At 60.8% G+C, this 55,281-nt stretch carries 55 protein-coding genes, 2 tRNA genes and 1 pseudogene (1 of these 58 running past the window's edge); 38 read left to right on the top strand and 20 right to left on the bottom strand.

The genetic code is table 11. The features are described from left to right. The 4 genes from ACQ4WS_RS03205 to ACQ4WS_RS03190 form a co-directional block, all read left to right on the top strand. A protein-coding gene (locus tag ACQ4WS_RS03205) for an efflux RND transporter periplasmic adaptor subunit (RefSeq protein ID WP_436473588.1) crosses the window boundary here: on the top strand, positions 1-46 show its 3' portion. The gene continues 1,208 nt to the left of window position 1, outside the view; the window shows 46 of its 1,254 coding nt (coding positions 1,209-1,254); its start codon lies beyond the left edge, outside the window; it ends in the stop codon at positions 44-46. 2 nt (positions 47-48) lie between these two features. Then, on the top strand, positions 49-3,249 hold the full coding sequence (locus ACQ4WS_RS03200; protein ID WP_436473586.1) for an efflux RND transporter permease subunit: 3,201 nt from the start codon (positions 49-51) through the stop codon (positions 3,247-3,249). Between the two features lie 44 nt (positions 3,250-3,293). Further along, entirely contained in the window at positions 3,294-4,739 is a 1,446-nt protein-coding gene (locus ACQ4WS_RS03195) for an efflux transporter outer membrane subunit (protein ID WP_436473645.1), read from the top strand. A 223-nt stretch (positions 4,740-4,962) separates the two neighbouring features. After that, a complete protein-coding gene (locus ACQ4WS_RS03190; RefSeq protein WP_436473644.1) occupies positions 4,963-5,481 on the top strand; it encodes a fasciclin domain-containing protein in 519 nt (172 codons plus the stop codon). A gap of 68 nt (positions 5,482-5,549) precedes the next feature. Here ACQ4WS_RS03190 and ACQ4WS_RS03185 read toward each other — a convergent pair whose 3' ends face one another. The 3 genes from ACQ4WS_RS03185 to ACQ4WS_RS03175 form a co-directional block, all read right to left on the bottom strand. After that, complete coding sequence (locus tag ACQ4WS_RS03185; protein ID WP_436473584.1) at positions 5,550-5,813, bottom strand: hypothetical protein; 264 nt, start codon at positions 5,811-5,813, stop codon at positions 5,550-5,552. A gap of 47 nt (positions 5,814-5,860) precedes the next feature. After that, the gene (locus tag ACQ4WS_RS03180) at positions 5,861-6,205 is read right to left on the bottom strand and encodes a hypothetical protein (protein WP_436473582.1); all 345 of its coding nucleotides are present in this window, start codon (positions 6,203-6,205) and stop codon (positions 5,861-5,863) included. A gap of 226 nt (positions 6,206-6,431) precedes the next feature. Further along, on the bottom strand, positions 6,432-6,752 hold the full coding sequence (locus ACQ4WS_RS03175) for a hypothetical protein (RefSeq protein ID WP_436473581.1): 321 nt from the start codon (positions 6,750-6,752) through the stop codon (positions 6,432-6,434). Between the two features lie 149 nt (positions 6,753-6,901). On the opposite strand from ACQ4WS_RS03175, the pseudogene ACQ4WS_RS03170 reads away from it, so the two are divergent. Further along, positions 6,902-7,221, top strand: a pseudogene (locus tag ACQ4WS_RS03170) (DNA polymerase ligase N-terminal domain-containing protein); the annotation flags it as partial. 170 nt (positions 7,222-7,391) lie between these two features. On the opposite strand, the gene ACQ4WS_RS03165 reads toward ACQ4WS_RS03170, so the two are convergent. Next, on the bottom strand, positions 7,392-8,366 hold the full coding sequence (locus tag ACQ4WS_RS03165; protein ID WP_436473579.1) for an SDR family oxidoreductase: 975 nt from the start codon (positions 8,364-8,366) through the stop codon (positions 7,392-7,394). A 127-nt stretch (positions 8,367-8,493) separates the two neighbouring features. Between ACQ4WS_RS03165 and ACQ4WS_RS03160 the strand changes: the two genes are divergently transcribed. The 6 genes from ACQ4WS_RS03160 to ACQ4WS_RS03135 all read left to right on the top strand — a co-directional run bounded on the left by ACQ4WS_RS03160 (position 8,494) and on the right by ACQ4WS_RS03135 (position 11,940). Continuing rightward, the gene (locus ACQ4WS_RS03160; protein ID WP_436473577.1) at positions 8,494-9,075 is read left to right on the top strand and encodes a TetR/AcrR family transcriptional regulator; all 582 of its coding nucleotides are present in this window, start codon (positions 8,494-8,496) and stop codon (positions 9,073-9,075) included. A 67-nt stretch (positions 9,076-9,142) separates the two neighbouring features. Beyond that, the gene (locus ACQ4WS_RS03155; protein WP_436473575.1) at positions 9,143-10,795 is read left to right on the top strand and encodes a SulP family inorganic anion transporter; all 1,653 of its coding nucleotides are present in this window, start codon (positions 9,143-9,145) and stop codon (positions 10,793-10,795) included. Beyond that, positions 10,792-11,181, top strand: coding sequence for an Imm1 family immunity protein (locus tag ACQ4WS_RS03150; RefSeq protein ID WP_436473574.1), 390 nt, complete (start codon positions 10,792-10,794; stop codon positions 11,179-11,181). Before ACQ4WS_RS03155 ends, ACQ4WS_RS03150 begins: the two co-directional genes overlap by 4 nt. A gap of 1 nt (position 11,182) precedes the next feature. Continuing rightward, positions 11,183-11,449 (top strand): hypothetical protein, encoded by a 267-nt coding sequence (locus ACQ4WS_RS03145; RefSeq protein WP_436473572.1) that lies wholly within the window; start codon positions 11,183-11,185, stop codon positions 11,447-11,449. Next, positions 11,439-11,816, top strand: a complete 378-nt coding sequence (locus ACQ4WS_RS03140) for a DUF2750 domain-containing protein (RefSeq protein ID WP_436473570.1) — start codon at positions 11,439-11,441, stop codon at positions 11,814-11,816. Before ACQ4WS_RS03145 ends, ACQ4WS_RS03140 begins: the two co-directional genes overlap by 11 nt. Next, the gene (locus ACQ4WS_RS03135) at positions 11,809-11,940 is read left to right on the top strand and encodes a hypothetical protein (protein WP_436473568.1); all 132 of its coding nucleotides are present in this window, start codon (positions 11,809-11,811) and stop codon (positions 11,938-11,940) included. The genes ACQ4WS_RS03140 and ACQ4WS_RS03135 overlap by 8 nt, the downstream gene beginning before the upstream one ends. A gap of 46 nt (positions 11,941-11,986) precedes the next feature. On the opposite strand, the gene ACQ4WS_RS03130 is transcribed toward ACQ4WS_RS03135, so the two are convergent. The 7 genes from ACQ4WS_RS03130 to tssF all read right to left on the bottom strand — a co-directional run bounded on the left by ACQ4WS_RS03130 (position 11,987) and on the right by tssF (position 21,255). Then, entirely contained in the window at positions 11,987-12,466 is a 480-nt protein-coding gene (locus ACQ4WS_RS03130; protein ID WP_436473566.1) for a GNAT family N-acetyltransferase, read from the bottom strand. 72 nt (positions 12,467-12,538) lie between these two features. Continuing rightward, positions 12,539-13,558 (bottom strand): T6SS immunity protein Tli4 family protein, encoded by a 1,020-nt coding sequence (locus ACQ4WS_RS03125; protein WP_436473564.1) that lies wholly within the window; start codon positions 13,556-13,558, stop codon positions 12,539-12,541. A gap of 89 nt (positions 13,559-13,647) precedes the next feature. Next, the gene (locus tag ACQ4WS_RS03120) at positions 13,648-15,570 is read right to left on the bottom strand and encodes an esterase/lipase family protein (protein ID WP_436473562.1); all 1,923 of its coding nucleotides are present in this window, start codon (positions 15,568-15,570) and stop codon (positions 13,648-13,650) included. Next, positions 15,567-18,164, bottom strand: a complete 2,598-nt coding sequence (locus ACQ4WS_RS03115) for a type VI secretion system Vgr family protein (protein ID WP_436473560.1) — start codon at positions 18,162-18,164, stop codon at positions 15,567-15,569. The genes ACQ4WS_RS03120 and ACQ4WS_RS03115 overlap by 4 nt, the downstream gene beginning before the upstream one ends. A 12-nt stretch (positions 18,165-18,176) precedes the next feature. Next, positions 18,177-18,464 (bottom strand): PAAR domain-containing protein, encoded by a 288-nt coding sequence (locus tag ACQ4WS_RS03110; protein WP_436473558.1) that lies wholly within the window; start codon positions 18,462-18,464, stop codon positions 18,177-18,179. Further along, entirely contained in the window at positions 18,461-19,450 is a 990-nt protein-coding gene (gene tssG, locus ACQ4WS_RS03105) for a type VI secretion system baseplate subunit TssG (protein ID WP_436473556.1), read from the bottom strand. Before tssG ends, ACQ4WS_RS03110 begins: the two co-directional genes overlap by 4 nt. Continuing rightward, on the bottom strand, positions 19,450-21,255 hold the full coding sequence (gene tssF / locus ACQ4WS_RS03100) for a type VI secretion system baseplate subunit TssF (RefSeq protein WP_436473554.1): 1,806 nt from the start codon (positions 21,253-21,255) through the stop codon (positions 19,450-19,452). The genes tssG and tssF overlap by 1 nt, the downstream gene beginning before the upstream one ends. A 163-nt stretch (positions 21,256-21,418) precedes the next feature. Here tssF and tssK point away from each other — a divergent pair, with 163 nt between their 5' ends. The 12 genes from tssK (at position 21,419) to ACQ4WS_RS03040 (ending at position 36,397) form a co-directional block, all read left to right on the top strand. After that, positions 21,419-22,777, top strand: coding sequence for a type VI secretion system baseplate subunit TssK (tssK, locus tag ACQ4WS_RS03095; protein WP_436473552.1), 1,359 nt, complete (start codon positions 21,419-21,421; stop codon positions 22,775-22,777). Positions 22,778-22,939: 162 nt separating this feature from the next. Next, positions 22,940-26,020 carry an ATP-binding protein gene (locus ACQ4WS_RS03090; protein WP_436473550.1) on the top strand — a complete coding sequence of 1,027 codons (3,081 nt, stop codon included), beginning with the start codon at positions 22,940-22,942 and terminating at the stop codon, positions 26,018-26,020. Further along, positions 26,017-28,188, top strand: coding sequence for a sensor histidine kinase (locus tag ACQ4WS_RS03085; RefSeq protein WP_436473548.1), 2,172 nt, complete (start codon positions 26,017-26,019; stop codon positions 28,186-28,188). The genes ACQ4WS_RS03090 and ACQ4WS_RS03085 overlap by 4 nt, the downstream gene beginning before the upstream one ends. 175 nt (positions 28,189-28,363) lie before the next feature. Beyond that, complete coding sequence (locus ACQ4WS_RS03080) at positions 28,364-30,568, top strand: EAL domain-containing response regulator (protein ID WP_436473547.1); 2,205 nt, start codon at positions 28,364-28,366, stop codon at positions 30,566-30,568. Between the two features lie 130 nt (positions 30,569-30,698). Next, on the top strand, positions 30,699-31,571 hold the full coding sequence (locus ACQ4WS_RS03075; protein ID WP_436473545.1) for an urease accessory protein UreD: 873 nt from the start codon (positions 30,699-30,701) through the stop codon (positions 31,569-31,571). Between the two features lie 25 nt (positions 31,572-31,596). Next, complete coding sequence (locus tag ACQ4WS_RS03070) at positions 31,597-31,899, top strand: urease subunit gamma (RefSeq protein ID WP_436473543.1); 303 nt, start codon at positions 31,597-31,599, stop codon at positions 31,897-31,899. 30 nt (positions 31,900-31,929) lie between these two features. After that, a complete protein-coding gene (locus ACQ4WS_RS03065) occupies positions 31,930-32,259 on the top strand; it encodes an urease subunit beta (protein WP_251348197.1) in 330 nt (109 codons plus the stop codon). A 1-nt stretch (position 32,260) separates the two neighbouring features. Continuing rightward, positions 32,261-33,961 carry an urease subunit alpha gene (gene ureC, locus ACQ4WS_RS03060; protein ID WP_436473541.1) on the top strand — a complete coding sequence of 567 codons (1,701 nt, stop codon included), beginning with the start codon at positions 32,261-32,263 and terminating at the stop codon, positions 33,959-33,961. A 13-nt stretch (positions 33,962-33,974) separates the two neighbouring features. Next, a complete protein-coding gene (gene ureE, locus ACQ4WS_RS03055) occupies positions 33,975-34,499 on the top strand; it encodes an urease accessory protein UreE (RefSeq protein ID WP_436473539.1) in 525 nt (174 codons plus the stop codon). Further along, positions 34,499-35,179, top strand: a complete 681-nt coding sequence (locus ACQ4WS_RS03050; RefSeq protein ID WP_436473642.1) for an urease accessory protein UreF — start codon at positions 34,499-34,501, stop codon at positions 35,177-35,179. Before ureE ends, ACQ4WS_RS03050 begins: the two co-directional genes overlap by 1 nt. Before the next feature lie 22 nt (positions 35,180-35,201). Then, positions 35,202-35,840 carry an urease accessory protein UreG gene (gene ureG, locus ACQ4WS_RS03045; RefSeq protein ID WP_436473538.1) on the top strand — a complete coding sequence of 213 codons (639 nt, stop codon included), beginning with the start codon at positions 35,202-35,204 and terminating at the stop codon, positions 35,838-35,840. Next, on the top strand, positions 35,837-36,397 hold the full coding sequence (locus ACQ4WS_RS03040) for a HupE/UreJ family protein (RefSeq protein WP_436473536.1): 561 nt from the start codon (positions 35,837-35,839) through the stop codon (positions 36,395-36,397). Before ureG ends, ACQ4WS_RS03040 begins: the two co-directional genes overlap by 4 nt. A 4-nt stretch (positions 36,398-36,401) precedes the next feature. Here ACQ4WS_RS03040 and ACQ4WS_RS03035 read toward each other — a convergent pair whose 3' ends face one another. Then, a complete protein-coding gene (locus tag ACQ4WS_RS03035) occupies positions 36,402-37,013 on the bottom strand; it encodes a 1-acyl-sn-glycerol-3-phosphate acyltransferase (RefSeq protein WP_436473534.1) in 612 nt (203 codons plus the stop codon). Between the two features lie 250 nt (positions 37,014-37,263). Here ACQ4WS_RS03035 and ACQ4WS_RS03030 point away from each other — a divergent pair, with 250 nt between their 5' ends. Then, a complete protein-coding gene (locus tag ACQ4WS_RS03030; protein ID WP_436473533.1) occupies positions 37,264-37,485 on the top strand; it encodes a hypothetical protein in 222 nt (73 codons plus the stop codon). Positions 37,486-37,534: 49 nt separating this feature from the next. Here the strand turns inward: ACQ4WS_RS03030 and ACQ4WS_RS03025 are convergent, their stop codons facing one another. The 5 genes from ACQ4WS_RS03025 to ACQ4WS_RS03005 form a co-directional block, all read right to left on the bottom strand. After that, the gene (locus ACQ4WS_RS03025) at positions 37,535-38,599 is read right to left on the bottom strand and encodes an alkene reductase (RefSeq protein WP_436473532.1); all 1,065 of its coding nucleotides are present in this window, start codon (positions 38,597-38,599) and stop codon (positions 37,535-37,537) included. Between the two features lie 46 nt (positions 38,600-38,645). After that, positions 38,646-38,942, bottom strand: a complete 297-nt coding sequence (locus ACQ4WS_RS03020) for an ArsR/SmtB family transcription factor (protein WP_176384690.1) — start codon at positions 38,940-38,942, stop codon at positions 38,646-38,648. A gap of 122 nt (positions 38,943-39,064) precedes the next feature. Further along, a complete protein-coding gene (locus tag ACQ4WS_RS03015; protein WP_436473529.1) occupies positions 39,065-40,237 on the bottom strand; it encodes a helix-turn-helix transcriptional regulator in 1,173 nt (390 codons plus the stop codon). Positions 40,238-40,304: 67 nt separating this feature from the next. After that, entirely contained in the window at positions 40,305-40,886 is a 582-nt protein-coding gene (locus ACQ4WS_RS03010; protein ID WP_436473527.1) for a hypothetical protein, read from the bottom strand. Between the two features lie 158 nt (positions 40,887-41,044). Beyond that, complete coding sequence (locus ACQ4WS_RS03005; protein WP_436473525.1) at positions 41,045-41,407, bottom strand: DUF1304 domain-containing protein; 363 nt, start codon at positions 41,405-41,407, stop codon at positions 41,045-41,047. A 208-nt stretch (positions 41,408-41,615) separates the two neighbouring features. Between ACQ4WS_RS03005 and sugE the strand changes: the two genes are divergently transcribed. Together sugE and ACQ4WS_RS02995 are read left to right on the top strand one after the other, a co-directional pair. Continuing rightward, the gene (gene sugE, locus ACQ4WS_RS03000; protein ID WP_436473523.1) at positions 41,616-41,936 is read left to right on the top strand and encodes a quaternary ammonium compound efflux SMR transporter SugE; all 321 of its coding nucleotides are present in this window, start codon (positions 41,616-41,618) and stop codon (positions 41,934-41,936) included. Between the two features lie 23 nt (positions 41,937-41,959). Beyond that, positions 41,960-42,289, top strand: coding sequence for an SMR family transporter (locus tag ACQ4WS_RS02995; RefSeq protein ID WP_436473640.1), 330 nt, complete (start codon positions 41,960-41,962; stop codon positions 42,287-42,289). On the opposite strand, the gene ACQ4WS_RS02990 is transcribed toward ACQ4WS_RS02995, so the two are convergent. Next, positions 42,290-43,252 (bottom strand): M14 family metallopeptidase, encoded by a 963-nt coding sequence (locus ACQ4WS_RS02990; protein WP_436473521.1) that lies wholly within the window; start codon positions 43,250-43,252, stop codon positions 42,290-42,292. It lies immediately after the preceding gene. A 139-nt stretch (positions 43,253-43,391) separates the two neighbouring features. Between ACQ4WS_RS02990 and ACQ4WS_RS02985 the strand changes: the two genes are divergently transcribed. Continuing rightward, entirely contained in the window at positions 43,392-44,504 is a 1,113-nt protein-coding gene (locus tag ACQ4WS_RS02985; protein WP_436473519.1) for an acyltransferase family protein, read from the top strand. Between the two features lie 48 nt (positions 44,505-44,552). On the opposite strand, the gene ACQ4WS_RS02980 is transcribed toward ACQ4WS_RS02985, so the two are convergent. Further along, the gene (locus ACQ4WS_RS02980; RefSeq protein ID WP_436473517.1) at positions 44,553-45,242 is read right to left on the bottom strand and encodes a tetratricopeptide repeat protein; all 690 of its coding nucleotides are present in this window, start codon (positions 45,240-45,242) and stop codon (positions 44,553-44,555) included. Between the two features lie 139 nt (positions 45,243-45,381). Next, positions 45,382-45,846, bottom strand: a complete 465-nt coding sequence (locus ACQ4WS_RS02975; protein WP_436473516.1) for a hypothetical protein — start codon at positions 45,844-45,846, stop codon at positions 45,382-45,384. A gap of 148 nt (positions 45,847-45,994) precedes the next feature. Between ACQ4WS_RS02975 and ACQ4WS_RS02970 the strand changes: the two genes are divergently transcribed. The 11 genes from ACQ4WS_RS02970 (at position 45,995) to ACQ4WS_RS02920 (ending at position 55,163) form a co-directional block, all read left to right on the top strand. Beyond that, positions 45,995-46,071: transfer RNA gene (locus tag ACQ4WS_RS02970), tRNA-Val, on the top strand. A 79-nt stretch (positions 46,072-46,150) separates the two neighbouring features. Beyond that, positions 46,151-46,227 (top strand) — tRNA-Val (locus ACQ4WS_RS02965). 211 nt (positions 46,228-46,438) lie between these two features. Further along, positions 46,439-48,346, top strand: coding sequence for a threonine--tRNA ligase (gene thrS / locus ACQ4WS_RS02960; RefSeq protein ID WP_436473514.1), 1,908 nt, complete (start codon positions 46,439-46,441; stop codon positions 48,344-48,346). A gap of 45 nt (positions 48,347-48,391) precedes the next feature. Further along, complete coding sequence (infC, locus tag ACQ4WS_RS02955) at positions 48,392-48,919, top strand: translation initiation factor IF-3 (protein WP_436473638.1); 528 nt, start codon at positions 48,392-48,394, stop codon at positions 48,917-48,919. A 227-nt stretch (positions 48,920-49,146) separates the two neighbouring features. After that, positions 49,147-49,344, top strand: a complete 198-nt coding sequence (gene rpmI / locus ACQ4WS_RS02950; RefSeq protein WP_010399216.1) for a 50S ribosomal protein L35 — start codon at positions 49,147-49,149, stop codon at positions 49,342-49,344. A 26-nt stretch (positions 49,345-49,370) separates the two neighbouring features. Beyond that, positions 49,371-49,730, top strand: a complete 360-nt coding sequence (rplT, locus tag ACQ4WS_RS02945; RefSeq protein WP_010399214.1) for a 50S ribosomal protein L20 — start codon at positions 49,371-49,373, stop codon at positions 49,728-49,730. A gap of 145 nt (positions 49,731-49,875) precedes the next feature. Next, complete coding sequence (gene pheS, locus ACQ4WS_RS02940) at positions 49,876-50,892, top strand: phenylalanine--tRNA ligase subunit alpha (RefSeq protein WP_436473511.1); 1,017 nt, start codon at positions 49,876-49,878, stop codon at positions 50,890-50,892. A gap of 78 nt (positions 50,893-50,970) precedes the next feature. Further along, on the top strand, positions 50,971-53,397 hold the full coding sequence (gene pheT, locus ACQ4WS_RS02935) for a phenylalanine--tRNA ligase subunit beta (RefSeq protein WP_436473509.1): 2,427 nt from the start codon (positions 50,971-50,973) through the stop codon (positions 53,395-53,397). Positions 53,398-53,567: 170 nt separating this feature from the next. Continuing rightward, positions 53,568-53,915 (top strand): integration host factor subunit alpha, encoded by a 348-nt coding sequence (locus ACQ4WS_RS02930; RefSeq protein WP_010399205.1) that lies wholly within the window; start codon positions 53,568-53,570, stop codon positions 53,913-53,915. Positions 53,916-53,925: 10 nt separating this feature from the next. Then, positions 53,926-54,330 carry a MerR family transcriptional regulator gene (locus ACQ4WS_RS02925; RefSeq protein ID WP_436473507.1) on the top strand — a complete coding sequence of 135 codons (405 nt, stop codon included), beginning with the start codon at positions 53,926-53,928 and terminating at the stop codon, positions 54,328-54,330. A 200-nt stretch (positions 54,331-54,530) separates the two neighbouring features. Continuing rightward, complete coding sequence (locus ACQ4WS_RS02920) at positions 54,531-55,163, top strand: response regulator (protein ID WP_034783185.1); 633 nt, start codon at positions 54,531-54,533, stop codon at positions 55,161-55,163. Positions 55,164-55,281: the final 118 nt, after the last annotated feature.

The raw sequence follows: 55,281 nt of genomic DNA, 5'->3' as shown, positions 1-55,281 counted from the left end.
AGACGCCAAGATCGCCGCCAAAGCAGCATCGACTTCCAAGGAATAAACATGAATTTTTCCCGCTTTTTCATCGACAAGCCGATTTTCGCGGCGGTGCTGTCGATCGTCATATTCGTGGCCGGGCTGCTGTCGATATTCGGCCTGCCCATCTCCGAATATCCCGACGTCGTGCCGCCATCCGTGGTGGTGCGCGCGCAGTACCCGGGCGCCAACCCGAAAGTGATCGCCGAAACCGTGGCCGCGCCGCTCGAAGAGCAGATCAACGGCGTCGAGAACATGCTCTACATGTCCTCGCAAAACACGTCCGATGGTTCGATGATGCTGACCGTGACCTTCAAGATCGGCACCAACGTCGAGCAGGCCGAGACGCAGGTGCAGAACCGCGTGCAGCGCGCCTTGCCGCGCCTGCCCGAGGAAGTGCGCCAGATCGGCGTGACGACCGTCAAGTCCTCGCCCAACCTGACCATGGTGGTGCACCTGGTTTCGCCAAACAAGCGCTATGACGACATGTACCTGCGTAACTACGCGGTGCTGAACGTCAAGGATCAACTGGCCCGCTTGCCCGGCATGGGCGACATCCAGATCTTCGGCGCGGGCGACTATGCCATGCGCATCTGGCTCGATCCGCAAAAGGTAGCGGCGCGCGGCATGACGGCCAATGACGTCGTCGACGCCATCCGCGAGCAGAACGTGCAGGTAGCCGCTGGCGTGATCGGCGCCTCGCCAGCGAAGAACTCGGACTTCCAGCTGACCGTCAACACCCAGGGCCGTCTGCAGACGCCCGAGGAATTTGGCGCAATCATCGTGCGCACCAATGCCGACGGCGCCGTGACGCACCTCAAAGACGTGGCGCGCGTGGAAATGGGCGCCAACAGCTACTCGCTGCGTTCGCTGCTGAACAATGATCCGGCCGTCGGCATGGGTATTTTCGAGGCGCCCAACGCCAACGCGCTGCAACTGTCTTCCGACGTGCGCGCCAAGATGGACGAACTGAAAAAAGACTTCCCGCAAGGCGTGGAATACCGCATCGAGTACGACCCCACGCAGTTCGTGCGTTCGTCCATCGAAGCCGTGATCCATACACTGCTCGAAGCGATTGCCCTGGTGGTGCTGGTGGTAATCATCTTCCTGCAAACCTGGCGCGCCTCCATCATTCCGCTGCTGGCCGTTCCCGTGTCGATTGTCGGTACTTTTGCCGTGATGCTGGGCTTTGGCTTCTCGATCAACACCCTGTCGCTGTTCGGCCTTGTGCTGGCCATCGGTATCGTCGTCGATGACGCCATCGTGGTGGTGGAAAACGTCGAGCGCAACATCGAGGAAGGCTTGTCGCCGCGCGACGCCACCATCCAGGCCATGAAAGAGGTGAGCGGTCCTATCGTTGCCATCGCCCTGGTGCTGTGCGCCGTGTTCGTGCCGATCGCCTTCGTGCCCGGCCTGTCGGGCGAGTTCTACCGCCAGTTCGCGCTGACCATCGCCATTTCGACCGTGATCTCCGCATTCAGCTCGCTGACCCTGGCGCCAGCCCTTTCGGCCGCACTCTTGAGGCCGCACGACGCGCCGAAAGACGCGCTGACGCGCGGCATGGACATGGTCTTCGGCCGCTTCTTCGCCTGGTTCAACCGCTTCTTCGGCCGCGCTTCGCACCGCTATGAAGCGGGCGTGAAAGGTGTATTGGGCCGCAAGAGTGCCTCGCTGGGCGTGTATGCACTGCTGGTCGTTGCCGCCATCTTCACCTTCAAGTCCGTGCCGGCCGGCTTCGTGCCAGCGCAGGACAAGCAATACCTGGTGGGCTTTGCGCAATTGCCCGATGCCGCCTCGCTGGACCGCACGGAAGATGTCGTGCGCCGCATGTCCGACGTCATCAAGTCGGTGCCCGGCGTCGAATCGACGATTGCCTTCCCCGGCCTGTCGATCAATGACTTTACCAATGCGCCGAACGCCGGCATCGTCTTCGCCACCCTGAAGCCGTTCGACCAGCGTACCAGCAAGGAATTGTCGGGCGGCGCCATCGCGGCCGAGATCAACAAGCGCCTGGGCGGCATCCAGGACGCCTTCATCATGGTCTTCCCGCCACCGCCCGTCAATGGCCTGGGCACCATTGGCGGCTTCAAGATGATGATCGAAGACCGCGGCAACCTCGGTTACGATGCGCTGTACAACGCTACCCAGGCACTGGCTGCCAAGGCGTACCAGACGCCGGAGCTGGCGGGCGTGTTCTCGGGCTACCAGATCAACGTGCCGCAGCTGTTCGCCGACGTCGACCGCGTGAAAGCCAAGCAGATGGGCGTGCAGCTGCAAACGATTTACCAGACCTTGCAGATCAACCTCGGTTCGCTGTACGTGAATGACTTCAATCAGTTTGGCCGCACCTACCAGGTGCGCGTGCAAGCCGATGCCGAATTCCGCTCGCATGCCCAGGATATCGCGCAGCTGAAGGTGCGCAATAACAAGGGTGAAATGATCCCGCTGTCGTCGTTGATGCGCGTCAAGGATAGTTATGGTCCGGACCGCGTGCAGCGCTACAACGCGTATGCCGCAGCCGACTTCAATGGCGGCGCAGCCCCTGGCGTTTCGAGCGGCCAGGCGCAAGCGGCGCTGGAACGCATCGCCAAGGAAGTGCTGCCGCAGGGGATTTCGTATGAATGGACGGAGCTGACCTATCAGGACATCTTGTCCGGCAATACGATGATCTATGTCTTCCCGCTGTGCGTGCTGCTGGTGTTCCTGGTGCTGGCCGCCCAGTACGAAAGCTGGACCTTGCCGCTGGCCGTGATCTTGATCGTGCCGATGTCGATTCTCTGCGCGCTTCTTGGCGTGAAGCTGACCGGCGGCGACAACAACGTGTTTACCCAGATCGCGCTATTCGTGCTGGTGGGGCTGGCGTCGAAGAATGCGATTCTGATCGTGGAATTTGCCCGCGAACTGGAAGAGCATGGCCGCAGCGTCGTGCAAGCGGCGCTGGAAGCGTGCCGTCTGCGCCTGCGTCCGATTTTGATGACGTCGATCGCCTTCATCATGGGCGTGGTGCCCCTCGTGTTCTCGAATGGCGCCGGTTCGGAAATGCGCCATGCCATGGGTGTGGCGGTATTCGCCGGCATGCTGGGCGTGACCTTCTTCGGCCTGTTCCTGACGCCCGTGTTCTACGTACTGCTGCGCACCCTGGCGCAGCGTTTTGAGAAAAAACCAGCCGCCACTGCCGCCAAGCCTGTCTCCGCGCCAGTGCTGGATCTGGAAGGAGATATATATTGAAAACCAAGGAAATCATCTGGCGCGTCAAGCCTGTGCTGACCGCCATGGCAGCCGCCGTCTTGCTGGCGGCCTGCGCGGCGCCGGAGTTCAAGCAGCCGCAGATCGAGACGCCGGCGGCGTTCAAGGAAGCGCAAACCTTGCCCGCCGTGCAGACGGCAGCCGACGGCACGCGCTGGAAGCAGGGCGTGCCAGCCGAGCGCCAGGCGCGCGGCGAATGGTGGCTGGCGTTCAATGATCCGGCGTTGACCGGCTTGATTAACGAAGCCACGCAGGCGAATGCCAACCTGGCTGTCGCCGCCGCCCGCGTCAAGCAGGCGAGGGCGATTGCCGGCATCGCCGAAGCGGACCGCATTCCGCAAGTGGGTGTCAACGTGGGCGGCCAGCGTAACCGCGCTTCCGCCGTGTCGCTCGGCTTGCCGAACGGCGCGCCGGTGGCGGCCACGAATGTCTACCAGGCCAACCTGACGGCCAGCTACGAAGTCGATTTGTTCGGCAGAGTGGCGGCTAACGTCAGCGCCTCGCGCAGCGATGCGCTGGCCGTGGAAGCGACCTACCGCTCGGTGCTGCTGTCCTTGCAGGCCGACGTGGCGCAGGCGTATTTCCAGCTGCGCGCCACGGACGCCGAACTGGCGACCCTGGAACAGACGGTACGCCTGCGCGAGGAAAGCGTGCATGTGAACCAGCGCCGCTATGACCTGGGCGACATCGGCGAATTCGATTTGTCGCGTGCCCGCACGGAGCTGTCGACGACGCGCGCCGAAGCCATTGGCTTGCAGCGCCAGCGCGCCACCAGCGAGCATGCGCTGGCCGTCCTGCTGGGCAAGCCGGCCGCCAGCTTCACGGCGAGTGTGAACCCGCTGCAGGATAGCGGCTTCCTGCCCGTGATCCCGGCCGGCATGCCGTCGTCCCTGCTGGAGCGCCGTCCCGACATCGCTTCGGCACAGCGCACCATGGAAGCGTCGAATGCGCGCATCGGCGTGGCGAAATCTGCCATGTTCCCGGCCTTGACCCTGAACGCATCTGGCGGCGGCGCGTCCGATACCTTCTCGGACATCTTCAAGTGGAGCAGCCGCTCCTGGCTGCTGGGCGCCCTGATGTCGATGCCGATCATCGACGGCGGACGTAATAAAGCTGCCGTGAGCCGCAGCGAAGCGCAACTGGAAGAGTCGGTGGCGACGTATCGCCAGAGCGTGCTGCTGGCCTTCGCCGAGGTGGAAGACAACCTGGCCGGCCTGCGCATCCTGTCTGGCCAGACGCAGCAGATCGACGCAGCCGTCGTTTCGGCGCGCCGCTCGGCCGACCTGGCGCAAAAGCTGTACGACGCGGGCCGTTCCAGCTACCTCGATCTGCTCGACGCGCAGCGCAACCTGGCGGCCATCGAGCGCAACGCCGTGCAATTGCGCGGCAACCGCGCCGTCACCACGGTGGCGCTGATCCGCGCCCTGGGCGGCGGCTGGGGCGAGACGGAGCCGCAAGTGGCGGCCAACTAGTTTCCCGGCACCGCGGGCTGGGTCATTCCGGCCCGCGACGCGGGAGTCTTTCGAGAACGGCGTCGTGCACTGCACGGCGCCGTTTTTTTGTTTTCTGCAATTTGAATCCGTTTGCGGACAGGCCGCGTAAATACTCCTGCAATCACGCAAACGCAGTCATCCAGGAGATATCATCATGCGCACCTTTCTTCCCGCAGCACTACTTGTCACCTCCATCACTTCCATGCTGGCCGCCAGCGCCCCGTTTGCCGCCGACATGACGACCATGGTGGGTGGCCAGAGCATGTATCCATCCAAGGACATCGTCGACAACGCCGTCAATTCGGCCGACCACACGACCCTGGTCGCTGCCGTCAAGGCGGCCGGTCTGGTCGATACGCTGAAAGGCAAGGGCCCGTTTACCGTCTTCGCGCCGACGAATGCCGCGTTTGGCAAGCTGCCGGCCGGCACCGTCGATACCCTGGTGAAACCGGAAAACAAGGCGACCCTGACGAAAATCCTCACCTACCACGTGGTGCCCGGCAAATACGACTTCAAGGCGCTGGCGAAGGAAATCAAGATGCATAACGGTAAAGCCACCTTGCCCACGGCCAGCGGCGGCAAATTGATGTTCGCCATGAACGGCATGCACAACATCGTGGTGATGGATGAGGGCGGCAACAGCGCCAACATCAGCACCTATGACGTGTACCAGTCGAATGGCGTGATCAATGTGATCGACACGGTGCTGATGCCGAAATAAGCGAACTAAAAAGCGGACGAAAAAAAAGACAGGGAAAACCCTGTCTTTTTTACTTGGTGTCGCCGCGATTACTTGGCTGGCGCTGCTGACGTTGCCGGCACTGCTGGTTCTGCAGGCGCTGCCTTGTCGGCTGGAGCGGCTTTCTTCGCCTTGTGGTGCTTGGCTTTCTTGTGCGCCGCTGGCTTGACGGCTGCTGCCGGTGCTTCGGCCTTGACGACAGGGGCGACGACAGGAACCGGTGCCACTGGCGCGACTGGCGCGACGGTCGGCGTCTGGGCGAAAGTGGCGGTGGTGAACAGGCTGGCGATCAGGGTGGCGATAACTTTTTTCATTTTATTTAATATCCTTGGTATGGCGTGGTCAGTATGGTGTGTCGGAATTACTTGGCAGGAGCCGCTTCGGCGGTGGCCGACGCCAGTTTTTCGTCCGCCTTGGCCTTGGTTTTCTTGGCCTTGTGGTGCGCCTTGGCTTTCGTGGTGGCCGCCTCCGCTTTGGCGCTGGCCACATCCGTTTTCGCGGCGACGACAGCCTTGGCTTCTTTGGCATCGGCTTTCACGACGGCTTGCGCTTCCTTGGCGTCGGCTTTCACGACAGCCTTGGTGTGGGCCGCTTCCACTTTGGCGGGCACCGATGCTGTGGGAGCGGCAGGGGTTTGGGCGAAGGCAGCGGTGGCGAACAGGCCGGCGATCAGGGTAGCAGTCAGGTTGAAAATGCGTTTTTTCATGGTGCAGTCCTCAGTGGTGGTTTGTTTGGTATGTCTGTTCGTGCCGGGATGATTCCCGTGTCACTGAGCAGAAAACGCGGCCCGGAAGGTTACGGTTGACCTTGTTTACACTTGCTTACAATAAGGTGATTTAAGCGACGTTAATTGTAAAAGTCGGCATGAAAATGCAAAAAGACAGCCGAAGCTGTCTTTTTACATGCTGCCTCCCGCAATGGCGCGGTGGCGATTATTTGGCTGCTGCGGTCGCTTCAGCCTTGTCTTCGGCGGCTTTCGCCTTGGCCTTGCTGGCTTTGTGGTGGGCCTTGGCCTTGGTAGCTTTGGCGTCGGCCTTGGCGCTGGCGATATCGGCTTTCGCATCGGCGGCGGCGACTGCTTCTTTCGCATCGGCTTTCACGACGGCCTTGGTTTCCTTGGCTTCCGCTTTTGCCACTTCCTTGGTGTGCTGGGCTTCGGCCTTGGCCGGCACGGCTGGCGTTTGAGCAAAGGCTGCGGTAGCGAACAAGCCAGCGATCAGAGTAGCGGTCAAGTTGAAAATGCGTTTTTTCATGTTGCAGTTCCTCAAGAAGTGGGGTGGTAGTTCAGGAGATGCATTTCCCCTGTTACTGAGGCAAAAACGCGCCGTGCGGCAATGGCGTTGACAGCGATTCAGGCTAATTACAAACACTTACATTTGCCGGGGCAGGCACTTAAGCCGCCTTGCAAGCCGATCAAGCCAAGCGTAATTTCGCTGTCACGCCCGAGCCTGCGGATGGTGGCGAGGAGGCGGGCGAGATGCTCACCTTCGTCATCCAGAAGCACTGGGCCAACCGTTTGGACGATGATTTCCGCCTGGAGCTGGACGGTACGATGAAAAGCCGGGCCGTGCCGAAAGGGCCCAGCTACGGTCCGCGCGACAAGCGCATGGCGGTGCAGGTGGAAGACCATCTTATTTTTAGGCGGGTTTTGACGGCATGATCCCCGAAAAACAATATGGCGCGGGCAAGGCCATCATCTGGGACAAGGGGACTTGGCAGCCCCAGCCGCCTCGATTCTCTGGCCGTTGATGCCAGTCCGTTCGCGGGCAAGGCGTGCGCCGGTCCAGCATGGATAAATCCAGTTCATGCTCGAGGCCGGCGGAAATCAGCTCGACGGGGATGTGCGCGAGGCCGTAGCTGATGGCGCCTTTCCACAGTGCACGCGCCATGGCCTAGTTCCCCACGCTGCCGGTGACGGGCAGGATGATGCCCGTGATGTAGCTGGAACAGGCGGGCGAGGCCAGGAAGACGTAGGCGGGCGACAATTCCTCGGGCTGGGCCGGGCGGCGCATGTCCGTGTCGGCGCCGAATGTCCTGATGTCCTCGGGCGACTTGTCTGCGGGATTCAGCGGCGTCCAGACGGGCCCGGGCGCGATGGCGTTCACGCGGATGCCCTTGTCGAGCAGGTTGCCGGCCAGCGCCATGGTAAATGCATGGATGGCGCCCTTGGTGGTGGAATAGTCGAGCAAGTGCTTCGAGCCTTGCAAGCCCGTCACGGAGCCCGTGTTGATGATGGACGCACCGCGCTGCAAGTGGGGCAGCACGGCCTTGGCCATGTGAAAGTAACCGTACACATTGGTTTTCATGGTGAGGTCGAAGCGCTCCTCGCTCAGGTCCAGCAGCGATTCCGCATGCTCCTGGAAGGCGGCATTATTTACCAGCACGTCGATATGGTTGAACTTGGCCAGCACCTGACTGACGGCGTCCTGGCAAAAGCCCTGCTCGCGCACGTCGCCGGCAATCAATAGGCAGCTCTGGCCTTCCGCTTCCACGTAGCGTTTCGTTTCGTGGGCGTCCACGTGTTCGTTCAGGTAAATGATGGCCACATCGGCCCCTTCGCGCGCATACAGCACGGCCACGGCGCGGCCGATGCCCGAATCGCCGCCCGTGATGATGGCCACCATGCCGGCCAGTTTGCCGCTGCCGCAGTAGTCTGGCGCCAGGAAACGGGGCTTCAACTGCATCTGCGCTTCGATGCCGGGCTTGTCCAGGTGCTGGGCTGGCAGGGGCGGGGCAGGCTGGCTGCGGCTGCCTGTCTGCACGGGCTGCTTGCTTTCCTGGCCTGGCTTGGCGGCATCGCGGCTATCCTGCTCCTGCTGTATGCTGCGCTGCAAGTTACCGGCGGACTGATCCTTGTTCTCGTTCATGCTGGCCTCCCTGGAAACGAAGATTCAGTATCGGCGCGGCACCCGTATCCAACGGTGCGCTTGCTAACAGAGTGGCGCAAACAGGCGTAAAGTTATATGATGATCGACATCAATGTGGGAGGGCAGCATGAAAGTAAGCAGGGGACAGGCGGCGCTGAACCGCGAGCGCATCGTGGACGTGGCGGCCAGGTTGTTCCGCGAAAAAGGCTATGACGGCATCGGCGTGGCCGACCTGATGAAGAACGCGGGCCTCACGCATGGCGGCTTCTATGGCCATTTCGCCTCCAAGGAAGCCTTGATGATCGAGGCTTGCCAGCATGCGCTGGAGAAATCGCTGGAAGGCTGGCGGGCGATGGTCGCCAGCGACCCGCAGCGGGCGCTGCCGGCCATTATCGATAACTATTTGACCACCCGGCACCGCGACCAACCCGGCAGTGGTTGCCCGGCGGCGGCCATGGGCGTCGACGTGGCGCGCATGTCGCCCGGCGCGCGTCCCGCCTTTACCAAGGCGACGCAGCAGCAGTTCGCGCTGCTGGAAGGCTTGCTGCCCGACAGCGTACCCGATTGCACGCAAGAGCGGCGGCGCCAGCAGGCAATCGCCACGTTTGCCGCCATGGTGGGCGCCATGGTGCTGGCCCGTTCGGTCGATGACGAAGCCCTGTCGGCGGAAATCCTCGCTGCCGTGAAGGCGCAATTGCTGGCGCACTAAGCACGCCCCCCTGTCAGCCGGCCTCGTCGCATGATAGGCTTCGGTTTTCAGATTTTGGGATTTCATCATGCTGCTCTGGCTCAGGCAATACCGGCGTCCTCTGTTGGCCGGGGACATCACTGCCGGTATCGTTGTCGCCATGATGATGGTGCCGCAAGGCATGGCTTACGCGCTGGTGGCGGGCTTGCCGCCCGTGGTGGGCATCTACGCCAGCATCTTGCCGCCCCTGCTGTACGCCTTGTTCGGCAGCAGCATGACGCAATCGGTGGGCCCCATGGCCATCGTCTCGCTGATGACGGCCGCCGCCCTGGCGCCGCTGGCCGACCCCGGCTCCTCCTTATATATCGTGCTGGCCGCGCAGCTGGCCTTCATCAGCGGCCTGGTCCTGCTGTTGTGCGGCGTGCTGCGCCTGGGCTTCATGGCCAGCTTTTTGTCGCGCCCCGTGATCAGTGGTTTCAGCAATGGCGCGGCGATCCTGATCATCTGGGGCCAGATCACGCCCTTGCTGGGCGCCACCTGGCCGCACTGGCATGCGCCCAGCCTCGTGCTTGGGCTGTCCGGCCTGCTGTTCCTGTGGCTGGCCAAGCGCTACGCGTCGCGCCTGCTGCAGCGCTGCGGCTTGAACAAGGTGGCGGCCGACGTGGGCGCGCGCCTGGCGCCGATGGTATTGGTGCTGGCCGGCATCGCGCTCGTCGCCTATGGCGGCCTGGAAGCGATGGGCGTGCAGACGACGGGCCACGTGCCCAGCGGCTTGCCCGGCCTGAACCTGGCCACCTCCAGCGCCCATTGGCGCACCCTGTTGTCGCCGGCGCTGTTGATCGCCTTCATCATCTTCCTGATGAGCATGTCCGCCGCCCAGACACTGGCGCAAAAACGCGGAGAAAAACTGCACACGAATCGTGAACTGCTGGGCCTGGGCGCGGCCAACGTGGCCAGCGCGCTGTCGGGCGGCTTTCCCGTCACGGGCTCGATTTCCCGCTCGGCCGTCAATTTCCAGGCGGGCGCCAACACGCCCTTGGCCAGCATCATCACGGCCGGGTTGCTGGCGCTGGCGCTGGTGGCGCCCACGGGCTGGCTGGCCCTGCTGCCGCTGCCGGTGTTGGCGGCCACCATCATCTTTGCCGTGAGCAGCCTGCTGGACTGGGACACCTTGAAATTGTCATGGCGCTACGACCGCAGCGATGCGCTGGCCCTGCTGGCGACCACGGCCGGCGTGCTGGTGCTGGGCGTGGAAGCGGGCGTGGTGATCGGCGTGCTGCTGTCGATGGGCACCCTGATCTGGCGCGCCAGCCGTCCGCACATCGCGGTGCTGGGGCGTATCGCGAATAGCGAGCACTTCCGCAACGTGGAGCGCTACGAGGCGCAAACCTTGCCCGACGTCTTGCTGCTGCGCATCGACGCTGGCCTGTTCTTCGGCAACGTCGAAGCCGTCACGGAGCGCGTGGAAGACGAGTTGCGCGGCCACCCGACGGCGCGCCACCTGGTGCTGGTGCTGTCGGCTGTCAACCAGATCGACAGCACGGCCTTGCTGGGCTTGATCGAACTCAACAGCGCGCTGATCAAGCGCGGCATCAGTCTCAACCTGGCCGAAGTGAAGGGGCCCGTGATGGATCGCCTGCGCCAGAGCAGCCTGCTGCAAGACCTGAGCGGCAAGCTCTACCTGAGCACGGCGCTGGCGACCAACGATTTGAGCGGGAAAAAGAGTGGAGAACCGGCATGACGATGGAATTGAATCTGCACGGTGAGCCGCGTGTGCTTGACAGCGTGCTGGCGCTGGAACAGGCGCTGCAGGAAGCGCGTGCGCTGGCGCAATGCGAACTGTGGCTGACCAGGGCCACGGACGCGGAACGGGGCCCGGCCCTGTGCATGCTGCGCAATGGCGGCAATGCCTGGCTGATGTATCTGTCGGGGCAGGATGAGTTGAGTTTTCACTCGCTGGGCGACGAGGAGGCAGACGGCGTTTGCAGCTACCTGCTGTCCAACGGCCAGGTGGACGAGTATCCGGAAGCATGGTGCGTGGAGGTGGAACAATGCCAGCGTGCCTTTGTCGCGTTTTTCAGGACACGCGGCGCGCGGCCTGCCAACATCGCATGGGAGGCGGATTGAGATGCTGCAAACCACGCAAACCATCATCGTCGACATCGACCGGGACTTGCTGGCCGCGCTGGACGCCAGGGCAGGTTTGCTCACGCTGCGCTACCAGGCCAACGGCGTGACGGCTGCGCAAGTGGCCACCTTGCTGCATGAATGGCGTCCGTCTATGCAGGACGGCCCGCTGGAAGACGTGATACTGGACGCCCTCGACATGGTGACGGGCTGGTGCGGGCCGCAGCTGCGGGTATGGGATGGGGTAGGAGACAACCGTGCATCCTGACAAGTTCAAGCAGGTGGCGGGCCTGTCGTCCGCCGAACGCCATGCCTATTTTGTGCGCAAGGTAGCCGATACGCAAGAAGTATGGGGCTTGTGCCACGACGGCTGGTCCACGGCGCAAGTCGATGGCAAGGTCGCCATCCCGTTCTGGCCGGAAGCCGCGTTTGCGCAGGCGTGCGCCAGCGGCGACTGGGAGCATTTCCTGCCGCGTGCCATCGCGCTTGGTGATTTCCTGAACAAGTGGCTGCCTGGCATGGCAAGCAATGGCCAGCTGGCTTCCGTGTTTCCCGTGCCGCAAGGCGGTGCCAGCATCGCGGCGCCGGCCGACCTGCTCACCAATCTGCGAGATGAAGTCAGACAATATGAATAATCAGGAAGAACGCCTCGACGCCTGGTACGACGGCTCGGCCATCTGCCTGATCGCCGTCGACGCGCAGGACGATCCGCTGGATCTGGGCGACAACGAAGTGCGCGCCCTGATCGCGAAACTGTAGCACTGCCTGGCCGAGTCCGAAGCTGCTGCGACAGGCGATTGACGGCTCAGGCGGCCGCGAGCGTCTTTTCCATCGCCACGCTGGCCAGGCTGATGCCGCTGGCATGCGCATACGCTTCCTCGCGCAAGACAACAAAGCCGGCGGCCCGGTAAAACGGCACGGCGTTCAGCGATGCAGACAGCTGCAAGCGCGCCATGCCGCGCTCGCGCGCCAGTTGCTCCAGCGCCGCCAGCAAGCGCTTGCCGATGCCCAGGCCCGCACGGGCCGGATCGACGAATACGGCATCGACTTCGTGTTTATCCGCATCGAGCATGGCGTAGCCGGCAATGGCCTCGTCCTGCATCGCCACGATGCCTCCACCGGCAACCAGCATGGCCGCATAAGAGTCCGGCACGGGCGAGGCCGTCCACACGGCGATCTGTTCGGGCGCATAGTGCGTGGCGCAACTAACGCGCACGGCCACCGTGCGCAGGGCCCACAGGGCGTCGATGTCAAAGGGCAGGGCGGGGCGCAGGGTGATGGGCATGGAAGCTTCCCAGGCAAAAGCAGCATGCTAGCGCAATGGCTGGCATGGCGCCAGCATGAGCTAATCCAGCGGTCATTGCGCCGGCTTGTCCGCATCGATGTAGTACGAGCCAGGCGGCGCACCCGGCACTTTCACCCGGAACTTCAAGCCGGACAGCAGCTTGTCCCACAAGGCGATGGCTTCTTCGTCCGTCAGCGACGCGGCTTCGGCGGCGCCGACCATGTTGTGGGCGACTTTGGTGTACATCTTGACTTCCAATACTGATGGATTTGCGATGTCTTTCGGTTTGCCTACCAATGCCCATTCAAAATCATGTACTCCATCAGGGCGCAGGATGAGTGACTCTTCCCCCTTCCAATGCTGAACGTCCCGCTTCCCTTCGCGTAACAAGTTTCGCTTGGGATAAGTCGCTCCCTGTATGTCTTTTGCACTCTGTATGCGGCTGAGCAAGGATAATTCGCCACGCAGGCGCTTCTCAAATTCTTCTGAAGAGTAATCGCCGTATGCATCCTTGTTGGAACTCACCGAAAAAGTTATATCAGGAATACTTGGAAAATGAATTCCGACGTTATCAATTTCTTGCTCTTTATATAAGCTTTCTACCAGGAAGCCATGTTCGAAGCAAACGCCAGGATCTGAAGGAATTTCCTCCGTATCACGCAACCGTATGTTTTTTGCGAGAAGCAGCTGTCGACGAGCAATTTCTTCTTCTCGTTCACCGATATCCACATCTACAGCATCTCCAGCAATAAATGTAAAATTTCCTTTTGTAATATAAGTTTTAAAAAATAGAAATTTCATTTCCTTCGCATGACTGCTGTTGTAATAGCGTAATTGCCAGCTATTTTTAATTGGCCCTTCAAGGTTGTATGTGATTTCTGCGCTCTTATTTTTTTTTAAAATTTCTTCTATGTCTTTTTTTATTTTAAAATGTAAATTATCGGATGTTATTTTTTCAACGTCAATAGTATTGCTTCCAATAATAAGTTTTGATTCGACAGGAACTTTCAAGGCGTAGCGGCCGAAACATAATAATTTAGTTTCTGAAAACATTTTTTCTAATCGCCCATTCAATTTCGTTTTTTCAGACACGATTTCCTCCTTGGTTATAGAGTTTTTTGTGCAAGAAATTATGGGAAAAAATATGACAATTATTAAAATATATTTAATAAAAATTGGTTTCATTTTTTATCCCAATTTGCCAATTTTGCAATTTGAATTATGGAGTAAAGCATAGATGCGAGCACGTTTTTGTTCAAGTAACTATTTTGGTGTTCATAGCCGCTACCATCTGCTAATCCATGACGAAAAATATTTCCTGTAATATGGCGGGCAGATCGGATTGCTGGAACTGTTTCATCTCCAAGTTCTTTTGCAGGCTGCAACTTGAGTTTTAGTATGCGTGATCCAGTTTGAACGGTTAGGATTCCTTTTGCATCATCGTTGATTAGTTTCCATTTCTCTGCATGAGGAGGAGTGAATTTCTTAAAAAAATCTGTCAGTCCACCACCCATACCGTCAGTAACTTTGAAGATTACCTCGCCATAAGATAGGTAGTCTTTTGATTCGCAGTAACTAGCGTATGTTTGTTTGTGGAAGTATTTTTCGATGGACTGTGAAAATGCAAAAGCATCTTTTATTCGCTGGGTTACATTTTTTAGTCCGCCACCTTTTTCATTGGAAATGTTTGCTGGATTTACCCACATTGGATTAATAAGGCGCCACCAATTATTGCTTGGTCGTAGATAAATGCTATCGAGTGCGTTCTGATCTTCTTGCGGCCAGCTCCATAAAATTTGATCTTTGTCGTCCACAACTTTAAGCCAATTCGCTCCGTAGGCAACGCTCGGCATCATTTCCAATGCAGCTGGAGCATTTGCTACCATTGCAGTTGCATGCTCTCCGTCAATTCCCAGAACTTGTGCCGTCTTTTTATTGAATGGGCCAGATTTTTCCAGAAAACCGAAGCGCATACGTTTATAGGCGCTTGCCGCACCTATCGACGGCATGACGTTATGATAGACGCCAAGTACTTTTACTTCCTTGTCGTTAACAAGATTTCCATAACTTGGATGCATTAAGGTGCGGGCAAGCAGACCTCCCATGCTATGTGTGACGAGAATGACCTCTTCGCATTTGAATCCGCAGCCCACATAGCCTTTGACAAGTCCACGTATCCGCTCAGCGATGACGCCAGCAGAGGTAGCATTGCTCTGCAAGAAGTTGTAGCCCATGGCGTGAACAGGATACCAGCATGGAGATATTTTGTTTAGATCAGCCTCGGTAATTGCAGCACCGGATGTGGCACCGAATGCGCTGGGTGCTTGTAGCACTAATTTTGAAATTTCAGGATATGGACCTTGATTTTTCTTAGAGTGAATGTCTCTTATCTGCCAATGGGGAAGAATATTTTTTTCTCTGACAATGTTATTCATGAAAAATTCCGCAGTCTTTAGCATTTCACCATAAGCCCCAATAAAAAGTATCTCGCTCCAGCCGCGCCAACGTGCAATTTGTGCCGGTGTTTCACGCAAGGCTGGGGGCAAGGTGGTATCTAATATGCCTGGAATGTTGTGCCTTGCATTCTTTTTTATTTTTCTTGGACTAATGGCAATCAATGGCGGCACTCCAGCAAAATCATGTGGAATGTTGGTGTGACGAAAATCGGAAAGTCCTGTGAGGCTTCCACTAGGTTCAAATCTTCCCTGATTTGTGCTGTAAATATAATATTCGACTTCGGTTTCATTTGGGTCAAGGGCCATCTGTCGATCTCTCGGTGATGCATTTTTATACCATCCACCGATGCCATAACCTTCTACGACACTCCATTTTCCGGCCACGCTCATCATGTCATCTGGCCTCCAGGAGATGTTATCGCTTTTGTCCAGCTCTTTCTGGCGTACCTTGCTCATGCGTAAATTACTACCCATCACGCCTGGTAAAAAGATGATAGGAATTATTTTCCCAGGGGGAATGGTTACGTCATGACGGATCGTGTCGTTGATTTCTGTCATATTGACGGTGTATTCAGCCCACCCACCAACAGTCTGCCGAAACTCGCCTTGATGATTGCCATGCTCATTCAAATCCGTATCGTCATTCATGGAAGTTCTCCCTTATAGCGTATTGTGTAGCTATCCATGCCGTCTCCTTTCTGTACTGGGGTGAGCCCGTCACTGCTACTCTTTTCACTGATTCTGTGGCCATCTTCGCGTATTAGCTCAAAGGCTATATCGGGGGCGGGTGTGCCATCGACTTCCAGCAGTCGGACTGCCTGATCAAAAAGAGCTACTGGCCGCTCATTAAATTCCTGCGACACGCTCTTCGGCGCCAAGGTTTCCAAGTTGCCGTTGAAGAGCACGGGCGAGGAGGTGAAGAACTGCACCTTGTCGCTGATTTCCAGCATGTGCTTGGCGCCGTGCAGGCGGATGCCTTTTTTGCCCTTGATGTTGACCCAGTCCGCTTCGCTGATCAGCGACAGCACTTTCCGGGCGAGGATTTCCACCTCGTCGCTGTGCGCTTCGATGGACACCTTGCCGCTGGCCGCAATCAGTTTCATGCCGGCCTTGTGCACGAACAGGCTGAAGCTCCTGGCGATGCTGGCGAACATGCTGTCGCCGCTGGCGAGTGAAATATGCTTGCTGCTGGTAAGCGCCACATGCTCGCTGGCGGCCAGATGGAGGGACTGAGCCGTGCTCAGCTCGATGCCGGCCGGACTGGCCAGCAGCAGATGCGGCTCGGATAGCTCCGGGAAATCGCCGCCGGCGCCTTTGATGGCGGCATTTTGCCGCTGGATGGACTCGGCCACGGCGCCTTGTTGCGCTGCGCTGTCCTGCGCGCCCGCGTCGACGGCCATGCCGCCCAGTCCCTCTTGCAGTTGGCGTGCCTGCGCCAGGCGTGCTTGCGTTTCGTCGAGCTGTTTGACGGATCCCGTTCCTGTTGATGTTTCTGTGGTGATCAGCATGCCTTTGGCAGCGCGCAGGGTGCCCCAGGCATTGCTGGCCAATTCAAAGCCCACGCCGCGCGCTTCCTTGCGTCCGGCGTTGTCGTCGATGCGGGTGATGTTGCCCAATGACAGACGGCTATCCTGGTGCTCGCTGCGCAGCTGTGCCTGGATCGCTCCCTTGGTATCGTCGAGCACCAGGTGGTTGGCGCTGCGGGCGCCCAGTTCGCGGCTGCGCACGCCCGACAGGGCGCGCTGCTGCGGCAGTTGCCACGGCGGCGGATTGTCGCTGTTATAGACCACGCCGATGACGATAGGGTGGTCAATATTGCCGTCCTGGAATTGCACGACGACTTCCTGCCCCACGCGCGGCAAGGCGATTTGCCCCATTTGCGGCCCCGCCATTGGCATCATGACGCGTATCCATGGCGAGCTGCGTTCATCGAATGTACCCAGGCGGTCCCAGTGAAATTGCAGGCGGATGCGTCCCAGGGCATCGGTATGGATTTCCTCCCCGGCCGGCCCGACTACCAGCGCCGTCTGCACGCCGGCAACGATGCATGGCGTGCTGTTGTAGCTGCGGCCCGGCCGCCAACGGATGTCGCGGCGCACGCACAGCATATTGTTGACATAGTGGGAAGGTGCGCTGGGGCCAGCCTGATAGTTATTGCTGGCGCTATGCAGCACTGACAGGATCAGGTATTCGCGTTCGGCGATACTGTCCGGGCGCTCCTGGCCAGGCTGGCAGCGTTTTTCTTCGGCGCTGAAATGGTCATCGAGCCGGAAGCAAAGGCCAGGCTGTGCGCCACGATGATTGCCGCCCGCCTCGAAATACTGGCGCAGATGGTCGCTTTCCTCCATGCGGCGCTGTGCCAGAGCTTCTCCATCATCGACATTTTTATAGCCATAAGCGCCCGTGTTTTCGTACAGTTCGTGGGCAAATACATCGCCCTGGCGATTCAGGGAATAGCCGCTGGCAAGGCGTGGCTGCGGTTTTTTGTAGTCGAAACTGGCCAAGGTCAGCTGCCCGGAGCCGATCCTGCGCACGGCTTGCCACTGTTGCAAGCCATCGTCTTCCATGGAACCCGATGCGGCGTGAAAGCGCATGGCGCCGTCGCCGGACGCCGTATCGATGATGTCAGCGAAGGTGCTGTTATCTGCGAGCCACAGCGTATGGCCATCGGCGCGGTGCGCGTACCAGTAATGCCAGCCCAGCGCCTCCCAGCGCCGGTGCAGATGGTTGTAGTCGGTTTCGTTGTGCTGGTTGGCGCAAGTGATCTGTGGGTCGTCGCCATGGATACTGGTTTTCCAGTCGCGCTGTGCGTAGTGGCTAAAGGTCGTCTCGGTCAGCTGCATCACGCTTTGGCCATGAAAGGAGACATTGTCCTGGCGCAGCCGGGCGAAGGCCAGCCATGGTTGCAGCACCATGCGGTACCAGGCAAAGCCGCCATCGGCGCGCAGCAGGCAAAACTCGCCCACATAGCCGTTAAAGTGGCGCAGCGTGCCATCGTCGCGCAGCATCGAAATGGTCACCATGCGGCCCAGCATGGCCTTGAGCGCAATATGCGCGTCATCGGACAGCAATTCGGCCTCGAAGCAGAAGTCGCGCGATACTTCTTCCCTGGCAGTCAGCGAATTGACCAGCAGGATGGCGCCCTCCGGCCCATCTGCATGGGGGAAATCGATCTTCAGCAGGCGCCGTTCTTGCGCGGCGAGGTCGAAGGCCGACAGTGCCGCGTGGATGCTTGCATGCATGGCCTGCCTCCGTTATAGCGATGTGATCAGGTGGGCGCCACAGGCGGTGGCATCGCCGTCATAGGCGTACGGCTTGCCCATGTGTTTTGCGCCGGCGCCATCGGGCGTGATCGGAAAGCTGCCCTTGCACTTGGGGCAGAAGGTTGTGTCATCTGCCAGCGCCGCCGTCTTTCCCATCACGGTGCTGCCGGACGATGCGCTGGTGACCTTGCCTCCGTGATCGGTTGCGTCTCCGAGCCGAATGACGCCGCGTCCCGCATGTTTCATGTTTGCCTCGCTTTCCAGGGATGAACTGCTCAAGCCAATTGCAGCAAATAACGTACTTCGGCGCCGCTTGCCTTGCCTTGTGCGGTTTGCAAGAACGTCGTCCAGCCAAGGCGCCGCCTTTCTGAAGGGGGGGAGCTCAGGAGCAGGGGGCAAATGCATGGCGGACTCAATATCAGCCGCACTTCATATTGCAAGTCCGGCACGCCAAACAGCGCCAGCATCTTTGCCAGTGCGGCCGCACCTGCGCTGCGCGGCAGGAAGCGTTGCAGGCCGGCAGGATCCAGCGGCCCGATATGCAGGCAGACGCGCATGTCCTGGCGCCACAGCCGCAGGCCAAGCGTTGCGCCGCGCGCCAGGGTAAAGTTGACACTACCTAGCAGGCTGCGCCGATTTTTTTCCAGATAGTCCCAGCCACCGACAAATTGTTGCAAGGCGACGGGGACGCCGCAGTACTCCGCCAGCACGGGGCCAATCGCTTGCGCTGAGACGGGACGGCAGCGCAGCTGACCAGCGTACCAGGCCGCGACGTCCTGCGTCACGGCATCAGGTTCGGCGCTCGACGGCAGCGCAGTGCGCCGCACGCCGGCCAGTGCCAGCAGCAAAGGCAGTTGTGCATCTTTTGCCTGGGTCTGGAGCGTCGATTCCAGTCGATATTTTTCCCATGCCTGGTAGTACAGTGCGACCATGCGGTGCGAAAAGATATCGAGGAAGGCCGAGACGCCAGCGTCTTTGCCCGACAAGCGGTGAGCGGCGATGCGTTCCGAGTGGTGCAAGGGCAAGGTGCCGCCGACGCCCAGAAAACGCATGAAGGTCGGTATCAGGGTCAGTTGGTCATTGTCATCGAGCGAGAGCTGCTCAATTTCACTGGCGGGGAAACTCAACGACAGGCTGTTCTTGAAGCGCAACACCTGGCTGAAGGCTTGCGCATGTGACACATTCTGGCTGCGTAGCCAGCACAGGAGAATACGTACTGCCTGCACGAACTGGTAGCGGTACGGCTCGGCCAGCAAGTGGTGCATTACACCAGATTCTGCAGTCCGCTTCTTGGTTTGCATCTGATCAGCTCCTTTCCGCTTTGCAGTGACAGCACCACCAGTTCGATGAAACTGTTGATTTGCACATACAGCCCAAGGAAGTGATCGATCACCTGCACAAACAGGTGCATGCCGCTGCCGACGAACGCTTCCTCGTCCAGCGTGATGCGCACTTCCACGCCATGCGCCAGCGAGGTGCCGCGCTGGTGCCGCAGCCAGGTCGTGGTCGGCGAGTGTGCCAGCGCGACGATGCCGCCGATCTGGCGCTGCGAGCTTGCCGATTGGGACAGGTCATACAGCGTCAGCATTTCGCGCAGCGCCGGCAGGCCTTCCTGGACCAGCGCGTGATGATTCAGCGTCAGGTGCGAAATCAGGCGCCAGTGCAGGCCCGCGCCCGGTGAGAAGCGGCGCGGCTGGCTGGGGCGTCGCAGCATGTGCAGTGCCGGCCCGCCACCGCACGGTTGCAAGTCGCCTTGCGGCTGGCCGTATTTGAGCGACAGCGGGAGATCGCGGTTGCTGCAGGTCAGCGACAGCGACAGGCTGGCCTTTTCGTTGATCAAGGGATTGAAGTCGCCATCGACCAGCGTAATCTTCTTTTCGTGACCAGGACTTTTGATGGCCAAAGCCAAGTCGTGGCGCACGACCCAATAATGGCCTTGTTGCGCCGCACCTTCGCCATGGCGCAGGCTGTACAGCGGGCGAAATTCGGTCAGCGTGCTTTCGCCTCCCCGTTGGCGCAACAAACGCACCGTGTCGACGGAGACGACTTCGTAACCATGCGCATGGGTGGCATGGGCCAGCACGGAGTAGTCGGTTTTCTGCCGGGTGACGGCGATCGGCACGCCTTCCTGGCGGAAGAGATTGACCGCCGGGCTGCAGCCCAGCCTCAAGTTTTCGCTGGAAATGCTGGACAACATGCGCGCCGCAGCGGAATCGGGCCGCAAACCGGCCATGCACAGATGCAGGGTAAAGCGCTGGCAAGCAGGCGGTAGCGCCGCACTCAGCGCCGCGATATCGATGTCAAAGAAATTGAATTTTTCCGGATACGCAAAGTACTCGCTCAGGATGCGGTAGGCCGGCTGCGAGCGCGCACCGAAAGGTATCAAGGCATCCGCGTCGGCGAAGCCGACGGGCGTCACAGGCACGGAAGGCAATGCGTACCATTGCAGCGCGTCGATCGACACAAAAGCGCAGACTGTCTGCATGAACAAGGCATCGCGCAATGCGGCGGCAAAAGAAGCTTCGCCATCGATGCAAACGCGCAGCGATGCGGGCGCTACGTCGAGATGCCGGATGCCGATGTTCAGCGAGGAAGTCGCTGGTGCAGGCAGGCGCACGCCTGGCGGCGCCTTGATCATGGCATCGAAAACCGCGCTTTCCAGTACTGATGCGCCGGTCGTCATGGCGTAGACCGTCTTGAAGCGGCAGCGCACGCCGCGCACAGGCGTTGCGTCCATTTCACTGCCGGCAGGCAGGTGCAATATGCCCGCTCCAGCCGCCGCGGCGGGTTGATGCACGATGCTGCACGATGGAAAGGGACGCAGATAATGTGGGAATAGCGCTTCGAACAGGGCTTCGGTAAATTGCGGATAGTCGTCATCGAGCCGTTTTGAGATGCGTGCCGCCAGCATGGCCACCGATACGATCAAGTGTTCGACGTGCGGATCTTCGCAAGACTCGCCGGACATGTGCAATTTGCCGGCGATTCTAGGATAGCGTTCGGCAAACTCACGGCAATGCCGCCGCAGCATCACCAATTCGCGTTCGAAATACGGTAGCAAGTCCTCCATTTCTCGTTTCCTGTGTCTTCGCGGCGGAATGGCCAGTATCCGGGCGTTTGCGCCAAGGTAAATTGCGTTTGCGCAAATAGTCGAACAGGCTTGCTGCGCAACATCAAGGACTTCCAGGCTGGCAGCATCAGACTGGCAAGGTAGCAAGATTCCAACGCTCAACATGGAGAACGCAATGACATTGCCATCCAAATTACTCTGGTCCGAGGGCCTGGCCATCGGTCCTCAGCAGTTCCAGCAGCTGGACCGCTACCATGAAGCGCGCCTGCAGCGTCTGGCCTCGTTGATCAATCCCCATTTATGGGGCGTGCATGGCGTCAGCTGGAATGCGGATGCACTGGCCAACAATAGCCTGCGGGCGGACAGCATGTCGCTCGTCTTTCAGGATGGAGAACTGTTTGAAGCGCCGCTCGGCGATGTATTACCCAGTGCGGTTGACCTGTCCAAGCTGCCTTCCAGCGAACATAGTTTTACTTTTTATGCCGCGCTACCCGCGCTGCAGGCGCATGGCGGCAATGTGAGCTCTGCCGGCGCGCGCTATGTCCAGGCGGATATCGAAACCCCGGATCTGTACAGCGAGGCAGTCAGCATAGACGTGGCTTATCTGAAAAAACGCGTGTATCTGCTGTCGCAACTGGACCCCCTGAATGATTATCTTGCCATCCCCGTGATCCGTTTGTACCGCGCCGGCAATGGCAGCTTTGAAATCGATGCCTCTTTCATTCCGCCTGGTCTGAGCATCAGCGCCGAGTCTGCGCTGCAGAAAATGCTCGATTCGCTGATCGACCGCATGGGCGCGAAAATTGAGGCGCTGTACAGCCGCCACCGTCAGCCCGGTAACAATACGCTGGAATTTCATGGCGGGGATGTGTCATCGTTCTGGATGCTCAATACCTTGAGCACGGCCAGCGCCACGCTCAGTCATTGCGCCAGTTACCGGCACCACCATCCCGTGTATTTGTTTGAAAAATTGATGGCATTGGCTGGTGGCTTGATGACGTTTTCGAAAAAATATACACTGAGCGACTTGCCGGCCTATTCTCACGATGACGCGGCTCCCGCTTTCGGCAAGCTCGATGGCATCATTCGCGATCTCATCGATACTGTGCTGCTGTCGCGTTACTTCCCGATTGCGCTGTCCAACGACACGCAACAAAACACGCACTATCACGGCTTGCTCGATGCCAAGCGGATTGACCGCCAGACCGAACTCTGTCTTGCGGTAAACGCCGATATGCCGGCGCTGGAACTGGTCGCCACGGTGCCCTTGCAGTTCAAAATTTCGTCTCCGGACAATATCGAACTATTACTGGGCCGGGCACTTCCGGGCGCTGAATTGCGCCATATGGCCCAGGTTCCTGCGGAAGTACCGGTGCGGCCCAATACGTATTACTTTTCGATCAATAGCAAGGGCAGTATTTATGACAGCATGATCAAGGCCCAGGCGATTGCAATTTATGTGCCCTCCGGCATAAAAGGGCTGAAGCTGGAATTGTTCGGTATCAGCGGCACCGCCGCGTAACGGTGGCTGGCATTGCGAGCGGATGCATTCTGAAAAGATTGCCCTAAGGAATAGACTTGCCCCCGCAGTTGAAGTTATCATGTTTTTGTGAATGTCGGTGGCTGAGCAGTCGGCGCAGTGTTGAAACATGGTGACAGGCGGGAGTGAGCATGGGCATGGCGAATGATGCGTGATGTGCCGGGCGGCTTGCGGCCTGATGGCGTGATGGGCAGGGCAGCGGTGCGCCGCTGTGGCCGCGCATTGCTGCTGGCGTTCTGTGTTGCCGCAGCCCCGGCCGCCGTGCCGGCTGCGACACCGGCAGTTGCGCCGTCGCACCAGGGGCAGCGCGTGCTGTTCCTGAATGCCTACGATTACGGCCGCGCCGGCGTGGAATCGTACACGCGCACCTATGTGGCCGCCATGGCCGCCGCAGGCCTGGACAGCGAAGACATCATGGTCGAGCACCTGAACCTGAATACCCAGGGCGACCCGGCACTGCGCAATGAAATGCGTGATTTGTTGCTTTTAAGATACACCCAGATGATGGGGCGCAAGGCCGACCTGATCATCGCCATGCAGCAGCCGGCGCTCGATTTTTTGCTGTCGGACCTGGCGCCGCTGGCGCGCGGCGTGCCCGTGCTGGCGATTAACACCTCGGGCAAGGCCTTGCCGGCCGGTAGTCCGGCATCCATCTGGCAGCAAAAGGCGAATGTCGATTTTCCCGGCACCCTGGCGCAAGCCATGGCGCTGTTCCCGGAGACCAAAACCATCGTCATGGCCGTCGGCGCCAGCGAGGCCGACCAGGCCTTGAAGCGCCGCATGCAGCAGGCGGCGCAGGCGTGGCAGGGCAAGGTAGCCATGCGCTATCTTGATGACCTGACCCTGGAACAGATGCGCGCGGCCGTGGCGCACTTGCCCGCCGAGACGCTGCTGGTGGCGGGCAATGTCAACCGCGACGTGGCCGGCGCCATCGCCACGCCCGTGCAGTTTGCAGGGGAACTGGCGCGGCTGGCGAATGTGCCCGCGTTCGGCATGTACAACACGAACGTGGGCAAGGGCATCCTGGGCGGCTCCATCTTGCACATCGAAGGGGCCGCGCAGCAAGTGGCGCAGATGTCGCTGGCCGTGTTGGATGGCAAGGCGCCTGCCGCACCGGGCGCCTTGCTGCCGCCCGTCCGCCCGGTGCCCATGTATGACTGGGAACAGCTGCAGCGCTGGGATGCGGATTTCAGCCAGCTGCCGCCGCACACCCTGTTCTTCAACCGCCCGCCGCAACTGTGGCATGAACACCGCGTTGCCGTGCTGCTGGTGGCCGGTGTCTTCATCGTGATGGCCGGCTTGCTGAGCGCCTTGCTGCTGCAGCGGCGGCGTTTGCGCCGTGCCGAGAGCGAGGCGCGCGAAAGCGAGCAGCGTTTCCGCATCCTCGTCGAGCATGCGCCCGAAGCCATCGTCGTGTATGACCTGGACCAGGACCGTTTTGTCGACGCCAACAGCAGCGCGCAGCGCATGCTGGGCATGTCGCGCGAAGCGCTGCTGGCGCGTGGGCCGTTTGACCTGTATAGCAGGGAGCAGCCCGACGGCTTGCCGCTGGGCCTGATGACGGAAGAGCATCTGCGCCGCGCCATGCTGGGTGAACCCATCCTGGTTGAACGCAATGTGCGGCGCGCCGACGGCAGCATCTTTCCCTGCGAAGTGCGGCTGGTGCGCTTGCCGATGGAAGGGCGGCGCCTGGTGCGCAGCGGCATCGTCGACATTTCCGAGCGCAAGCACAGCGAGCAGGAGCTGCTCGGCTACCGCGACCATCTGGAGGAACTGGTGCAGCAGCGCACGGCTGCCCTGTCCGTGGCCGTCACCGAGGCCGAATCGGCGAACCGCGCGAAAAGCGTCTTCCTGGCCAACATGAGCCACGAATTGCGCACGCCCTTGAATTCCGTGATCGGCTTTTCGCAGATGATGGCCGATTCGAGCAGCATGTTCGAGGAAGAAAAGCATAACCTGGCCATCATCAACCGCGCCGGCCATCATTTGCTGACCTTGATCAACGATATCCTGGAATTGTCGAAAATCGAGGCGGGCCGCATGCAGCTGCAAGCGGGGCCCGTGGACTTGAACGGCTTGCTCGACGAGGTGCTCGAGATGGTGCGCATGCGCTCCGGCGACCAGGGCATCGCCTTGCGGCTTGAGCGTGCCGGCGTGCCGCCGCTGGTGCGCCTCGATGGCGCCAAGCTGCGCCAGGTGCTGCTCAATCTGCTGTCGAACGCGCTCAAGTTCATCGAACAGGGCAGCGTGACCTTGTCGCTGGCCTGCCAGGGGGCAGACGATGGGCAAGTGGCGCTGGCGTTTGCCGTGCGCGATACGGGCAGCGGCATCGCGCAAGAAGACCTGGAACGCATCTTTGAACCGTTCGTGCAGGCCGACAGCGCTGTGGCGCAGGCCGGCACGGGACTGGGGCTGACCATTTCGCGCGAATTCGTGCGCCTGATGGGCGGAGAGCTGCGCGTCGAATCGACGCTGGGGGCAGGTTCCCGCTTCAGTTTCGAGCTGTGCGCGCCGGTGCTGCAGCAGCCGGCCATCGCGGCGCTGGCGCCGGGCCGCGTGGCGCGTCTGCCGCCGGCCCAGCGCGGGCGCATGGTGCTGCTGGTCGATGATGACGACAACTGCCGCAAGCTGCTGGCCGGCTTGCTGGCGCCGCTGGGCTTCCAGCTGCGGGAAGCGGCGGGCGGCGTACAGGCGCAAGCCATGCTGGCGGCGCAGCGCTACGACATCGTGCTCAGCGACTGGCGCATGCCGGACATGGACGGCCTGGCGCTGACGCGCTGGCTGCGCGCGCAGCCGGCACTGGTGCAGCCGCGTCTGGTGATCATGACCGCTTCCGCCTTCGAGGAAGAAAAGCAGGAAGCGCTGGCAGCCGGCGCCGACGGTTTCCTGCGCAAGCCGATCGAGCAGGAACACCTGTTCGCCATGCTGGAGCAGCAACTGGGCGTGCGCTTCCAGCGCACTGCCGCCACTTCGCCGCGCGTGCCGGCGGCCCTCTTTGACTTGCAGCAGGCGCTGGGCCAGCTGGGCGCGGCCGAGCGGCAGGCGCTGCTCGAATCCGTGCAGGCCCTCGATTTGCGGCGCAGCGCCATCGTGCTGGCCGGCGTGGCGACCAGCCTGCCGCAACTGGCCGCGCACATCGCCGCCATGCTGGAACAGCATCAGTACCAGCCGCTGTGCGCCTTGCTGGCGCAGCTGGCCAGCGAGCCGCAGGGCGAGGAGGCATGACTTTTCACTTACCCAAAGACGCGCGCCTGGGCGGCGTTTCCATCGTGCTGGCCGTCAGCGTGGCGCTGACCTGTGTCGTCACGGCGCTGCTGCTGGTGTTTGCGGTGCTGTTTTACCAGACCGAACGCGAACAGCGCTGGCTGCAGCTGCAGCATAGCCTGGCCGTCAGCGCGGATCAGCTGGCCGTGGCCATCGAACTGCCCTTGTGGAACCTGGATGAAAAGCAGATGCAGGCCATCATGCGCAGCACGCTGGGCAAGCGCGAACTGGTGGCCAGTTCCCTGATGCCGGGCATCGGCAAGGAAGCGCTGGTCCTGCGCCGCACTGCGAGCGGCGCCATCGACAGCTTTTCCTCGTTGTCTGCGGAGCCGGGCTGGCTGGTGCAGCGGCGCCCCGTGACGATGGGAGGACAAGTCATCGGCAACGTGGCCGTGTATGCGACGCCGGCCCTGCTGCACGCGCAACTGCGGCAACGCGCGCTGGGTATCGGCGCCATGATCGTGGCGCTCGACGTGATCCTGGTGGCCAGCATCTGGCTGCTCATGTGGTGCCTGATGCTCAAGCCCCTGAAGGCGATTGGCCAGTACGCGGCCGGCGTCAAGGCGGGGCAGGGCGAAGCGTTCGGCACGCCGCCGAAAGCGTGGTTCCTGGGCGAGTTGCGCACCCTGTACCGTTCCATCCGCGACATGGTGGCGCTGCTGGACAGCCGCTACCGCGCCCTGCAACGCAGCGAGGAGCGCGTGCAGATGGCCACCGGCGCGGCCAGCATCGGCATCTGGGACTGGAACGTCAGCAACGGTGCATTGCAGTGGGATGAACAGATGTACGCGCAGTTCAAGGCCGATGCGCACAGCAGCATGGCGCCGGCGGCCATCTGGCGCGCGGCGCTGGTGCCGGACGACGTGCCGGCCGCCAAGGCGGCCCTGCGCGCCGCGCTGGACGCCGGCCAGGCCTTTACGCACGAGTACCGCATCCTGTGGCCCGACGGCGCCATTCGCTACATCAAGGCCGACGCCGTGATCTTTCGCGACGGGCAGGGCCAGCCCATGCGCCTGGTGGGGTCGAACTACGACATCACGGCGCACCGCGAGGCCGAACTGGAACTGCTGCGCCACCGCCATCACCTGGAAGAACTGGTGGCCGAGCGCACCAGCGCCCTGTCGGTGGCCGTCAGCCAGGCGCACGCGGCGAACCGCGCCAAGAGCACCTTCCTGGCGAACATGAGCCATGAACTGCGTACGCCCTTGAATTCCGTGATCGGTTTTTCGCGCCTGATGGCCGCCTCGCCCAACATGCAGGACGATGAAAAGCGCAACCTGGCCATTATCCACCGCTCCGGCAACCATTTGCTCACCCTGATCAATGAAATCCTCGAACTGTCGAAGGGCGAGGCGGGGCGCCTGCACGCTCAGACGGCCGTGGTGGCGCTGGCGCCCCTGTTGCAGGAAGTGATGGACATGCTGGGCATGCGCGCCGAGCAGCAGGGACTGGCCCTGCGCCTCGATTGCGCTGACGTGCCGGCGGCCGTGCTGCTCGATGCGACGCGCTTGCGCCAGGTGCTGCTGAATCTGATGTCGAACGCCGTCAAGTTTGCCGGCGGCGGCGAGGTCACCTTGCGCGTGCGCGGCGAACGGCGCGATGGCGATCAATGGATGCTGTCGTTCGCCGTCAGCGACACGGGCATCGGCATCGCCCAGGAGGACCAGCAGCGCATTTTCGAACCTTTCGTGCAGGCCGACAGCGCGGGGCCGAAGGATGGCACGGGCCTGGGCCTGGCCATCTCGCGCGAATTCGTGCAATTGATGAAAGGCGAACTGACGCTGGAATCCATGCCGGGGCAGGGCGCCAGCTTCCGTTTCAGCATACCCGCGCAGGCGGCCGAGGCGCCCGTGCAGGTGCCGCTGCCCGAGGCGCGGCTGGCAGTGCCGGCGCCCGAGGCGCCGCCGGCATTGCAGGCGCAAGACTTGCTGCTGCTGGCCGGGGAAGAGCGCGCGGCCTTGCTGGCGGCGCTGCGCGAATTGAACCTGGCCAGGGTGGCCCTGCTGCTGGCAACCCTGCCGCCTGCGGCGGCACCGTTGCTGGCGCCGCTGCAGGCCATGCTCGACCAGCATCAGTACCGCCAGCTGTGCGACTTGCTGGAGAATGAGGGCGCGCTGGCGCACGCTTGAAAAGTGTGGGCTGACAACATCGGATTCGCTGAAAAGAAGGACTAAGTGCCGCCGATGGATGGTGCTAAATTGCAATAAAGATTATGATGATAGTACGTAGTTCATCGCAAAGAAATGTCTTGTCCAGCGTGGCAACTGATCGCCGCGCCTCATCCAAAGCTGAGAGAACTGCTACATGCACCGCGATTTTTCCGAAGTGAATGCTAAGGGCGAAGTACTGATCGTTGAAGATACACCGGCTTCGCTGAAGCTGTTGAGCGATTTGCTGGGCGGCGCCGGCTATGCGGTGCGCCAGGCGCCAAACGGTGAACTGGCGCTGTGGACGGCCCAGGCGCGCCCGCCGGAGCTGATCCTGCTCGACGTGCGCATGCCCGGCCTTGACGGCTTTGAAGTCTGCCGCCGCCTGAAGGAGATACCGTCCCTGCGCCAGGTGCCGGTGATCTTCCTGTCGGCCCAATACGATACGGATGACAAGGTGCGCGGCTTTGCGCTTGGCGCCGTCGATTTCATCGCCAAGCCCTTCCAGGCCGAGGAGATCCTGGCCCGCACCGACGCCCACGTGCGTCTGGCGCGGGCGCAGCTGCAGCTGGCGCAGGAGCGCGCCAACCTGGAGCGGCGCGTGGCCGAACGCACGGCCGAACTGGAACAGGTGGCCAGCACCCTGGCGCGCGAAGTGCAGATCCGCCGCGCCAATGAAGAATTGCTGCGCCTGTCGGGCCAGGTCTTCGAAGCGACCCAGGATGCCATCCTGATCACGGATCCGGCCGGCGCCATCGTCACGGCCAATCCCGCCTTTACACGCATCACCGGCTACGCGGCGCAGGAAGTGGTGGGCACGGACATCATGCGCCTGCATGCCGGACACACGGGCGAAGCGGTGCTGCAGGCCCTGCGCCAGGGCTTGCGCAGCAGCGGCTGCTGGTCGGGAGAAGTGCAGACGCGGCGCAAGAGCGGTGACACCTATCCCTGCCTGCTCAGCGCCTCCACCGTGTACGGGCCCGATGGCGCCGTCGTCAACTACATCGGCGTCTTCCTCGATATCAGCGAGCGCAAGGCCGAGCAGCATCTGATCGATTTCCTCTCCTACCACGACGCGCTGACGGGTTTGCCTAACCGCGTGCTGCTGCGCGAGCGCTTCCAACAGGCGCGCGCGAACGCGCTGCGCGACAGCCAGCAGGTGGTGCTGATGTGTCTGGACCTGGACCGCTTCAAGAACATCAACGATTCGCACGGCCAGGCCGTGGGCGACAAGGCGCTGCAAGTGGTGGCGCGTTTCCTGTCCGGTTGCGTGCGCGAGGGCGACACGGTGGTGCGCCAGGGCGGCGACGAATTCCAGATCCTGCTGCAGGACGATGCCCTGCTGGGGCGTACTCTGGGGCTGGTGCAAACCATCCTGGCCGGCCTGCGCGAAGAACTCATCGTCGACGGCGAGCGCCTGACGCTGACGACCAGCATCGGCATCGCCATGTGTCCGGCCGACGGCGACAGCCTCGACGACGTGCTGCGCCACGCCGACACGGCCCTGGTGCGCGCCAAGGAAATGGGGCGCGACCATTACGCCTTTTTCACGGAGCGCATGGGCAGCGATATCCGCGCCCGCCTGGCCATGCAGCAGCAGCTGCGCGGCGCCATCTGCCGCGATGAATTCGCAGTGCACTACCAGCCGCAGATGTGTTTGCGCACGGGCGCCTTGCTGGGCGCGGAAGCCCTGCTGCGCTGGGATAACCCGGTGCTGGGCAAGGTGCCGCCCGGCCTGTTCATCGCGCTGGCCGAGGAATACGGCTCGATCACGGCCATCGGCGAATGGATGCTCGAAAGCGTCTGCGCGCAGATCCGCGCCTGGCACGACGCGGGCCTGGGCAGCATCAAGGTGGCCGTCAACCTGTCGGGCAAACAGTTCGCGCAGGACCGCACGGTGCCTTTCGTCGAGGCGACCTTGCGCAAGTACGGCATCGCGCCCGCCTGCCTGGGTATCGAGATCACGGAAAGCACGGTGATGGGCGACCCGGACAAGGCCGTGGCGGCCCTGACGCGCCTGAAGGATATCGGCGTGGGCATTTCGCTCGACGACTTCGGCACCGGCTATTCCAGCCTGGGCTACCTGAAACGCTTTCCCATCGACGTGCTGAAAATCGACAAATCCTTCGTCGATGACGTCACTACCAGCAGCAGCGATGCGGCCATCGCCCGTTCCGTCATCTCGCTGGCGCACAACCTGGCCATGCGCGTCATCGCCGAAGGCGTGGAAACGCGAGAACAGGTCGACTTCCTGACGGAACACGGCTGCGACGAAATGCAGGGCTATTATTTCAGTCGTCCCCTGGCCGCGCAAGCCTTCACCGACTTGCTGCGCGAACGGCGCACCCTGGCCGTGGCCTGAGCGCCGCAGTGCGGCCGATGCACCAAGTCGGTGCGTCCGCTGCAGAGCGGTGCGCAATTCTCAGTTTTTCTTCCCCTGATGCTGGCACATATCCTGCTTAGGTAATCGCTTATTTACGCGATTGTCCCGCATGCCAGACAGCACCCATCCAGCCATGCCGAATCAGGCCGAGGCCAGCGCGCACGGCGCCTGGCAGGCGCATTTGCGCCTGGGCTTTGCGCTGCACGATGGCGTCAGCCGCCTGGTCGAGCGCACGCACAGCGGCCCTTTGCGTGTGCAAAAGCCCCTGTACCCGGAAGGCGACGCCGTTTGCCACGCCATCATCATCCATCCGCCCGGCGGTGTAGTGGGCGGTGACCAGCTGGCCGTCGACGCCACGGTGGGCGAGGGCGCGCACGCTCTGCTCACGTCGCCGGGCGCGGCCAAGTGGTACCGCGCGAATGGCCATGTCTCGGGCCAGCATATCGTGCTGCGCGCGGGCAGCGGCGCTGCCATCGAGTGGCTTCCGCAGGAGAGCATTGTCTTCGACCAGGCTTGCGTGCGCCTGCGCCACGAAGTGGAACTGGCGCAGGACGCCAGCTACATCGGCTGCGATATCGTCTGCCTGGGCCGCAGCGCCTCGGGCGAAATTTTCAACACGGGCAGCATCAGCCAGCAGGTGCAGATCCGCCGCGGCGGCAAGCTGCTGTGGTGGGAGCAGGGCGTGCTGGCAGCCGGCGGCGCGCTGATGGCTAGCCCGCTGGGCCTGGGGGGGCACACGGTATGCGCCACCCTGATCGCCGTCGGCACACCCGTTTCTCCCGCCGTGCTGGCGGCCTTGCGCGAGATCGCCGTGCCAGCCGGCGCCGCGTTTGGCGCCACGCAGATGAAAGCGCTGGTGGTGGTGCGCCTGCTGTGCGGCGACAGCGAGGCGGCGCGCACGATCATGCTGGCTGCCTGGCAGATGCTGCGCCCCGCCATGCTGGGACGCGCCGCCGTCGTGCCCCGCATCTGGAACACTTAATCAGGAAAGAAGCGCAAGGAAAACCATGGACCTGACTCCCCGCGAAAAAGACAAGCTGCTCATTTTTACGGCTGCGCTGCTGGCCGAACGACGCCTGGCGCGTGGCTTGAAGTTGAATTATCCGGAAGCGGTGGCCCTGATCAGCGCCGCCATCATGGAAGGCGCGCGCGATGGCAAGTCGGTGGCGCAGCTGATGTCGGACGGCACAAAAATACTCGCGCGCGCCGACGTCATGGATGGCATCGCCGAGATGATCCCCGATATTCAGGTCGAAGCGACCTTCCCCGATGGCAGCAAGCTGGTGACCGTGCACCATCCGATACCGTAACCAAGCAAGCGACATTGACAGGAGCCGGTCATGACCCCAGGCGAATACAAATTGGAAGAAGGCGAAATCAGCTTGAATGCGGGGCGCGCCACGGCCACCGTGGTGGTGGCCAACCGGGGCGACCGGCCGATCCAGGTCGGCTCGCATTTCCACTTTTTTGAAGTCAACCCGGCGCTGGCCTTCGAGCGCTGGCGCGCCTATGGCATGCGCCTCAATATCACGGCCGGGACGGCCGTGCGCTTCGAGCCGGGCCAGCAGCGCACGGTGGAACTGGTGGCGCTGGCGGGCGAGCGCAAGGTGTACGGCTTCAATGGCGCTGTGATGGGCGAACTGCAAGACACTCCACCGGGAAAGGATTGAGATGGCCAGCATTCCCCGCAGCGCATACGCCGAAATGTTCGGCCCCACCAAGGGCGACCGCATCCGCCTGGCCGACACGGAACTGTTCATCGAGATCGAGCATGACTACGCGATCTATGGCGAAGAGGTGAAATTCGGCGGCGGCAAGGTGATCCGCGACGGCATGGGCCAGTCGCAGCGCTGCGCGGCCGAGGTGATGGACACCGTCATCACGAATGCCGTCATCCTCGATCATTGGGGCATCGTGAAAGCCGACATCGGCTTGAAAAACGGGCTGATTTTCGGCATCGGCAAGGCGGGCAACCCGGATATCCAGCCTGGCGTGACCTTGCCCATCGGCGGCGCCACGGAAATCATCGCCGGCGAAGGCCTGATCGTCACGGCCGGCGGCGTCGACACGCATATCCACTTCATCTGCCCGCAGCAGATCGAGGAAGCGCTGATGAGCGGCGTGACCACCATGCTGGGCGGCGGCACGGGGCCGGCCGTGGGCACGGCCGCCACCACCTGCACGCCGGGGCCATGGCACTTGCACGCCATGCTGGCCGCCGCCGACGCTTTTCCGATGAACCTGGGCTTCATGGGCAAGGGTAACGTCAGCTTGCCGCTGCCGCTGGAGGAGCAGGTGCGCGCGGGCGCCATCGGCCTGAAACTGCATGAAGACTGGGGCAGCACCCCGGCCGCCATCGACAATTGCCTGTCCGTCGCCGACCGCATGGATATCCAGGTGGCGCTGCACAGCGATACCCTCAACGAGGGCGGCTTTCTGGAACACACGCTGGCTGCCTTCAAGGACCGCACCATCCACACCTTTCACACGGAAGGGGCGGGCGGCGGCCATGCACCCGACATCATCGCCGCCGTGGGACAGGCCAACGTGCTGCCCTCGTCGACCAACCCGACGCGGCCCTTCACCGTCAACACGCTCGACGAGCACCTGGACATGCTGATGGTGTGCCACCACCTGGACCCGGCCATTGCCGAAGACGTGGCCTTTGCCGAGTCGCGCATCCGCCGTGAAACCATCGCTGCCGAAGATATTTTGCACGATATCGGCGCCATCTCCATGATGTCGTCCGACTCGCAAGCCATGGGCAGGGTGGGTGAAGTGATCATGCGCACCTGGCAGACGGCGCACAAGATGAAGGTGCAGCGGGGCGCCTTGGCGCCCGACACGGCGCGCAGCGACAATTTCCGCGCCAAGCGCTACATCGCCAAGTACACGATCAACCCGGCCATCACGCATGGGATATCGCATGTGGTGGGCTCCATCGAGTCGGGCAAGATCGCCGACATCGTGCTGTGGAAGCCGGCCTTCTTCGGCGTCAAGCCGTCGATGATACTCAAGGGCGGCATGATCGCCGCTGCGCAGATGGGCGACCCGAATGCGTCGATTCCCACGCCGCAGCCCGTGCATTACCGCATGATGTTCGGCGCCTTCGGCGGCGGCCTGAAAAAGTCGTTCACCTTTGTCTCTCAGGCGGCCTACGACCTCGATATCGGCCACCAGCTGAAACTGAACAAATCCGTCATCGCCGTGAAAAACATGCGCGGCTTGCGCAAGCACGACATGATACATAACAGCGCCACGCCGCACATGGAAGTGGACCCGGAAACCTATGCCGTGCGCGCCGACGGCCAGTTGCTGGTGTGCGAGGCGGCCGCCGTGCTGCCGATGGCGCAGCGCTATTTTCTATTTTAAGCAGGAGACAAGCATGCTCACTTTGCATACCAAACTGGCGGCTGACGATCATCGCGCCGCCGTTGCCCAACTGGTGCTGCCCTACGACCAGCGCGAAAAATGCCGGCTGCGCGCCGTGCTGTCGAATGGCGACGAGGTGGCCGTGTTCACCGTGCGCGGCACGGTGCTGCGCGACGGCGAGCGCATGACGGGGCCGGATGGTCAGGTGGTGCAGATCGTCGCCGCGCGCGAACCGACCTACCTGGTGCGCTGCGCGGACGCCCACACCCTGCTGCGCTGCGCTTTCCACCTGGGGAACCGCCACACGCAGGCGCAGGTGGGCGACGGCTTTCTGCGCATCCGCAAGGACGTGGTGTTGAAGGAGATGCTGGAAGGCTTGCAGGCGACTGTGACGGAAGAAAGCGCGCCGTTCGAGCCGGAGGCGGGCGCGTATGGCGGCGGCCATGGCCACCACGACGGCCACGGCCAGCATTTGCTGGCACCCGTGCCGCTGCGGCAGAAAATCCACCGCCCCAGTGATACAGCGGGCACCGCATGATGCAGGCCTCGGCCCTGCTGCATTTGCTGCAGTTCGCCAGCCCGGCCCTGCCGATCGGCGCCTACAGCTATTCGCAGGGACTGGAAGCGGCGCTCGAATCTGGCCTGGTGGCGGATGCGGCCACGGCGCGCGAATGGATCGCGCAGCATCTGGCGCAGGTGGTGGCGCGCTGGGAAGCGCCTTTGTGCTGGCGCTTGATGCAGGCGTTCGACGCGCAGGATCTGTGCGCCGTGCAGCGCTGGAGCGAGCGTTTCATCGCTTCGCGCGACACGGCGGAGTTTCGCGCCGAGACCATCCAGATGGGCTATTCATTGAGCAAATTGCTGGCCGAACTGGGCGTGGCCGACGGCGTCTTGATCGACATGCTGCAGGGCCTGCCGGAAGTGGCCCTGCCCACGGCGTATGCCTGCGCCGTGGCGGCACTGGCCATTCCGCGCGAGCAAGCGCTGCTGGCCATGCTGTTCGCCTGGGCGGAAAACCAGGTGCTGGTCTGCGTGAAATCCGTGCCGCTGGGGCAAGTGGCGGGCCAGCGACTATTGCTGTCGCTGCGGCCGGAGCTGGAAGCGGCGGCCCTCACGGCGCAAACCTTGCAAGACGACGAGATGGGCAACTGGGCGCCCGGCCTGTCGCTGCTGTCGATGCGGCACGAAGTGCAGTACAGCCGCCTGTACCGTTCCTGAATTATTCTATAAGAGAGCAAAAATGACATCGATCACCTCCAATCCGCTGCGCGTGGGCATCGGCGGGCCCGTCGGCTCGGGCAAGACGGCCCTGTGCGAAATGCTGTGCAAAGGCATGCGCGAACGCTACGACATGGCCGTCATCACGAATGACATCTACACCAAGGAAGACATGGAAATCCTGCTGCGCGCGGATGCCTTGCCGGCCGAGCGCCTGATGGGCGTGGAGACGGGCGGCTGCCCGCACACGGCCATACGCGAGGATGCGTCCATCAACCTGGAAGCCATCGCGCGCATGCAGGCAGATTTTCCCAACCTTGATTTGATCCTGGTCGAATCGGGCGGCGATAACCTGGCCGCCACCTTCAGCCCGGAATTGTCGGACCTGACGATTTACGTGATCGACGTGGCCGGTGGCGAAAAAATCCCGCGCAAGGGCGGGCCCGGCATCACGCGCTCCGATTTGCTGATCATCAACAAGACGGACCTGGCGCCATACGTGGGCGCCAATCTGGACTTGATGGCGCAGGACGCCAAGCGCATGCGCGGCGAGCGCCCCTTCGTGTTCACCAATCTGCGCAGCGGCGACGGTGTGCAGATCGTCATCGATTTTATCCGCGAGCAAGGTTTACTCGATCAACCAGGCAAGGAGCTGCAATGAGCGCAAGACTGATGAAGAAAACAGCCGCCGTGGTGGCGCTGTGCCTGCTGGCTTTACCAGCCATGGCCCACCCCGGTCATGGCGACAGCGTGGGTTTTCTGGCCGGTTTCGCCCATCCGTTCACGGGCATCGACCATTTGCTGGCCATGCTGGGCGTGGGCATCTGGGGCGGCCAGCAGCGCCGCGGCCTGGCCCAGCCGGCCACTTTCCTCGGCATGATGCTGTTTGGCGCTCTGGCCGGCATGGCGGGTTTGACGGTGCCCGGGCTGGAAACGGGTATCGCCGCCACGGTGGCGCTGGTGGGGCTGGCCATCGCGCTGGCGCTGGCCTTGCCGAACTGGCTCGGCATGGGCATGGTGGGCCTGTTCGCGCTGGCGCATGGCAATGCGCATGGCCAGGAATTGCCGGCAGCAGCGGCCGCATGCGGCTTCATGCTGGCTTCGGCTGTCTTGCTGTGCGCGGGACGTTTCCTCGGCCAGGTATTGGCCGAGCGCATGCTGCGCCTGGCCGGCGTGGCCTTGACGGCCGCCGGCGTGGTGTTGATGGGGCTTGCTTAATCGTTTAAGCGCCAGGGCGCTTGTCGGACAGCACGATGGGCGCTGCCTTTTCAGGATGCAAGCCCTGGTGCCCCGCATACACGGCGGCAATGGCGGCCATGTCGGCCTCCTTGTCGCCCGTCAAGTACAAATGGTCGACGACGCCCAGCACCTTGTTCGGATAGTCGATGTAGACCAGCAACAGCGGTACCTTGGCGGCCAGCGCCAGGTGGTAAAAGCCGCTTTTCCAGTTCGGACGGTAGCTGCGCGTCGCTTCCGGCGTGATGGCCAGCCAGTACCAGTCGGCAGCCAGCATGCGTTCGGCCTGGCGTTGAATCGTGCCGCTGGTGGTGCTGCGGTCGACGGGTTCGCCGCCCAGATAGCGCAGCACCTTGCCCATCGGGCCGCGGAACAAGGAATCCTTGGCCAGCCAGCGGAACGGCAGCGACAGCGCCCATTTGCCGAACAGGCCCACCATGAAATCCCAGTTCGACGTGTGCGGGTAGACGACGGCGATGCCGCGCGGCCCCGGCAAGGGGCGAAAGCGCATGCGCCAGCCGAACAGGTGCAGCACGCGCAGCGCGCAGCGCTGGTGCCAGGTCGGCAAGTCGCCCGTTTGTACAAATAATTCGTCCATTGATACCCTTCAGTGACACTGTTCTTAGTCGGATGGCGCTGGTGGCCATTTTCCTTGAAGCAAAAATTCTGCGCAGGCATTCTATACGGGGCTGGCGATGGCGACAAGCAGCCGAGGCCGCTATTCATGCGGCACCTGGGCCGTTGTGGCTGCTATTTTAGCGATGCTTTGCCACTGTGGCGGGCACTAAATGCGCACCATGTGGTCAAAACTTGATGCAGTGTTGATCCACCCGATAGGGAGCCATGGCATGAAAAACAGTATCGACGAGGTAAATGGGGAGCATGTGCGAAAGGATAAAGTGATGGCCGAGCTCATCGAGCGGGGCGTCGCTTTCCATCGCGCCCTGGGACGGACGGTGGCGACAGCCTATTTGCGCGAGCACGCCGTGCCGGCCGAGGTGATACGCCGCGTCTTCAGCAGCGTGCAGGCGCGCCGTCCGGCCCGGCCGGCACGACGCCGATGGCGCTGAAGGGCAGGCAACAGCGACGAAGTGCCGCTGCTGTCGCCCCGAGCGCGGTTCAAGCCAGTGCCGCCAGTGCCGGATAGTCTGTGTAGCCGGCCGCATCAGGTGCGTACAGCGTGTCCGGATTCAGGGGATTCAAGGGCGCGTCGCTGTGCAGGCGGATGGGCAGGTCGGGGTTGGCGATGAACCACAAGCCAAAGGCGACGGCATCGGCTTCCCCCTTGGCCAGCAAGGTTTCGGCAGCCGCCTTGTCCATTTTCTCGTTGGCAATGTAGACGCCGCCAAATTCCTGTTTCAGGTAAGGGCCCAGGCGGTCGTCGCCCAGCGCTTCGCGTGCGCAGATGAAGGCGATGCCACGCTTGCCCAGCTCGCGTGCCACATAGCCGAAGGTGGCGCGCGGGTCGGAGTCGCCCATGTCATGCGCATCGCGGCGCGGTGCCAGATGCATGCCGACCCGGTCGGCACCCCACACGTCGATACAGGCGTCCGTCACTTCCAGCATCAATCGGGCGCGGTTTTCAATCGAGCCGCCATAGTTGTCGGTGCGCAGGTTGGTGCTATCTTGCAGGAACTGGTCGAGCAGATAACCATTGGCGCCATGGATTTCCACGCCGTCGAAGCCGGCTTTTTTCGCATTCTCGGCGCCCAGGCGGTAGGCTGCCACGATGCCGGGGATTTCTTCCGTAGCGAGCGCGCGCGGCGTGACGAATGCCTGTTTCGGGCGCAGCAGGCTGACATGGCCGGCCGGCTTGACGGCGCTGGGCGCCACGGGCAAGTCGCCATCGAGGAAGACAGGGGCGGAAATGCGGCCCACATGCCACAGTTGCAGCACGATCAGGCCGCCGGCGTCATGCACGGCCCGGGTGATGTGTTTCCAGCCTTCCACCTGTTCCTCGGACCAGATGCCCGGCGTGTCGGCATAGCCCACGCCTTGGGGCGTGACGGCCGTCGCTTCCGAGATGATCATGCCGGCCGACGCGCGCTGCGTGTAGTACTCGGCCATCAGGGCGTTGGGCACGCGGCCCGGGTTGCCGGCGCGCGAACGCGTCAGCGGCGCCATGATGATGCGGTTTTTCAATTGCAAACTGCCGATGGTGATGGGGTCGAATAAAGTTGCCATGATTGTCCTTGTGGGTGCCGTTCAGGCGGCGTTGAAATGGTGATGTTTACAAACCTTGCTGCATGTGTTCGAGAAAGGCTTCGATGGTGGCTTCGTTGCGGCTGAAGAAACTCCATTGGCCCACCTTGGTTGCCGAAATCAGGCCTGCTTTCTGCAAGCTGGCCAGGTGCGCCGACACCGTCGATTGCGACAGGTTCAGGCGGCGGTCGATCAGTCCGGCGCACACGCCCAAGTGCAGCGGGTGATCCTGCTCCTGGAAATACTGCTGCGGTTCCTTCAGCCATTGCAAAATCTGTCGGCGTACCGGATTGGCCAGCGCCTTGTGGATGGCGTCGATATCCATGTTGTTTCTCCTGAACATATAATTCGCTTTTCAGCGATGTATATATCGTGTTTTCCAAATTCTAATATCGTCATCTTACGATATAAATGAAAAGCATGCTGGCGGCCCGTGTTTTTGCAGGGTCAGGCGGGAAGGGGATTGCGCTGCAGCACGGCAGGGCCCGTCAGCACGATGCGCACCAGGTCCACCTGGCGCTGGGCGCCGGCCTTGGCGGTGGCGCTCTTGATCTGGGTGCGTGCCGTATGGATGGAAATGCGCTGGCGTTCGGCATATTCCTGCAAGGAATAGCCGTTGACGAGCGCTTCCGTCAGGCGCGCCTCGGCCACCGTCATGCCATAGAAATTGCGCAGGGTGGCCGCCAGGGAGGTGATCAGGTCGCTGCTGTCGCTGAGAAAAACGGCGATGGCGCTGGCCGAGCCGAACGGGCTGTGCCAGGAAGGCAGGGGCGTGACGCGCAGGCGCAGCTGTTCGCCCGTCAAGCCGTTCAGATTGAGCACGCCGCCGGGACCGCCTGACGCCGTCGTGCCCGTTTGCGCTGCTTCGTGCAGCATGCGCCGCAGCGCGCCGTTGTCTGCTTCGCGCGGGCAATACAGGGGCGCACCTTCGCGCAGTTGCAGCAAGCGCGTCGCGGCCGTCATGGCCAGCGCCCGCTCGTTGGCGTACAGTAATTGCGACGTGGCATCGAGCAACAGCACGCCAAACGGCAGCAATTCCAGCACCTGGGTGGAGCTCTGGGACAGCACTTCCAGCCGGCGCAGCTTGCGCTGCAGGGCAAAGGCCGTCTGCAGGTGCGGCATCAGGCTGCGGATCAGCGCCAGCTCGCCCGCATCGTAGGCGCCCGCCTCTTCGCGGCGCACGACGGTGACGTTGGTGGAGCGCTCGGCGCGCAATTCGACGATGGCCGCCGCCGTATAAAAGATGTCTTGCGGGCGCAACCAGTCCGTCCAGTACTCGGTTTTCTTCAGGCAATGGTCTGGAAACAGCATGGAGCCGGTGACGACGCCGCCCTCGCGGTGCAGGCTGGCGTCTTCCAGCCAGACATTGCGCGCGCCGTAATAGTTGGCAAAGCTGGCCATGGCGTCCGACTCGAAGCCATAAGTGGCGGACAGGCCGCTGCCGGGCAACTGGACGTCGACCGAGCGGTTGCTGAAATCATTGGCCCAGATCAAGCCCGCGTGCGATTTCAGTTGTTGCGCGAAGGCGAACAGGAATTGCGACCAGGCGCCATGCCGCGTGGCCGCTTCGTAGATCAGGGTAAGCAGTGCCTGGCTGGCGACGGCGAGCGATGGCGTCATTGGCGATCCTCATGGCGGCAAGCGGTGGACAAGACACAGTGGGGGCGGCCTTGGCCGCGCGACTTCCTTAACGCGCTTCCAGCCAGCTTTTGCCGCCCGAGGTGCACGTGCTGAGGCTGGCGTACTGGCTGACATAGTTATAGCCGCTGCCGCAACCGCCTTCGCCCGATTTGACGGGGCCGTAGCAAGCGCCTTCATAGCTGAGCTTACCATTGACCGATGTGCTTTTGACACAGAAATTGTAGTTGCTTGCCGTGCTGTTGTTGGGCAAGGTAGGGCCATTGTTTTGCCCGCAACCGAGTTCCTTGCTCACGGAGCGCGCGTAGTCGACCATTTTCTGATATGTGCCGCTGTAGTAGGCATCCGCCTTGGCTTTGTCTCCCTGCTTGCAGGCGGCAACGAGGCTATCGTATGCCGAGTCAGCCTGGGTATAGTTGCCCGATACCTGGATGCCGCAGGCGCTTGCCTGCTTGCGTTCCGTATCGCTGATCAGATTGCTGTACTGGCAGTTTGCCGAGGTGCCGCTGGTGCCGCCGGCGCTGGTGGAGCCGCTGCCCGAGCCACTGTCGTCGCTGCCGCCACCACCGCAGGCGGACAGCATGAAGCAGCCGAGCAAAGTAAGGACAAAGGTGGTTGGATGTGCTTGCATGATTTCCCCTGTGGACTGTGACTTGCCACCATGTAGCTGGTGGTATCTTTGCTACAAGGAATTGTATCGGGCATGCTTTTTGGAAACATCACCCATATGGGGTATGCGCAGGCAGTACGCAGCGCGATAGGGCGGCTGGCTGGCCGCCCCGGCGGGTATCAATCGAAGTGGAACAGCAGCAGGGCGATGACGGCGGGCACGGTTTGCAGGTAGAGGATGCGCGTCATGACGGTCGCCGCACCCCACACGCCGGCCACGGCGATGCAGGCCAGGCCGAACACGGTAAATGCATGGGCGATGGCCGCGTCCGGGTGAAAAAAGCCCAGCGCCAGCGCGGCGACGAGAAAACCGTTGTAGCAACCCTGATTCGACATGGCGGGACGCACGATCTCCGCTTTTTCCTTGGACAGGCCAAACACCTTGCGCCCGCGCGTATCGAACAGCACGGTTTCCAGCAGCACGATGTAGACGTGCAGCAGCAGGATGAGGGCGGTAAGGATTTGGGCCAGAAGCTGCATCATTGTTCCCGAGAGTGAATAGGTGCGCCAATTATGCTGCCACCGGCATGTTTTTTGGCAATATTTGATGGGAGCGGCCGCGCCAGGAAAATGTGCTGGCGGCAAGAGTCTTTACCCAATGGTATACTTTTCCTTTTGCTCCTGTGGGGACGACCCCGCTCGATGACGGGGCTGCATGGCGGGGACGACCCTGCCGCCTCGGGAGAAGTAGATGGCGTGGATCATTCTGGTATTGGCGGGCTTGCTGGAAATAGGCTGGGCCATCGGCCTCAAATACAGCGCCGGCTTTACCCGCTTCGTGCCCTCCGTGCTGACGGCCATTTCCATGCTGGGCAGCGTGGTGATGCTGGGCCTGGCCTTGCGCACCTTACCGCTGGGCACGGCGTACGCCATCTGGACGGGCATCGGCACCGTCGGCACGGCCATCTTTGGCATCATGGTGCTGGGCGAACCGGCCAGCGCCGCCCGCATTGCCTGCATCGCCCTGATCGTCTCGGGCATCCTGGGTTTGAAACTGCTCAGCCCACAATAAAGGAGGCCAGCATGAGTCTCGCCATGACGTATTTCTACCTGGCCATCGCCATCATCGCCGAAGTCATCGCCACCAGCACCTTGAAGGCATCGGATGGCTTCAGCCGCTTGTGGCCCAGCATCATCACCGTGGTCGGCTATAGCGTCGCCTTCTGGTGCTTGTCCCTGACCTTGAAGGTCATTCCTACCGGCATCGTGTATGCCATTTGGTCGGGCGTGGGCATCGTGCTCATTTCCGCCGTGGGCTGGTTCTGGTTCAAGCAAAGTCTGGATACGCCAGCCTTGATCGGCCTGGGGCTGATCATTGCCGGCGTGCTGGTGATTAACCTTTTCTCCAAGTCAGTGGGGCATTAATCAGAAACTGGCGGCAACTCTTGCCAGGTAATACCACTCGGCATTGGCTTGCGCGTTAACGTCAGGGAAGAGGATGTAGGCGTCGAATTCGGCCGTCACGGGCGTGCCGTCTGCGCGCACGCCAATCTGTTCACCTTGTTTGACCTTGTCAAAGCTGGACCAGGTCTTGATGAAGCGGTCGCCCGCATCGAGCTTGTCGTGCACGACGACCATGTTCAGCGCTTCCATGTCGGCGTCGGCGATGGCTTCCGGTTGCGGCGCGTCGATGAAACCCAAGAAAGCCAAGGTGTTCATGATGGCGCGGTAAGCGACATCCGGTGCGGCCGGGTCCGCATGCTGGCCGCATTCCAGGGTCAAGGCATAACCACCCGTCGAGCGCATGTACTCCGTCGTGCCGACGCCATAGCGCAAGACCAGGCCCACCTGATCGCTATTACCCAGGCGGCGCTGCACGCCCTGGCCATACGCATGCAACCAGCCATCGACGAAGCGGCGCACGCCCAGGCGGCGCGCCAGTGCGCGTTCCTTGGCCTCGTGTTGGAACGGTTGCAGCGGGCCATCGTTGTTGCGCGGCCCCACCATGACGAAGGGCTGGCTGTCGGCATTGAACGAGTGCAAGTCGAGCAGCACGTCGTGCTGGCCCAACAGTGGACACAGCCAGTTGGCGATGCGGTCTTCGAAATCTTGCGGATGGTCGTTCGGGAACAGGTTGCGGTTCAGGTTGCGGTCGCCGCTGCGCACGCCCTTGGCGTAGGCCAGCGGGTTGGTGATGGGCACGAAAGTGACGCTGCCGGCCACGATGGAGAGGGCGCCGCTGTCGAGTTCAGCCATCACGCGGCCGATGCCCTTGGTGCCGCAGGTTTCATTGCCGTGCACGGCGCCAGTGACGATCAGGCGCGGGCCCTTGCCCTGGCCCGTGTAGTTGATGGACTTGAAGTGGAGTGCGCTGCTCATGCTGGACATATCCTATGCTGTTGCGGGAAGGGAAAGCGGGGTCGGCATATTTTAGCGGGATTCGCCGTGGACGCTTGCAAAAAGTTGGCCGTGGCAACGTGCGGCGTGGCATGATCGGCGCCACCGTTGTTTTTCCTTGCTGATATCCATGTCGTCATCTTCATCTTCCTCGCGCCTGCCTGGCCTCGACACCTTGCGCGCGCTGGCCATCGTGCTCGTCTTCATGAACCATTATTTGCTGTTCGTCAGCGAGGGCGGGGCGTTTGGTTTCGGGGGCGAAATCGGCTGGGTCGGCGTGGACCTGTTCTTTGCCCTCAGTGGCTATCTGATAGGCAACCAGATCTTTGCGGCCTTGCGCAGCGAACACGGCTTTTCCTTGCCGCGTTTCTATGCGCGACGCTTCCTGCGCACCTTGCCCAGTTTTTATGCCGTGCTGGCCTTGTACTATCTGTGGCCCGCGTTTCGCGGCGATAGTGCGCTGCTGCCCCTGTGGAAATTCCTGACCTTTACGCAAAACATCAATCTGACGCCGGGTACGGCGTTTTCGCATGCCTGGTCCTTGTGCGTGGAAGAGCAATTCTATGTGCTGCTGCCGGCCGTGGCCTTGGTGATCGCCGCCTGCCGCAAGTCGCTGCTGTGGGCCTGGCTGGCCGTGGCCGCCAGCTTGATCGTCGGCATGCTGGTGCGCGCGCATCTGTGGGATGAATATGTGCAAGTGCCGCGCGGCGGGCTCGGTTATTACAAGTATATTTATTACGCATCCTGGTGCCGCTTCGACGAGCTGGTGGCGGGCGTGGCGCTGGCGCTGCTGAAAAACTATCATCCTGCCGCCTGGACGCGCCTCACCTCCTACGGCAACCGCACCTTGCTGGCGGGAATGGCTGGCACGGCGCTGATGTTTTACGTATTTCTCACCGATCACTATGGCTATTGGGTGACGGTGTTCGGCTATCCGGCCCTGGCAGCCAGTTTTACCTTATTGCTGATCGCCGCGCTGAGTCCCGCCAGCGCACTCTATACACTGCGCGTGCCGGGCGCGGCCAGCCTGGCCTTGTGGTCGTATGCGATCTATTTACTGCACAAGCAGCTGTGCATTCTGCTGCGTCCCTTTTTGCAAGACTTTGGCTACGGGCCGGACGGTGCGCCGGCGATACTGGTCAGTATTGCTGTCAGCATCGCCACGGGTTGGCTGTTATATGCATTGGTGGAAACGCCGTTCATGCGCTTGCGGGCGCGCTATGTGCCGGCTAATCACCGCTGAGGTACGGCGTTTCCCGTAGTGGACTTTGCTGAGGCTGCACATGCCTGTTTAACGCCAGCCAAAGCCCGAGCTGAAGCCAGCCCTCGTGCCAGCACAGCAAAATATATCGTCGAATCTTTTAACGGATTTCATTTTTTCAAACAACCTGGCCTTGAGTATTTCTCCCTTTTCTTTATCGCTTTTGCTCATGTGAGATAGTGCCTCATTGATTTGTGGCCAATCGCAAAAGGTGTCATGTGGCGCGCAAAAAGAGTGCCATGCATAGGCCTCGGCAATATCGTAAACCTTGGACTTTTTGTCTACGTAGTAAAGGAGGACGTTCATCTCTGCCTTTGCAAATCCCCGTTCCGCAGCGCCGCGAAATAATTGCAGCAAGTCTGCGTCGCGCGCACCTCCGCGGAGCTGCAAGACGGTGGCAAGGTGGAACATGGATGGCGGGAAAAATTTCGCCGCGGATTTTGATAGGTAGAACACCGCGGTGTCGAGGTCACGGTCCTCGCAAGCGCCGAGGTAGGCCTTCATACCCATCAAGTGCTGAGCCTGCGTATCACCGCTGTCGGCGCGCGTCTTGACGAGTGTGTGTGATTCAGTGCTGCAATCTTGCGGCAATGCCTCTTCGATACGCTGGCTCGCAGGTGCCTGCACATCTTCTGCGCCGGCTACGCCTGGACCCGCCGTGGCGCCAATCAAGAGGGCGCATTGCAGCCACATGGCGATCTTGGTTGAAAGTTTCTTCATTGCCTCTCCTGGTCTGATGGTCATTTCAAATGGCGTGCTGTCGGTGTTGTAGACAGGCATCATTGTTCTTGGAATGTACAGGAAGCTGCTACGACGAAATTGACGTGGCGCATCTGTCAGACAAGTACGCAGGAGCAAATTACATATCGATCACGTCGAGTCCACGTGGCGTTCCGACGAGTAATTCCAGGATGGCATGCACGCGCAGATTCGTATCTTCATGTTCGGTATTGAAGATCAGGGTGCGCAGGCCGGGCACGGCTTCCGTGATGTGGTCGCTGGCGTAGGCATTGATCAATAACAAGACCAGGTCCGTGGCGCCCGCGCCGGGCTGGCGCCGCAGCCGGTCGTGGATCACGTTCAGCAGCGCGCGCTGCATGCGCGGCGTGGGATTGGTGATGTAGGCGAAGACACTCGGTGTGTTGCTAATGGCCGCGCAGAGGCGCCGTTCGATCTCGTCGGGCTTCACGTCGGAGGCGATATCGAAGTACGCGGCTTCCCAGCGCGTGCGCGCATACGGGTGGCCGGGCGGGAAGGAGTCGGCCGTTTCAAAACCGCAGATGCGGCTCAGGGTTTTCAGCCAGGCAAATATAGTGGAGTTCATGCCGCGATTCTAGCGGCATTCCGCGTGCCCCGGGCCCTCTCTATATAAAGGGGGCTGACGCCCGGGACGCGGATCAAAAACAGATTAAAGTTTCCTGTAAAACAGCCCTTGTCATTCTGGGAAAGCCTCTCTATAATGCTGGTCTTCGGGGCGGTTAGTTCAGCTGGTTAGAATACTTGGTCGACATCCAAGGGGTCGGGGATTCGAATTCCTCACCGCCCACCAGAATTTGGCAGTAGATAGTTTTAAGCTGGCGCAAGCCGCAAGCGGTCATTTGAAATGCAATGATCAACAAAAGTTTTACGGGCGGTTAGTTCAGCTGGTTAGAATACTTGGTCGACATCCAAGGGGTCGGGGATTCGAATTCCTCACCGCCCACCAGAATGCAGTGAGAGAGAAAGGTAAAACCGGTTATGACACCGCGAACTACTACCAAGCTTTGGGAGTGACGCTAGTCGAACGGGTTTCCTTTGTCTCAAGAAAGTGAAAAACGCGGCTAGTCCGCGTTTTTTTGCGTCTGCGTTTTCCTTTCAGTTATTTCACCCATCACACCGCAGTTTTACCTGGCGCCAGCGCCGATATGGAGATCAATATGCTTACAATCCGACTTCCCGATGGTTCCGCCCGTCAATTTGACGGCCCGGTCACCGTGGCCCAGGTTGCGGCCAATATTGGTACCGGCCTGGCCAAGGCTGCCCTGGCCGGCAAGGTCGACGGCAAACTGGTCGATACCTCCTATTTGATCGAGCAAGACGCGGAACTGGCGATTGTCACGGACAAGGATGCCGACGGCCTGGAAGTGATTCGCCACTCGACGGCTCACTTGCTGGCGTATGCCGTCAAGGAATTGTTCCCGGATGCCCAGGTGACCATCGGTCCCGTGATCGACAACGGCTTTTACTATGACTTCGCCTACAAGCGTCCGTTCACGCCGGAAGATTTGACGGCGATCGAAAAGAAAATGGCGGAGCTGGCCAAGAAGGACGAGCAAGTCACACGCAAGGTTGTTGCCCGCGATGAGGCGATCGAATACTTCAAGGGTATCGGCGAAGCCTACAAGGCTGAACTGATCGGCTCGATCCCTGCCGACCAGGAAGTGTCGCTGTATTCCGAGGGCAAGTTTACGGACTTGTGTCGCGGCCCCCACGTGCCATCGACGGGCAAGCTGAAAGTATTCAAGCTGATGAAGCTGGCCGGCGCCTACTGGCGCGGCGACTCGAAAAACGAGATGCTGCAGCGTATCTATGGCACGGCTTGGGCCAAGAAGGAAGATCAGGAGCTGTACCTGCACAACCTGGAAGAGGCGGAAAAGCGCGATCACCGCAAGTTGGGCAAGCAGCTCGATTTCTTCCATTTCCAGGAAGAAGCGCCGGGCCTGATCTTCTGGCACCCGAAAGGCTGGTCGATCTGGCAGCAAGTCGAGCAATACATGCGCAATGTGTACCAGGTCAATGGCTATCAGGAAGTCAAGGCGCCGCAGATTCTCGATCGTGGCCTGTGGGAAAAAACCGGTCACTGGGACAATTACCGTGAAAACATGTTCATCACGGAATCGGAAAATCGCGCCTATGCGCTGAAGCCGATGAATTGCCCTGGCCATATCCAGATTTTCAACAACGGCATGCGCAGCTACCGCGACCTGCCATTGCGCTACGGCGAGTTCGGCCAATGCCACCGCAATGAGCCGTCGGGTGCCTTGCACGGCATGATGCGCGTGCGCGGCTTTACGCAGGATGACGGTCACATCTTCTGCCTGGAAGAGCAGATCGCCGGCGAAGTGACGGCGTTCCACCAGCAGGCGATGGATGTGTATACGGCGTTCGGCTTTACGAACATCGATGTGAAGCTGGCTTTGCGCCCGGACAACCGCATCGGCACGGAAGAGTCGTGGGATTTCGCCGAGGAATCGTTGCGTTCGGCCCTGCGCGCCTGTGGCGTGGAGTGGACGGAATTGCCGGGCGAGGGCGCCTTCTACGGTCCGAAGATCGAATACCACCTGAAGGATAGTCTGGGCCGCGCATGGCAGGTGGGCACCGTGCAGATCGACCCGTCGATGCCGGGCCGTTTGGGTGCCGAATACGTAGCTGTGGACAATACGCGCCAGGTGCCCATCATGCTGCACCGCGCGATCGTCGGTTCGCTGGAACGTTTTATCGGTATCCTGATCGAACACTATGCGGGCGCCATGCCGCTGTGGTTGTCGCCGGTGCAAGTGTCGGTGTTGAATATTTCCGATGCTCAAGCCGACTATGTACAGGAAGTTACAACAAAACTGCGCAAAGCGGGGCTGCGCGTACAGGCTGATTTGCGTAACGAGAAGATTACCTATAAAATACGTGAACATTCCGTACAAAAATTGCCTTACATCTTAGTAATTGGCGACAAAGAGCGGGATGCGAACACAGTGGCCGTGCGGGCGCGGGGCAATATCGATCTGGGCGTCATGTCTGTCGATGCCCTGATAGAGCGACTCAAACTTGAAGTCGACGCCAAGGCCTGACGAGGAAACTCGCAGCACGACCGTCTTACAAGATTTTTAAAGGAAATTACAATAGCTACTGACAAGTCACATCGCATCAATGGCGAAATCACTGCCCCTGAAATGCGTTTAAGCGGGGTCGATAACGAGCCACTCGGTATCGTAAGTTTGGCTGAAGCCTTCCGCCTGGCGGAAGAGGCAAACGTCGACCTGGTGGAAATTGCGCCTACCGCGCAGCCTCCGGTGTGCCGTTTGATGGACTACGGCAAATTTAAGTATTCGGAGCAAAAGAAAGCTCACGAAGCCAAATTGAAGCAAAAGATCATCCTCGTGAAGGAAGTCAAATTCCGTCCGGGGACTGATGATGGTGACTACAATATCAAGTTGCGTAATCTCATCAAGTTCCTCGATGAAGGTGATAAAACCAAAATCACGCTGCGTTTCCGCGGTCGTGAGATGGCGCATCAGGATATTGGCTTCCGTATGCTGGAACGTCTGAAAGCTGATCTGGAGCCGTACGGCCAGGTCGAGCAATTTCCGAAGATGGAAGGTCGCCAGATGATCATGGTTCTTTCGCCTAAGAAGAAGAAGTAAGCTACAATAGCGTTTTACTGTGGATCGATGTGCTTCGTGCCAGTACTGGTGCGACACACGATTCCAGGCAGAATTTGCGCGGCCCGCTCAGCAATGTCCGGGCCGCGCGAACTGTAGCGGACTCGCATCCGCTGCACAGCATGTGAAAGCAGGCATCTAAGCGCAGCGTCGTGTTGCCACCTGCAATCCTGCTATAAATGGAGCTGTCCGTAAGAGGACAGATTGCTATGCCTAAAATGAAGACCAAAAGCTCTGCGAAAAAACGTTTTCGCGTGCGTCCGGGTGGTACTGTTAAATGTGGTCATGCGTTCAAACGCCACATCTTGACCAAGAAAACCACCAAGCTGAAACGCGCTCTGCGCGGTACCACCAATGTCGCTGCGTCTGACGTGAAATCCGTCTACCGCATGATGCCGACTGCTTAATCTCACACTCAATATAAGGAGTTACTATGCCTAGAGTAAAACGTGGGGTTACAGCTCGTGCCCGTCATAAAAAGATTCTTGTACAAGCTAAAGGCTACCGTGGTCGCCGCAGCCGTGTATACCGTGTTGCCAAGCAAGCAGTTATGCGCGCTGGCCAATACGCTTACCGCGATCGCCGCAACAAGAAACGCGTTTTCCGCCGCCTGTGGATCGCCCGTATCAACGCCGCTTCCCGTGAGCATGGCGTAACGTACAGCGTATTCATGAACGGCTTGAAAAAAGCAAATATCGAACTGGACCGTAAAGTCCTGGCCGATATGGCTGTGATGGACAAGCCAGCATTCGCTGCGATTGTCAACGCAGTTAAAGCAAAAATCGCTGCGTAAGCATCGGTGATTGCACAACGTCATCCGTAGGGTGACGTCATAAAGAGCGGGGCAGGGGTGTGAACCTTATGCCCCGTTTCCGTTTTTGATTGTTGGATTTTAGATAACTGAGTCCAGAATTGATGTCCAAAACAGGAAAAGCCGCATGAACTCCCTAGAAGAACTCGTCGTCTCGGCCCAGGCTGACTTTATCGCCGCCGCAGACGCTGCCGCACTTGAAAACGCCAAAGCCCGCTACCTGGGCAAGACTGGCCAGATTACTGAAATGATGAAGGGCCTGGGCAAGCTGGACCCGGACGCGCGCAAGGCGCAGGGCGCCCTGATCAACGCCGTCAAAGTGCAGATCGAGGACGCGCTGACGGTGCGTCGTGATGCACTGGCCGATGCCCAGATGCAAGGCCGTCTGAACGCCGAAGCGATCGACGTGACTCTGCCAGGCCGTGGCCGCATGCCCGGCGGCATCCATCCCGTGACGCGTACGTGGGAGCGGGTCGAGGAAATCTTCCGCTCGATCGGCTTCGACGTGGCCGACGGCCCCGAAATCGAAAACGACTGGACCAACTTCACGGCGCTCAACAGCCCGGATAACCATCCAGCCCGCTCCATGCACGATACCTTCTACATCGATGGCAACGACACCGATGGCAAGCCCTTGTTGCTGCGCACACACACGAGCCCGATGCAGGTGCGCTATGCGCGCACGCATACGCCGCCGATCAAGGTCATTGCGCCGGGCCGCACTTACCGCGTCGACAGCGACGCCACCCATTCGCCGATGTTCCACCAGGTCGAAGGCCTGTGGATCGCCGAAGACATCAGCTTTGCCGACCTGAAGGGCGTCTACCTGAACTTCGTCAAGGCCTTCTTCGAGACGGATGATTTGCAAGTGCGCTTCCGTCCATCGTACTTCCCGTTCACGGAACCGTCGGCCGAGATCGACATCGCCTTTGGCTCGGGTCCTTTGAAAGGCCGCTGGCTGGAAGTGTCGGGCGCCGGCCAGGTGCATCCGACCGTGGTGAAGAACTTCGGCCTCGATCCCGAGAAATTCATCGGTTTTGCTTTCGGCTCCGGCCTGGAACGCTTGACGATGCTGCGCTACGGCATCAACGACCTGCGTCTCTTCTATGAAGGCGACTTGCGTTTCTTGAAGCAATTCAACTAAGCGTTGTTCCGTTTGATTCATGGCGCTGGAGCGCCTGTGCGCTCGCGCTGTGAGCTTTGACCCTTTGAAGGCTTGATTATGCAATTTTCCGAAAACTGGCTCCGTACCATGGTCGATCCGAAGATGACTTCGGACGAACTGGCCCATCTGCTGACCATGTCCGGTCTCGAAGTCGAGGACGTCGATCCTGTCGCCCCGCCGTTCTCGAACGTGGTGGTAGGCCTGGTCCTGGAGATGGAAAAACATCCGAATGCGGACCGCCTGAATGTTTGCCAGGTCGATGTCGGCACGGGCACCATGCTCAACATCGTTTGCGGCGCGCCGAATGTGCGCCCGGGCTTGAAAGTCGTTTGCGCCATGGCGGGCGCCGCGCTGCCGCCTGGCGCCGATGGCAAGCCGTTTGAAATCAAGGTGGGCCAGCTGCGCGGCGTCGAGTCGCAAGGCATGCTGTGCTCCGCGCGCGAATTGAAATTGTCGGAAGAAAACGCCGGCTTGATGGAATTGCCGGACGATGCGCCAATCGGCCAGAATTTCCGCGATTATTTCGCGCTCAACGACTTGAAATTCACCATCAAGTTGACGCCGAACAAGGCGGACTGCCTGTCCGTGCTGGGCGTGGCGCGCGAAGTGTCGGCCTTGACGGGCGTGCCCCTGACTGTGCCGCAGTTCCGCACCGTGCCTGTTTCCAGCGATGAAATCTTGCCCGTGAAAGTCAGCGCGCCAGATCTGTGCGGCCGTTTCACGGGCCGCGTCATCCGCGGCTTGAACGCCCGTGCCGCCACGCCGGACTGGATGAAGCAGCGCCTCGAGCGCAGCGGCCAGCGTCCGCTGTCGGCCCTGGTCGATATTTCCAACTATGTCATGCTGGAACTGGGCCGTCCCAGCCACGTGTTTGACCTGGCAAAGATCCACGGCAGCCTCGACGTGCGTTGGGGCAAGGCGGGCGAATCCGTGAAGCTGTTGAATGGCAACACCATCGCCGTCGACGAGTGGATCGGCGTCATTGCCGATGAGCAGGAAATCGAATCGCTGGCCGGCATCATGGGCGGCGACGCCAGCTCGGTGTCGGACGATACGGACAGCATTTATCTGGAAGCGGCCTTCTGGTGGCCGAACGCCATTCAAGGCCGCGCGCGCCGCTTGAATTTCTCGACCGATGCGGCGCACCGCTTCGAGCGCGGCGTTGATTTCGCCACCAACGTCGAGCACATCGAGCGCATCACGGCCCTGATCGTGGAAATCTGCGGCACGCCGGCCACCACCGTCGGTCCTGTCGACGACCACGTGGTGAACTTGCCGCAACGCCAGCCCGTATCGATGCGCACGGCGCGCGCGCAAAAGGTCATCGGCGTGCCGCTCAACGACGAGCTGATCGCCGATATCTTCACGCGCCTGGCCCTGCCATTCACCCTGGCGGACGGCGTGTTTTCCGTGACCTCGCCCAGCTACCGTTTCGACATCGAGATCGAGGAAGACCTGATCGAGGAAGTGGCGCGCGTGTACGGCTTTGAAAACATCCCGACCTTGCCGCCCGTGGCCGCGAACGTGATGCAGATTGCACCAGAAAATACCCGCTCGTTGTTTGCGGTACGTCATGAACTGGCCGACCTGGGCTTCCAGGAAGTGGTTAACATGAGTTTTGTCGATACGGCATGGGAGCGCGATTTCTCGGGCAACACCAATCCGATCAAATTGCAGAATCCGATCGCCAGCCAGATGAGCGTGATGCGTTCCTCGCTGATCGGCAGCCTGATCGCCAATGTACGCTACAACCTGAACCGCAAGACGAACCGCGTGCGCATCTTCGAAGTGGGCGCCATCTATCAGCGCGACGACAGCGTGTACAACGGCCCCTTGTCGGTGGCTGGCTACGCCCAGCCAAAACGCGTGGCCGCCATGGCCTACGGCGCGGTGGCTGAGGAGCAATGGGGCCAGGCTACACGCACGGTCGACTTCTTTGACGTGAAGGCGGACCTGGAAGCGCTGTTCGCGCCACTGGTCTTGCGTTTCACCAAGGCGGAACATCCGGCCCTGCATCCTGGCCGTTCGGCCAACGTGGAACTCGATGGCAAGGTCATCGGTTTCATCGGCGAATTGCACCCGCGCTGGATGCAGAAGTACGACTTGCCGCTGGCGCCCGTGCTGTTCGAAGTGGACGCCGCTGCCTTGACGCAACGAGTCGTACCCGTGTACCAGGAAATCTCGAAATTCCCTGGCGCCAGCCGCGATCTGGCTGTTGTCGTCAAACAATCGGTGGCCGTGCAGGATCTGCTCGACAGCTTCCATGCCGCCGCGAAGGCTAGCCCGGCAGCGCGTATCGTGCAAGCCATTGTTTTATTTGATGAATATCGTGGAAAAGGTCTGGAAGCGGATGAAAAAAGCCTTGCTTTCCGGATTAGCTTGCAAGATACTCAAAACACCCTGCAAGACGATGTCGTCGATGGCCTGATGGCTGTCCTGATCGATGCGGCCAAGCAGGGCCACGACGCGAAACTGCGTTCGTAATTGCCGGACTGGCCGTCGCCTTGCGTGACGGCCTTTCCGTCGTCAACCGTAGACGAGCTTGCCATGTGGCGGGCTCGGGCGCACAGAAAAGGCAGGGCAGGAAAATTAATAACAGCGACGTTGATTCCGCCGTACTGCAGTCCGCACTGGCCGCAGATTTGCATCGGGCCATGCTGGTTGCCAAAGTGCGCCAGGAAGCGGAAAAAGATTTACCCACCTTGACCAAGGCGGAACTGGCCGAACTGTTGTTCGAGCAAGTGGGCCTGAACAAGCGCGAAGCGAAGGATATGGTCGAGACCTTTTTCGACGAGATCCGCAATGCACTCGAGCGTGGCGAGGCCGTCAAGCTGTCCGGTTTCGGCAATTTCCAGTTGCGCGACAAGCCGCAACGGCCGGGCCGCAATCCGAAGACGGGCGAAGAGATTCCCATCACGGCGCGCCGTGTCGTGACCTTTCATGCGAGCCAGAAGCTGAAAAGCATGGTCGAAGAGACCAGTCCGCTGGCACGTGCTGCCTGAGTGAGTGGCGATGAACGAGCGCATCAGTAAAACCGAGTTGATCGCCTTGCCGCCCATTCCGGCGAAACGCTATTTCACGATCGGCGAGGTGAGCGAGTTGTGCGGCGTCAAACCGCACGTGTTGCGCTACTGGGAGCAGGAGTTTTCCCAGCTCAAGCCGGTCAAACGACGTGGCAACCGCCGTTATTATCAGCACCATGAGGTGCTGCTGATACGCCGTATCCGCGAATTGCTGTATGAACAGGGCTTTACCATCAGCGGCGCGCGCAACAAGCTCGATAGCCGTGGAGCATCGCATGCCATCCTCGACGAGCTGCCTGTGCTGCCGGCCATGCCCGTGGTGCCGCAGGAAGCGCCGCTGGACCGCGCGTGGATACGCAATGAATTAATTGCGATTTTAAACTTGCTAAAATAAGATTTGTACCAATATAGGTGGGGTTGTCCGATACCGCTTGACTATACTGCATGGGCGCTTCGCCTTGGCTCAGCCGGTAACGTATGGCAGGCCATATTTGAATATAATGTTAATGTTGCGTTTTTGTTAGTGACGCTAAGCTGGAGCAGCGTTTAGGTTCCGGTAGTCTTTCCCAGGCCAGGAAAATTTAAGGGGAAACAATGATACGCGTTGCCATTTGTGATGATCACCAAATAGTACGAGCTGGATTCAAACAGATTTTTTCGTCGTCAAGCGATTTCAGTGTGGTGGCGGAAGCCGGTACCGGGCGCGAAGCGCTCGATATCGCCCGCCGCGAAATTTGCGATGTGTTGCTGCTCGATATAGCCATGCCCGACCAGAGCGGCATCGATACCTTGCGCACGATCCGCCAGGGACAGCCGGAATTGCCCGTGCTGATACTCAGCGGCTATCCCGCGCAGCAGTACGCGCTGAACTTGTTCAAGATGGGCGCGAATGGTTATCTGAACAAGGAATGCGAAGCCGACGAGCTGATGACGGCCGTGCGCACCGTGTTCCAAGGGCGCCGCTATGTCAGCTCCACCGTGGGCGAGTTGCTGGCGCAGTCGTTCGACCGCGATACGAATGCCGCTTTGCATACGGAATTGTCGGACCGCGAGTTCCAGGTCTTCCTGCGCCTGGCGCGCGGCGCCACCGTGTCCGATATCGGCGTGGCCTTGTCGCTGAGCATCAAGACGGTGAGTACTTACCGTACGCGCATCATGGAAAAAATGGGCTTGCAATCGAACAGCGACTTGACCTATTACGCAATGAAAAACAATTTGCTTGACTAGCGCTGCGGTGCGATCATGGAAACATGATCGCTCAGCCAGCTGGCCAGCACGACTTGTGCAGTGCCGCAGTTTGTGGCGAGGACTATAATTGGCCGGCGCCGGCGCTTTCTCCCGCGCC

Origin of the sequence: Janthinobacterium leeuwenhoeki (genome assembly GCF_051380795.1) — a bacterium.
In the GTDB taxonomy this organism is placed as follows: domain Bacteria; phylum Pseudomonadota; class Gammaproteobacteria; order Burkholderiales; family Burkholderiaceae_D; genus Janthinobacterium.
The sequence above is the reverse complement of the archived record's forward strand: the minus strand, read 5'-3'. Positions and strand labels throughout refer to the sequence as shown.

What these genes read in the sequence shown, in the direction of transcription:
- ACQ4WS_RS03200 (WP_436473586.1), top strand. Translation starts at nt 49, where the DNA reads ATGAATTTTTCCCGCTTTTTCATCGACAAGCCGATTTTCGCGGCGGTG.
- ACQ4WS_RS03195 (WP_436473645.1), top strand. Translation starts at nt 3,294, where the DNA reads ATGGCAGCCGCCGTCTTGCTGGCGGCCTGCGCGGCGCCGGAGTTCAAG.
- ACQ4WS_RS03190 (WP_436473644.1), top strand. Translation starts at nt 4,963, where the DNA reads ATGCTGGCCGCCAGCGCCCCGTTTGCCGCCGACATGACGACCATGGTG.
- ACQ4WS_RS03185 (WP_436473584.1), bottom strand. Translation starts at nt 5,813, where the DNA reads ATGAAAAAAGTTATCGCCACCCTGATCGCCAGCCTGTTCACCACCGCC.
- ACQ4WS_RS03180 (WP_436473582.1), bottom strand. Translation starts at nt 6,205, where the DNA reads ATGAAAAAACGCATTTTCAACCTGACTGCTACCCTGATCGCCGGCCTG.
- ACQ4WS_RS03175 (WP_436473581.1), bottom strand. Translation starts at nt 6,752, where the DNA reads ATGAAAAAACGCATTTTCAACTTGACCGCTACTCTGATCGCTGGCTTG.
- ACQ4WS_RS03165 (WP_436473579.1), bottom strand. Translation starts at nt 8,366, where the DNA reads ATGAACGAGAACAAGGATCAGTCCGCCGGTAACTTGCAGCGCAGCATA.
- ACQ4WS_RS03160 (WP_436473577.1), top strand. Translation starts at nt 8,494, where the DNA reads ATGAAAGTAAGCAGGGGACAGGCGGCGCTGAACCGCGAGCGCATCGTG.
- ACQ4WS_RS03155 (WP_436473575.1), top strand. Translation starts at nt 9,143, where the DNA reads ATGCTGCTCTGGCTCAGGCAATACCGGCGTCCTCTGTTGGCCGGGGAC.
- ACQ4WS_RS03150 (WP_436473574.1), top strand. Translation starts at nt 10,792, where the DNA reads ATGACGATGGAATTGAATCTGCACGGTGAGCCGCGTGTGCTTGACAGC.
- ACQ4WS_RS03145 (WP_436473572.1), top strand. Translation starts at nt 11,183, where the DNA reads ATGCTGCAAACCACGCAAACCATCATCGTCGACATCGACCGGGACTTG.
- ACQ4WS_RS03135 (WP_436473568.1), top strand. Translation starts at nt 11,809, where the DNA reads ATGAATAATCAGGAAGAACGCCTCGACGCCTGGTACGACGGCTCGGCC.
- ACQ4WS_RS03130 (WP_436473566.1), bottom strand. Translation starts at nt 12,466, where the DNA reads ATGCCCATCACCCTGCGCCCCGCCCTGCCCTTTGACATCGACGCCCTG.
- ACQ4WS_RS03120 (WP_436473562.1), bottom strand. Translation starts at nt 15,570, where the DNA reads ATGAATGACGATACGGATTTGAATGAGCATGGCAATCATCAAGGCGAG.
- ACQ4WS_RS03115 (WP_436473560.1), bottom strand. Translation starts at nt 18,164, where the DNA reads ATGCATGCAAGCATCCACGCGGCACTGTCGGCCTTCGACCTCGCCGCG.
- tssG (WP_436473556.1), bottom strand. Translation starts at nt 19,450, where the DNA reads ATGCACCACTTGCTGGCCGAGCCGTACCGCTACCAGTTCGTGCAGGCA.
- tssF (WP_436473554.1), bottom strand. Translation starts at nt 21,255, where the DNA reads ATGGAGGACTTGCTACCGTATTTCGAACGCGAATTGGTGATGCTGCGG.
- tssK (WP_436473552.1), top strand. Translation starts at nt 21,419, where the DNA reads ATGGAGAACGCAATGACATTGCCATCCAAATTACTCTGGTCCGAGGGC.
- ACQ4WS_RS03090 (WP_436473550.1), top strand. Translation starts at nt 22,940, where the DNA reads ATGATGCGTGATGTGCCGGGCGGCTTGCGGCCTGATGGCGTGATGGGC.
- ACQ4WS_RS03085 (WP_436473548.1), top strand. Translation starts at nt 26,017, where the DNA reads ATGACTTTTCACTTACCCAAAGACGCGCGCCTGGGCGGCGTTTCCATC.
- ACQ4WS_RS03080 (WP_436473547.1), top strand. Translation starts at nt 28,364, where the DNA reads ATGCACCGCGATTTTTCCGAAGTGAATGCTAAGGGCGAAGTACTGATC.
- ACQ4WS_RS03075 (WP_436473545.1), top strand. Translation starts at nt 30,699, where the DNA reads ATGCCAGACAGCACCCATCCAGCCATGCCGAATCAGGCCGAGGCCAGC.
- ACQ4WS_RS03070 (WP_436473543.1), top strand. Translation starts at nt 31,597, where the DNA reads ATGGACCTGACTCCCCGCGAAAAAGACAAGCTGCTCATTTTTACGGCT.
- ACQ4WS_RS03065 (WP_251348197.1), top strand. Translation starts at nt 31,930, where the DNA reads ATGACCCCAGGCGAATACAAATTGGAAGAAGGCGAAATCAGCTTGAAT.
- ureC (WP_436473541.1), top strand. Translation starts at nt 32,261, where the DNA reads ATGGCCAGCATTCCCCGCAGCGCATACGCCGAAATGTTCGGCCCCACC.
- ureE (WP_436473539.1), top strand. Translation starts at nt 33,975, where the DNA reads ATGCTCACTTTGCATACCAAACTGGCGGCTGACGATCATCGCGCCGCC.
- ACQ4WS_RS03050 (WP_436473642.1), top strand. Translation starts at nt 34,499, where the DNA reads ATGCAGGCCTCGGCCCTGCTGCATTTGCTGCAGTTCGCCAGCCCGGCC.
- ureG (WP_436473538.1), top strand. Translation starts at nt 35,202, where the DNA reads ATGACATCGATCACCTCCAATCCGCTGCGCGTGGGCATCGGCGGGCCC.
- ACQ4WS_RS03040 (WP_436473536.1), top strand. Translation starts at nt 35,837, where the DNA reads ATGAGCGCAAGACTGATGAAGAAAACAGCCGCCGTGGTGGCGCTGTGC.
- ACQ4WS_RS03035 (WP_436473534.1), bottom strand. Translation starts at nt 37,013, where the DNA reads ATGGACGAATTATTTGTACAAACGGGCGACTTGCCGACCTGGCACCAG.
- ACQ4WS_RS03030 (WP_436473533.1), top strand. Translation starts at nt 37,264, where the DNA reads ATGAAAAACAGTATCGACGAGGTAAATGGGGAGCATGTGCGAAAGGAT.
- ACQ4WS_RS03025 (WP_436473532.1), bottom strand. Translation starts at nt 38,599, where the DNA reads ATGGCAACTTTATTCGACCCCATCACCATCGGCAGTTTGCAATTGAAA.
- ACQ4WS_RS03020 (WP_176384690.1), bottom strand. Translation starts at nt 38,942, where the DNA reads ATGGATATCGACGCCATCCACAAGGCGCTGGCCAATCCGGTACGCCGA.
- ACQ4WS_RS03015 (WP_436473529.1), bottom strand. Translation starts at nt 40,237, where the DNA reads ATGACGCCATCGCTCGCCGTCGCCAGCCAGGCACTGCTTACCCTGATC.
- ACQ4WS_RS03010 (WP_436473527.1), bottom strand. Translation starts at nt 40,886, where the DNA reads ATGCAAGCACATCCAACCACCTTTGTCCTTACTTTGCTCGGCTGCTTC.
- ACQ4WS_RS03005 (WP_436473525.1), bottom strand. Translation starts at nt 41,407, where the DNA reads ATGATGCAGCTTCTGGCCCAAATCCTTACCGCCCTCATCCTGCTGCTG.
- sugE (WP_436473523.1), top strand. Translation starts at nt 41,616, where the DNA reads ATGGCGTGGATCATTCTGGTATTGGCGGGCTTGCTGGAAATAGGCTGG.
- ACQ4WS_RS02995 (WP_436473640.1), top strand. Translation starts at nt 41,960, where the DNA reads ATGACGTATTTCTACCTGGCCATCGCCATCATCGCCGAAGTCATCGCC.
- ACQ4WS_RS02990 (WP_436473521.1), bottom strand. Translation starts at nt 43,252, where the DNA reads ATGTCCAGCATGAGCAGCGCACTCCACTTCAAGTCCATCAACTACACG.
- ACQ4WS_RS02985 (WP_436473519.1), top strand. Translation starts at nt 43,392, where the DNA reads ATGTCGTCATCTTCATCTTCCTCGCGCCTGCCTGGCCTCGACACCTTG.
- ACQ4WS_RS02980 (WP_436473517.1), bottom strand. Translation starts at nt 45,242, where the DNA reads ATGAAGAAACTTTCAACCAAGATCGCCATGTGGCTGCAATGCGCCCTC.
- ACQ4WS_RS02975 (WP_436473516.1), bottom strand. Translation starts at nt 45,846, where the DNA reads ATGAACTCCACTATATTTGCCTGGCTGAAAACCCTGAGCCGCATCTGC.
- thrS (WP_436473514.1), top strand. Translation starts at nt 46,439, where the DNA reads ATGCTTACAATCCGACTTCCCGATGGTTCCGCCCGTCAATTTGACGGC.
- rpmI (WP_010399216.1), top strand. Translation starts at nt 49,147, where the DNA reads ATGCCTAAAATGAAGACCAAAAGCTCTGCGAAAAAACGTTTTCGCGTG.
- rplT (WP_010399214.1), top strand. Translation starts at nt 49,371, where the DNA reads ATGCCTAGAGTAAAACGTGGGGTTACAGCTCGTGCCCGTCATAAAAAG.
- pheS (WP_436473511.1), top strand. Translation starts at nt 49,876, where the DNA reads ATGAACTCCCTAGAAGAACTCGTCGTCTCGGCCCAGGCTGACTTTATC.
- pheT (WP_436473509.1), top strand. Translation starts at nt 50,971, where the DNA reads ATGCAATTTTCCGAAAACTGGCTCCGTACCATGGTCGATCCGAAGATG.
- ACQ4WS_RS02930 (WP_010399205.1), top strand. Translation starts at nt 53,568, where the DNA reads ATGCTGGTTGCCAAAGTGCGCCAGGAAGCGGAAAAAGATTTACCCACC.
- ACQ4WS_RS02925 (WP_436473507.1), top strand. Translation starts at nt 53,926, where the DNA reads ATGAACGAGCGCATCAGTAAAACCGAGTTGATCGCCTTGCCGCCCATT.
- ACQ4WS_RS02920 (WP_034783185.1), top strand. Translation starts at nt 54,531, where the DNA reads ATGATACGCGTTGCCATTTGTGATGATCACCAAATAGTACGAGCTGGA.